Source organism: Methylobacterium sp. Leaf108, assembly GCF_001423265.1.
Lineage (GTDB): Bacteria > Pseudomonadota > Alphaproteobacteria > Rhizobiales > Beijerinckiaceae > Methylobacterium.
In genome coordinates, this window is sequence record NZ_LMND01000002.1 from 1 (window position 1) to 55,682 (window position 55,682).

Consider the following 55,682-nt stretch of genomic DNA (forward strand, 5'->3'; position numbering starts at 1 on the left):
AGGATGAACAGGTCCGAGAGCACGTCGATGACGTCGATCCCCTTGAGCTTGCGTGCGACCCGGATCGCCAGGCATTCGTGTGTGAACTCGTCGACCACGTTGAGCATCCGGATCTTKCGSCCATCGTGCGTGCGGGCCTCGACGAAGTCGTACGACCACACGTGATTGCGGTGTTCCGGGCGAAGACGAACACAKGAGCCGTCGTTGTCCCAGATCCGCCCTCGCTTGGGCTGCTTGGCCGGCACTTTCAGCCCCTCACGCCGCCAAATGCGTTCGACGCGCTTGTCGTTGACTGAGCCGTCGTTGTCCCAGATCCGCCCTCGCTTGGGCTGCTTGGCCGGCACTTTCAGCCCCTCACGCCGCCAAATGCGTTCGACGCGCTTGTCGTTGACGAACCACCCGGCCGCCTTCAGCAACGCACTGATCTTGCGGTAGCCGTAGCGCCCGTACTTCTCGGCCAACGCCACAAGATCAGCCGTCAGCGCCTCTTCGTCGTCGCGGCCCCGCGGTACCTTGCGCTGTGTCGAGCGATGCTGTCCGAGCGCCCGACAGGCGCGGCGCTCGGAGACGGTCATCGTCAGCATGATGTGCTCGACACAGGCGCGTCGGCGCGCGGGGCTCAGAAGTTTCCCCGGGACGCCTCCTGCAAGATCAGCTTGTCGAGGGTGAGATCCGCAATCGCCTTTCGAAGCCGAGCGTTCTCGGTCTCCAGATCCTTCATCCGTCGAACCTGATCCGACTTCAGGCCGCCAAACTCACGCCGCCACCGGTAGTACGTCACTGAACTCACGCCGAGCGCGCGGATTGCATCGGCCACGCTCTGGCCCTGTGAGATCAGCACATCCGCCTGCCGTAGCTTGGCGACGATCTCCTCGGGCTTCGGGTGCTTTGCCATCTYGTCCGTCCTCCAGGCTCAAAAGCCATACCAAAGGGCGGACCACTTCAATGGGGGCTGATCAGGACAGACGCCCTGCGCAGCGGTGGTCCGGGCAAGAAGCAACAGTCCGGACGGATCGAGCGTCAGTTCATCGACGTGCAACCCATCGGGCACTGTCGGTAGAGACGGGTTCGAGATTGGCATCCGACGCCTCCTCGGTCACGGTGAGGATCAACGCTCAAAAGCCAGATCTGACTCCGTCAGCACCAAAAGTGCGGATGAACCCGAAGTTTAACCCCAGTAAAAGTGCAGCTAATCGGTTGGTCACGCTGCAAAAATTAGAATGAAGGTGGGGTCACGATCGACGCCGATCGTGACCCCACCTGTGCCGAGCAATGCGCTATAAAAACAAAGGCTAAACTAAGCTGAGAGAGGGGGGCATGGTTCGAGGCTTCTTAACACTCCTTGCGCCAGCGATAGTAGCTTTGCTCGGAGATATCTGCCTCCCGGCACGCTATCGCCAAACTTTTAACCTGCGCCGTCTGCACCTTAATTTAGTGCAGCTTCAGCACCACCTGGTCCGCACCCGTCTTCTGACCGCGCTTTATGTCCAGCTCCTTCAGTCTTGGCTGATCCTCTCAATCAGCCCGGTCCAAAGTCAGCCGGTCAGGTCAGATGGTCTCGCGGCGCTGACTTTGTAACGGGCCCTGCCTCATTCTGTGCGTGCAATCGGATTTTTCAACTATTCCACTCGACATTTTCCTCGAACGGAGCATGTGTGTGTTCGGTCGAATGGTCGGGGGAGAGCAATGCGCTCAGCAGGATTGAGTATAGCGGTATGCCTCTAAAAGAGCGGTTCTTGGCTGATCGCTGAGGCAGCGTCAGCGTCAGCCAAGGTGCCTATGGACTTTCTTCGAGGCCGTCTCGGAATGCCAGGCGCTTTTGATGGCCATAGATCGCGATGAGCCCATCAACAAGGCAATGACCTCTCACGGTGCTACGTGTCTGATCGGTCGCATGAGCCGCCCTGGCGAGTCGCGACAGCCGCGGAGCCCCTGATCGCGCGCAAGTCTGGCCCTCTCCGGGCCCCCTGCCCCGCCGGCATCGCGCCGACTGCGGGGTCAGGTTGGTGGCAGCCCCTGCCGATCCCGGAGAACACGATCGATGTCGACCTTCACCCTGTCCTGCTCCGAAGCCAAGATCCTCGCCCTCGCCGCCGCTCAGCCCGATGGCCCGATCGTGCTTCCTTCCCCCCTGAAGCCGGGCACGGCTCAGCGCTTGATGGCCAAGTTTCTCAAGCATGAGCTGATCGTGTCACGCGATCGGGATGGGCAGGTTAGCCACTACCTGACCGCCGCCGGGTACCGGTCCGTTGGCTTGGAGCCGCCGGTTGCTGTGTCCACCCATCAGGCATCGGCTAGCAAGCGGCAACAGGTTGTCGACTTCCTCCGCCGAACCGAAGGCGCAAACTTGTCTGAACTGATCGTCCTCACAGGCTGGCTGCCGCACACCACCCGCGCTGCCTTGTCTCGTTTGCGCTCGGGCGGGCTGACTCTGGTGAAGTCGACACGCGAGGATGGATCGACAGCCTATCGCATCATGACCGCAGAGCCGGACAAGCTGAAGCCTCGGCGTACCCCTGCCAAACGGAAGCCTGCCGATGCACGAGGAGCGGTCGATGCAAGCGCATCCGCCAGCGCGACGGCGGTCTGATCGCCGATGAGCGCCCCGCTCTCCCGTGCGCCTCGGTCCGGGCAGGATCGGATCGAGGCCGACCTCGCCAGATTGGCCTCGGCCGATCTGGCGGAGCTGCGGCGACGCTGGCGGCGGTTGGTCGGGCGTCCCGCACCCGAGAAGCTGTCCCGTGCCTTCCTGCATCGCCTGCTCGCCTATCGCCTCCAGGCCGCAGCGCTCGGCGACCTCGATCGTGAGAGTGTGGCGCTACTGGATCGCCTCGGACCACAATCACCCGGCCGCGACGGAGCGATCGCCCTGCCCGCCCGCCCGGTGCACCGCCCGGGCACCTTGCTGGTGCGGGAATGGCAGGGACAGTTGCACCGGGTCACGGTGCTCGACCTGGGTTTTGCCTGGGAGGGCAGATCCTACGACAGCCTGTCGAAGGTCGCTCGCGCCATCACCGGTACCAACTGGAACGGGCCGCGCTTCTTCGGCCTGCGCGAGAAGACAAAGCCCCCGGAACCGCAAGGCGCTCGTATCACGGCTCGTGCCACTGCGACCGTCGGGAGTCGTTGGCCATGACCGGCCGTGGCGCCTCGACATTGCGCAGCATCGCAGCTCCGGTGGCGAGGCCGCTGCGCTGCGCGATCTACACCCGGGTCTCGACCGAGCACGGGCTGGAGCAGGAGTTCAACTCGCTTCACAATCAGCGCGAAGCGGCCGAGGCCTACATCAAAAGCCAGGCCCATGAGGGCTGGCGTTGCCTCCCCGCCCCCTACGACGATGGCGGCTTCTCGGGAGGATCGCTCGAGCGCCCTGCCCTGCAGCGGCTGCTGGCGGAGATCGCCCTGAAGCGCATCGACGTGGTGGTGGTCTACAAGGTCGACCGCCTCACTCGTTCGCTTTCGGACTTCGCGAGGCTGGTCGAGCTGTTCGATGCGCATGGGGTCTCGTTCGTATCGGTGACCCAGGCCTTCAACACTACGACCAGCATGGGCCGGCTCACCCTCAACGTGCTCCTGTCCTTTGCCCAGTTCGAGCGGGAGGTCACGGGCGAACGCATCCGCGACAAGATCGCAGCCTCGAAGCGCAAGGGCCTCTGGATGGGCGGGGTGGTACCGCTCGGCTACCGGGTCGAAGCGCGCGCCCTCCATGTGGTCGAGGAGCATGCCGTCCTGATCCGCAGCATCTTCGCTCGTTACCTCGAGCTTGGCGCGGTCACCAGGTTGCAGGCCGAGTTGGATGAGGCCGGCATTACCGTGCCCGGGCGGATCGACGGCAAGGGCAATCGCCTTGGAGGCAAGCCCTTCAGTCGGGGGCATCTCTACCAGATCCTGGCGAGCCCACTCTATATCGGCAGGCTCACCCATCGCGGTCGCGTCTTCGAGGGCCAGCATCAGCCGATTGTCGAGGCGGCCACTTTCGAGGTGGTGCAGGCAAAGCTCACAGCCAACCATCATGGCAAGGCATCGCACCGCCTGCCTTGCGAGCATCTCCTCGTCGGCCGCATCCACACCGCCGAGGGTCATGCCCTGACCCCGAGCCATGCCGTCAAGGGGGCACGGCGCTACCGCTACTACGTCAGCCAGGCCGTCCTGAAGGGGAAGGAAGCTGCGAGGCACAGCGATGCCAATCCGATCCGCCGCCTCTCCGCCCCCGACATCGAAGCGGCCGTCGTCCAGTCCCTGCGCTCGCAGTTCCCCAGGGCAGGCGACCTCAGCGATGCCGAGCTGATTGCAAGCCGCTTGACCCAGGTCGTCGTGCATCCCGATGCCCTGCAGCTCGAACTCACCGGCGAGGAGCGCAGCGTCGTTCAAGTCGCGTGGTCGCCGAACCGGAGCCAACGGCATCGCGAGATCATCGTGCCGCCTGGTTCCGATCGCCTTGGACTCCGCCCGATGAAGGTCGAGGACCGCGCCCGCATCCTGAAGGCCGTCGCCACCGCTCGATCCTGGATCGACGATCTCCTCGCGGCCCGCATCGCCGACACCGATGCCATCGCCATGCGGGAAGGCTGCAGTGAGCGCTCGGTCCGGATGACATTGTCGCTGGCACAGCTGTCGCCGCGCATCGTCCAGGCCCTCGTCGAGGGCCGACTGCCGCGCGGCATCAGCATCAAGTCGCTGGCTGAGCTCCCGCTGTCCTGGGCTGAACAGGAACACGCGATCGGGTTCTGAGCGAAGCCATCGGAACCGGCATCCTGCGACGATCCTTCTAATCGTTAGCCACGCAGGCTCCGCATCGCCAGTCGGCCTTCCGGATCACCGACCGCGGCAGATGCAGTGAGCGGCGTCGCTGACCGAGAAAACGGCGTTACGACCACCGCCGAGGACTGCCGAAAGCCGCCGATTGCCGTGCATCTGCGGAAACGGTTTTTGGCCTGCCTGAGACTGGGCCAAGATCCGGCGCCCAAAACTGCGCAGCAAACGGCAGAGACTGGCTCTCCGAAAGAGACCCTCGCCTAACCTACCGAAACGAAAAGACTATTCCTGACGACCACCAACCCTCCAGTTTATGTGGACGGCCTGGTGGAGCTGAGCGGGATCGAACCGCTGACCTCCGCAGTGCGATTGCGGCGCTCTCCCATCTGAGCTACAGCCCCGTTCCGAGGTGCGAGCCTTCTAGGCTCGGGCGCCTCGGCCTGTCAATTCCGTAAAATTCCCGCCGCCGCCGCGCCTGCCGGTGCCCTCCGGGCGGGCCGCTTCGAGGACATCGGAACCGCGCATGAACGCCTTCATCTGGCTCTTCGACACCGTGGTCCAGCTCTACATCTACGTCCTGATCGCGAGCGCGGTCCTGAGTTGGCTCGTCGCCTTCAACGTGGTGAACGTGCGCAACCCGATCGTGTCGCAGATCGGCGAGGTCTTGTACCGGCTGACCGAGCCCGTGCTCCGGCCGATCCGCAACATCCTGCCCAATCTCGGCGGCGTCGACCTCTCGCCGATCGTGCTCGTGCTCCTGCTCCTGTTCGCGAGCCGCCTGCTGCACGAGTTCATCCCGACCCAGACGGTGGTCTACACGCGCTGACGACGGCCGACATTCTCGCAGGCATTCTCGCAGGAACGACGCGCATGAAGACCAATCCCGGCCGCTTCTTCGAGGACTACCGCCTCGGCGAGACCATCCGCCATGCCACCCCGCGCACCGTGACGAGCGGCGATGTCGCCCTCTACACCGCGCTCTACGGCCCCCGTTTCGCCGTGCAGTCGTCGGACGCCTTCGCCCGCGCCATCGGCTATCCGCAGAGCCCCCTCGACGACCTGCTGACCTTCCATGTCGTCTTCGGCAAGACGGTGCCGGACATCTCGCTCAACGCCCTGGCCAACCTCGGCTATGCCGAGGGCGGCTTTCGCCGGCCGGTCTATCCGGGCGAGACCCTGTCCACGGTCTCGGAGGTGATCGGCCTCAAGGAGAGTTCGAACCGCCAGACCGGAGTGGTCTACGTGCGCTCCACCGGCTCGGACGCCAACGGCGAGACGGTGCTGAGCTACTGCCGCTGGGTGCTGGTGAGGAAGCTCGACCCGGAGGCCAGGGTCGCGCAGGAGCACGTCCCGACCTTCGCCAAGGTGGTCGACCCGGTCGATCTCGCCGGCGCCCTCCCCCCGCTGAACACGGCCGCCTACGACCTCGATCTGGCGGGCAGCCCGCACCGCTTCTCGGATTACACGGTCGGCGAGAAGATCGACCACGTCGACGGCATGACCGTCGAGGAGGCCGAGCACCAGATCGCCACGCGCCTCTACCAGAACACCGCCAAGGTGCATTTCGACGGGTTCGCCGCCAAGGACACGCGCTTCGGCCGCCGCCTGATCTACGGCGGCGTCGTCATCTCGCTCGCCCGCGCTCTGAGCTTCAACGGTCTGGGCAACGCCTTCGCGCTCGCGGGCATCAACGCCGGCCGCCACGTGGCGCCGCTGTTTGCCGGCGACACCGTCTATGCGTGGAGCGAGGTGCTGGAGACCGCCGAACTCCCTGGCCGCACGGACATCGGAGCGCTTCGCCTGCGCACCGTCGCCACCAAGAACCAGTCTTGCGGCGCCCATCCCCACATGGTCGGCGACGGCTACGACCAGGCCGTGATCCTGGACCTGGATTATTGGGCGTTCATTCCGCGCTGACGGTTGCGACAGGCCTTATCCTGCGGACAGGGCCGCCGTCACCGCCTGCCTGAGCGGGTTCTCCGGGTTCGACAGCAGCCGCAGCGCCATCGCGCAGGCGATGGTCACCAGCAGCGGCCGGATCAGGCGGGCGCCGAGCCGGATCGCCAGGACCGAGCCGATCTGGGCGCCGATGAAGGCGCCCAGCGCCATGGCGAGGCCGATCGGCCAGACCACGTGGCCGCCGGCCGCGAACAGCGCGAGGCTGCCGAGATTGCTCGCCGCATTGGCGAGCTTGGTATGGGCGGTGGCCCGCACCACACCGAGCCCGAGCAGCGTCACGAAGCCGATCATGTAGAAGGCGCCCGCTCCGGGGCCGAACACGCCGTCGTAGAAGCCGACCGCCGGCGCCACGCTCAGGGCGAACACCCCCGGCGTCAGTCGGGCCGCCGCGTCCTCGCTGCTCATGCGCTTGGCGAAGGCGAAGTAGAGGGCGATGCCCACGAGCAGGATCGGCACCGCCGCATCGAGGACGGCGCGCGGCAGCAGGCTGACGCACAGCGCGCCGGCCACCGAGGCGATCCCGGCGCAGAGCGCGATCTTCCAGGCGGCGGGCCAATGGATCAGCCCGCGCCGCGCGAAGGCGATGGTGGAGGAGACCGCCCCGGCGCTGCCCTGGAGCTTGTTGGTGGCGATGGCCGCCACGGGGTCGAGCCCGGCCAGCAGCAGCGCGGGGACGGTGATGAGCCCCCCGCCCCCGGCGATGGCGTCGACGCAGCCCGCCGCCACGGCCACCGCGAACAGGGTCGCGATCAGGCTGATGTCGATGCCGAGGATCATGGGGTTTCCGGTGAACGGCCGTAGGAGGCGGGCGCCTCAGTTGCGCACGATCACCCGCGTTCCGACCTTCACGCGGTCGTAGAGGTCGACCACGTCCTTGTTGGTCATGCGGATGCAGCCCGACGAGACCGCGGCTCCCATGGTCTCCGGCTCGTTGGAGCCGTGGATGCGGTAGAGCGAGGAGCCCAGATACATCGCGCGGGCGCCGAGCGGGTTGTCCTGTCCCCCGGCCATGAAGCGCGGCAGGTCGGGGCGGCGGGCCAGCATCTGGGCCGGAGGCCGCCACGACGGCCATTCCCGCTTCATGGTGACGGTCTTCTGGCCGGACCAGGAGAAGCCCTGCCGGCCGACCCCGACCCCGTAGCGCACGGCCTGGCCGCCGCCGAGCACGTAGTAGAGCCGGCGTTGGCTTTGCGAGACCACGACGGTGCCGGGTTTCTCGGAGCCATTCCACGCCACCGTCTCGCGCGGGATCGCCTGCTCGCGGAAGATGTTCATGAAGTCGGCGATCGGGCCGCTGTCGAACGGATTGGCAGCCTGGGCCGGCGTACCGGCGGCGATCAGGGCCGCGAAGGCGGATGCCGCGATCGAGCGGGAAGAGCCCAGGAAAAAGGGGCGCAGGAAAAAGGGGCGCATGGTCGTTCTCTCTCTCGTGTGGGGGGCGGACCAAGGCTCGGGCGGGCAAAGACCATCCCGGCGGCCCGTGGCCGGCCCGACCTCGATCGGTCGAGTCGCGTGACGGGGGCCAGCCTTGTCCGGCCCGGACTCGGGGGTCAAGGCGTTCGGGGGGCAGGGCGTCCGGGCAAGGCGTCCGGGCGAGGCGTCCGGGGATCGAGCCATCCGCCCGGGAACGGCCCCGGGTCGGTCTTTTTTCAGCGGTCGGCAGGGTCCGGTGCCGGGTCGACAGAATGTCGCAGGGAGTTGCGGCCCGGCGGCGGCGGCCCCAGAGTCTGCCGGTGCAACCCACTCGGATCATCGTCGCGACGCCGCATTTTTCGGGTGAGCGCAGGAACCAAGGCGCCGGACCGGTGCGTGGCGCGTCCGTGCGCGCACGGGTGTCCGGCCTCTTACTCTTCAGGTTCCTTGCGGTCGGCCTGATCGTTCTCGCGTCCTTTGGCGGCTTTGGCCCGACCGACACCCAGCCGCTCCCGCATTGGCGCGCGTCGCCGGTGTATCTCGTCGGCGCGGGTATGGACGGGCTCGTGCCGGTCCATGTCGCGGGCGAGGTCGCCGACGAAGGGGTCGGCGTCCATCAGGCGGTCCGCGAGCCGGTGGCCGCCATCGACGCGGCGGACGCTCTGTTCCGGGTGGCGCAGGGACCTGGTCCCGCCGGCCGCCTCGGCCAATGGCTTCCCGATAGGCCTCCCCGGGCTATCTAGGCCCCCGCTGGGCTCTCGCCCTCGTGACCGTGCGCCGTTTCGGCCGGTCGCGATCCCCCGTCGCCGCCGCATCCTCGCCATGTCCGGCGTGCAGCGTGCATGGGGCTTCTTATCGATCACCCTCGCGGGCGTTTCGCGGGTCTTCGTCGACCGGGCTTCATCCGATGCCGCCGGTCATTCGCCTCGCGTGCCTCACTCAGGAGCATCCCGATCGTGCCTTCGTCCCACCGGCCCTGGCCGACCGTCGTCTCGGCGGCTCTCCTGATGACCGTCCTCACCGGTTGCAACCAGAAGCAGCAGGCCGCCGCACCCGCCGCGCCGCCGCCGGAGATCAGCTACGTCACGGTCAAGCCGCAGCCGATCCCCTATCAGCGCGATCTGCCCGGCCGCGTGGCGCCGATGCGGATCGCCGAGGTGCGGGCCCGCGTCGGCGGCCTCGTGGTCAAGCGGACTTTCGAGCAGGGCAGCCAGGTCAAGGAGGGCGACGTCCTCTACAAGATCGATCCGGCCCCCTATCAGGTCGATCTCGCCAGTGCCGAGGCCGTGCTGGCCCGCACCGAGGCCGCCCTCGTCCTCGCCTCCCAGCAGGCCGAGCGCCTCGAGACGCTGCTCTCCCGCCAGACCGCGAGCCAGGCGCAGTACGACAGCGCTTACGCCGCGCAGAAGCAGGCCGAAGCCGAGGTGGCCGGTGCCAAGGCGGCCCGCGACAGGGCCCGGCTCAACCTGAGCTACACCGACGTGCGCGCCCCGATCTCGGGTCGGATCGGACGGGCCCTCCTCACCGAGGGCGCCCTCGTCGAGCAGGGCGGCACCGCCAACCTCGCCACGATCCAGCAGCTCGACCCGATCTACGTGGACATCACCCAGTCGGTGGGCGAACTGACCAAGCTGCGGCGGGATCTCGCCAGCGGCGAACTCGATCGTCTCGCCCACGACAGCGCCAACGCGCAGCTCATCATGGACGACGGCTCCTTCTATCCATCGGCGGGCCGCGTCCTGTTCTCGGACGTGACCGCCGACCCGAGCACGGGCCAGGTCACCCTGCGCGTGCTCTTCCCCAACCCCAACGACGACCTCTTCCCCGGCATGTACGCCCGCGCCCGCATCAAGCAGGGCATCGACAAGGATGCCATCGCCGTGCCGCAGCAGGCGATCCAGCGCACCAACGACGGCAAGGCAGAGGTCTGGGTGATCGGCAAGGACGACAAGGTGATGCTCCAGCCCGTGGAGGTCGGCCCGATCGTCGAGAACAACTGGCTGATCCGCGAAGGCCTCAAGCCGGGCGAGCGCGTCGTCGTCGAGGGCGTTCAGAAGATCAGCGCCGGCATGGTGGTCAAGCCCGTTCCCGCCGACGGCGAAGCCAAGGGTACGCAGGCGGATGCCGGGGACAAGGCGTCTCCCGGGGCCCCTGCCCCCGTCACGGAAGCCGGGGTGCGCTGAGCCATGGCATCCTTCTTCATCGACCGGCCGGTCTTCGCCTGGGTCGTCGCCCTGTTCATCTGCCTGGGCGGCGTGCTGGCCATCCCGATGCTGCCGATCGCGCAGTATCCGGTGATCGCGCCGCCCTCGATCGCCCTCTCCACCGCCTATCCCGGCGCCTCGGTGGAGAACCTCTATACCGGCACCACGCGTCTCATCGAGGACGAGCTCAACGGGGCCGCCAACATCCTGAGCTTCGAGAGCGCCAGCGACGCCTTCGGCGTCGTCGAGATCACGGCGCAGTTCAAGCCGGGGACCGATTCGAGCCTCGCCGGCGTCGAGGTGCAGAACCGCCTCAAGCGCATCGAGGCGCGCCTGCCCGCGGAGGTGCGCCAGCAGGGCACCCTGGTGGAGGAGGCCTCGGCCGCAACCCTCAACATCATCACCCTGATCTCGCCCGACAAGTCGATGGACGAGATCGCGCTGGGCGACTTCCTCATCCGCAACGTCATCAACGAGATCCGCCGCATCCCCGGCGTCGGCCGCGCCACGCTCTATTCCACCGAGCGGTCTTTGCGCATCTGGGTCGATTCCGACAAGCTGCGCGGCCTCTCGCTCAACGCCTCGGACGTCTCCAAGGCCATCACCAACCAGAACGTCCAGATCGCCTCGGGCGCGGTCGGCGCGCAGCCGAGCCCGTCCACCAACCCGGTCAACTTCCCCATCATCGTCAAGGGCCAGATGACGGCGCCCGAGGAATTCGGTGCCATCGTGCTCCGCGCCAACCCGGACGGCTCCACCGTGCGCCTGCGCGACATCGCCCGGATCGAGCTCGGCGGCGAGGACTACAAGTTCACCACCCGCCTCGACGGCGGCCCGGCCGCGGGCATCTCGGTGACGCTCGCCCCGGACGGTAACGCCCTCGAGACCGCCAAGGGCATCCGCGCCAAGATGGAGGAACTGTCGCAGTTCTTCCCCTCCAACGTGAAGTGGGACATCCCCTACGACATCACGCCCGCCGTCAACGCCTCGATCCACAAGGTGCTGATGACGCTGATCGAGGCGGTGGTCCTCGTGTTCGTGGTGATGTTCATCTTCCTGCAGAACATCCGCTACACCCTGATCCCGACCATCGTCGTTCCCATCGCGCTGATGGGCACCTGCACCGTCATGCTGCTCGCCGGCTTCTCGGTGAACGTCCTGACCATGTTCGGCATGGTGCTGGCCATCGGCATCCTCGTCGACGACGCCATCGTCGTGGTCGAGAACGTCGAGCGCATCATGAACGAGGAGGGGCTGCCGCCCAAGGAAGCCACCCGCAAGGCCATGGACCAGATCACCGGGGCCATCATCGGCATCACCCTGGTGCTGGTGGCGGTGTTCATCCCGATGGCGTTCTTCCCCGGCTCGGTGGGCATCATCTACCGGCAGTTCTCCATCGCGATGGTGACCTCGATCGCCTTCTCGGCGCTCCTGGCCCTGACCCTGACGCCCGCGCTCTGCGCCACCCTGCTCAAGCCCATCGAGAAGGGCCACGGCCATTCCAAGGGCGGCGTCTTCGGCTGGTTCAACCGCGTCGTCGACCGCGAGACCGCCCGCTACGGACGCGGCGTCTCGGCCTTCATCGCCCGCTCCGGGCGGGTGATGGTGATCTACCTGATCCTGGTCGCCGGCCTCGCCTACGCCTTCGTGCGCCTGCCCGAAGGCTTCCTGCCGGTGGAGGACCAGGGCTTCTTCACGGTGGACATCCAGACGCCGCCGGGCTCGTCCTTCAACCGCACGGAAGCGGCGGTGAAGAAGGTCGAGGAGCATCTCCTGGCCCAGCCGGGCGTGGCGAGCGTGACCATCGTGAACGGCTTCTCGTTCTCGGGACAAGGCCAGGTCACGTCCCAGGCCTTCGTCACCCTCAAGCCCTGGGGCGAGCGCGACGCGGCCAATTCCGCCGCCAACCTCGTGGAGGGGACCAACAAGGCGCTGTCCGGCTACAAGGACGCGATCATCCAGGCGCTGGAGCCGCCGCCGATCGACAACCTCGGCAACGCCTCGGGCTTCAGCTTCCGCCTGCAGGACCGGGCGCAGAAGGGCTACTCGGCCCTGATGGCGGCGCAGGAGCAACTGCTCTCGCTCGCCAAGAAGAGCCCGATCCTCACCAAGGTCTACGTCGAGGGCCTGCCGCCGGCCCCCCAGGCCGAACTCGTGATCGACCGCGAGAAGGCCGCTGCGCTCGGCGTCGACTTCGAGGAGATCAACAACACGATCCAGGTCAATCTCGGTTCGGTCTACACCAACGACTTCCCGAACCGGGGCAAGATGCAGCGCGTCATCGTGCAGGCCGAGGACAGCCAGCGCCTGAAGGCGGCCGACATCCTGAACTACGGCGTCAAGAACGCGCAGGGCACCATGGTGCCGATGTCGTCCTTCGCCGACCTGAAGTGGAGCGTCGGCCCGGCCCAGATCATCGGGTTCAACGGCTACCAGTCGGTGCGCATCACCGGCGAGCCTAAGCCCGGCTACACCTCGGGCGATGCCATCGCCGAGATGGAGCGCCTGATGGAGCAGCTGCCCAAGGGCTTCGGCTACACCTGGACCGGGCAATCGCTCCAGGAGAAGGAGGCTGGCAGCCAGGCGTCGCTGCTCCTGGCCCTCTCGATCCTGATCGTGTTCCTGTGCCTGGCCGCTCTCTACGAGAGCTGGTCGATCCCGTTCTCGGTGCTGCTCGTCATCCCGCTGGGCGTCGTCGGCTCGGTGGCGGCGGTGTACCTGCGCGGCCTGCCCAACGACGTCTATTTCAAGATCGGGCTCATCACGATCATCGGCCTCTCGGCCAAGAACGCGATCCTGATCGTGGAATTCGCCAAGGACCTCTGGAAGCCGGGCAAGTCCCTGGTCGACGCCACGGTGGAGGCGGCGACCCTGCGCTTCCGCCCGATCGTGATGACCTCGCTGGCCTTCATCTTCGGCGTGGTGCCTCTGGCCATCGCGTCCGGTGCGGCTTCGAAGAGCCAGCAGGCGATCGGCACCGGCGTGCTCGGCGGCATGATCTCGGCGACGGTGCTGGCCGTGATGTTCGTGCCGGTGTTCTTCGTCGTCGTGATGCGCCTGTTCCGGGTCAAGCAGGGCGGCGCCGAGGAGCCGGCGGCAGAGGCGAAGCCCTCGGCCCATCCCGCGCCGGCCGAGTAGCGCGGGACCCCCCTCCCCCATATTGGGGGAGGGCGGCCTACGTCGTGGGTCGGGAGCAGGGAGCTGCGGTCTTTCTGGAGAGGTCGCGATCCCCTCCCCCGCCCGGCATCCGCCGGGCATCGTCCCCGTCAGAAGAGGTCAGATTCCTACCATTTCCGGTTGATCACTTCGTGATGCGGACATGGGCTTCGCTCAGGCGCCGCGCGGGCTCGGTGATACGGTGCCCGCTCGATTCAAGCGGAAACTGTATCACACCTCGCGCACGACCATCATCTTCTTGATCTCGGCGATGGCCTTGGCCGGGTTCAGTCCCTTCGGGCAGGCGTTGGCGCAGTTCATGATCGTGTGGCAGCGGTAGAGCCGGAACGGATCGTGCAGCGCGTCGAGCCGCTCGCCGGTGTTCTCGTCGCGGCTGTCGATCAGCCAGCGGTAGGCCTGCAGCAGGGCGGCGGGGCCGAGGAAGCGGTCGCCGTTCCACCAGTAGCTCGGGCAGGAGGTGGTGCAGCAGGCGCACAGGATGCACTCGTAGAGCCCGTCGAGCTGAGCCCGGTCCTCGGGTGTCTGCTTCCACTCGCCCTCCGGGGCGGGGGTCTCGGTCTGGAGCCAGGGCTCGATCGATGCGTGCTGGGCGAAGAAGTTGGTCAGGTCCGGCACCAGGTCCTTCAGCACCGGCATGTGCGGCAGCGGGTAGATCCGCACCGCGCCGGTCTTCTTTGCCCCAGGATTCTTGCCCTTCGCATGCTCCTGGCACTCGTCGATGCCCATGGTGCAGGCGAGGGCGTTCTGGCCCTCGATGTTCATGGCGCAGGAGCCGCAGATGCCCTCGCGGCAGGAGCGCCGGAACACCAGGGTCGAATCGACCTTCGCCTTAATCCACAGGAGGGCGTCGAGCACCATCGGCCCGCAATCGTCGCGGTCGACCTGATAGGTATCGACACGCGGATTGGCGCCGTCGTCCGGGTTCCAGCGGTAGATCCGGAACTCCTGCAGGTTGTTGGCCCCCGGCGGACGGGGCCAGGTCTTGCCCTCGGTGAGCTTGGAATTCTTGGGGAGGGCGAATTCGGCCATGGTGTAGCGTGCCTATTTCCGTCTCGAAAGATTCATCACTGGAAGCAAGTCAAAGACCGTTTCCTCAATACACCCGCGCCTTCGGCTCGATGTACTGGATCTCGTTCGACATCGTATAGGTATGGACCGGCCGGTAATCGATGCTGACCTGCTTCGAAGTGTCGTTCATCCAGGCCAGAGTGTGCTTCATCCATTCCTTGTCGTCGCGGTCGGGGAAGTCCTCGCGGGCATGCGCCCCGCGGCTCTCCTTGCGGTTGGCCGCCGATTCCATCGTCACCACCGCCTGGCCGATCAGGTTGTCGAATTCCAGGCTCTCCAGGAGGTCGGTGTTCCAGATCAGGGAGCGGTCCTCGATGCGGATGTCGGCCGTGCCGGCGGCGACCTTGTGGATCAGGGCCTTGCCCTCCTCCAGCACTTCGCCGGTGCGGAAGACGGCGCAGTTGTTCTGCATGGTCTTCTGCATCTCGGCGCGCAGTTCGGCGGTGGGGGTGCCGCCGTCGGCGTAGCGGAAGCGGTCGAGGCGCGAGAGCGCCTTGTCGGCCGAGTCCTTCGGCAGGTCCATCTGGCGGCGGCCCGGCTCGACGATCTCGGCGCAGCGCAGGCCCGCCGCGCGGCCGAACACCACGAGGTCGATGAGGGAGTTCGAGCCCAGCCGGTTGGCGCCGTGGACGGAGACGCAGGCCGCTTCGCCGAGCGCCATCAGGCCCGGCACCACCGTGTCGGGGTTGCCGTTCTTCAGGGTCAGCACCTCGCCGTGATAGTTCGTGGGGATGCCGCCCATGTTGTAGTGCACCGTCGGCAGCACCGGGATCGGCTCCTTGGTGACGTCGACGCCGGCGAAGATCTTGGCGGATTCCGAGATGCCCGGCAGACGCTGGTGCAGGATCGCCGGGTCGAGGTGGTCGAGGTGCAGGTAGATGTGGTCGTTACCCTTGCCGACGCCGCGACCGGCGCGGATCTCCATGGTCATCGAGCGCGAGACCACGTCGCGGGAGGCGAGGTCCTTGGCCGATGGCGCGTAGCGCTCCATGAAACGCTCGCCCTCGGAATTGGTCAGGTAGCCGCCTTCGCCGCGCGCGCCCTCGGTGATGAGGCAGCCAGCACCGTAGATGCCGGTGGGGTGGAACTGCACGAACTCCATGTCCTGCAGCGGCAGGCCGGCGCGCAGGACCATGGCGTTGCCGTCGCCGGTACAGGTGTGGGCGGAGGTGGCCGAGAAATACGAGCGGCCGTAGCCGCCGGTGGCCAGGATCGTCTGCTGGGCGCGGAAACGGTGGATCTCGCCGGTGGCCTGGTCGATGGCGACGACCCCGAGGCAGCGCCCGTCCTCGTCCATGATCAGGTCGAGGGCGAAGTACTCGATGAAGAAGTTGGTGTTGTTCTTCACCGCCTGCCCATAGAGGGTGTGGAGCATGGCGTGGCCGGTGCGGTCGGCCGCGGCACAGGTGCGTTGCGCCGTGCCCTTGCCGTACTCGGTGGTCATGCCGCCGAAGGGGCGCTGGTAGATCTTGCCTTCCTCGGTGCGCGAGAACGGCACGCCCCAATGTTCCAGCTCGTAGACCGCGGCCGGCGCGTTGCGGACGAGGTATTCGATGGCGTCCTGGTCGCCGAGCCAGTCCGACCCCTTCACGGTGTCGTACATGTGCCAGCGCCAGTCGTCCGGCCCCATGTTGCCGAGCGAGGCCGAAATCCCCCCCTGCGCCGCCACCGTGTGCGAACGGGTGGGGAACACCTTGGTGATGCAGGCGGTGCGCAGGCCCGCCTGGCTGCAGCCCACCGTGGCGCGCAGGCCCGCGCCGCCGGCGCCGACGATCACCACGTCGAAGGTGTGGTCGATGATGGTGTAGGCCGAAGCCCCGTTGCCGTTGGTGGCCATGAGCGAGATCCCTCGGGTTCGGTTGCGGTCAGACGAGGCGCGCCAGGCTCACGCGCAGGATCGCGTAGAGACAGGCGGCGGCCACGGCGACGGTGTAGGCGGTGTTGGCGAACAGGGCCGCGAACTTGAGGCCCTTGTCCTGGACGTAATCCTCGATGACGACCTGCATCCCGATCCTCATGTGGAGCGCCACCGAGATCACGGCGAGGATCAGGACCAGCGCAACGAGGGGGTGCGACACCAGGGCGACGGCCTCCGGGTAGGGCCGCCCCGCCATCATCGCGATGACGACGACGAAGGCGATCATCAGCGGTACGTTGGCGGCGGCGGTGACGCGCTGCTGCCACCAGTGCCCGGCCCCGTGGCCGGACGCGCCCAGGCCCTTCACGCGGGAGCGGGCGGTGCGCAGGGAGGGAGAGGTCTTTGCCATGGTGCGGCTCCTCAGCGGATCAGGAGGGCGAGCGCCCAGATCAGGACGGTCAGGATCACGGAGGCGATGAGGGTGCCGCGGGCCAGCGCCATGCGCTTGTCGCGGTCGAAGCCCTGCCCGACGTCCCACACGAAGTGGCGCAGCCCCCCCAGCATGTGGTGCAGGAGCACCCAGGTGTAGGCGAACAGCACGAGCCGCCCCAGGATGGAGCCGAAGAACCACGCCACCCAGCCGTAGGCGGCGGGGCCCGCGGCAAGGGCCACGAGCCAGATCGCCACGAGGGCGGTACCGCCGTAGAGGGCGGTGCCGGTGATGCGGTGGAACACCGACATCGCCATGGTCCAGGTCCAGCGGTAGATCTGGAGGTGGGGCGAGAGCGGCGCTGTGACCGTGGGGCGAGGGCTGGAAGGCATCGGGCTTATCGTCCTCGATCGAAGATGGGCGCCGTCTCGGTGGGCGATGGATCGGCGGGCGCGGTCTCGGAAGCTTTCCCAGTCTCGGAAGCTTTCCCAGTCTTGGAAACTCTCCAAGGAGTATCGCTTCGGGCTCTCCGCGCAAGACGTCCATGCGGCGATGCGAAACAGATTTGCTGCATTGCAACCTGCGTCGCGGTCGCCTCCGCGCCAGGACGGCCGTTCATGACAGACGCCCCAGCGTCTGCCACCAGAGGTAGTCCAGGGGTGCGACGACGACGAGGGAGATCGCCCCCAGCAGCGCGGTGATGCGGGTGGCGTCCTTCAGGGTCTGCCCGCCGAGATGCATCGCAAGGATGATCGGCGGGGCCTGGTAGGGCAGGAACAGGCTCGAGTAGCCGATCACCTGGATCATCACGACGTCGTCGAGGGCCAATCCGCTGGCCCGGCTCATCTCCCCGGCGAGGGCCGTGTAGAGGGCCGGCGCGCCGTTGGCGGTGACGACGAGGGCCAGCAGCGCCGCGATGCCGGTGAGGACGCCGAAGTTCTGAAGGGTCTCCCCGGGATGGAGCGGCGCCAGATCGAGGAGGGCATGGCCGAGGCGGGCGCCGAGGCCGGTCTGGTCGACGGTGGCCACCAGCCCGAGCAGCGCCGCCACGTAGAAACAGGTGCGCAGGTTGACCGCGCCGAAGGCCTCCGGCCCGAGCACGCCGATGCGCGGCATCAGGCAAACCACCGCGGCGGCGAGCCCGATCCAGGCCGGGGCGATATGGTGCAGGCTGTCCGTCACCCACAGGGCCAGGGTGAGGCCGAGCACGACGCCGAGGCGGCGCTCGGCCGGGCTGAATGGCGTGTGCGGCAGGGCCTCCGCCCCCGCGGCGAGGGGTGCGAGCCTGTCGGGGAACAGCCACAGCGTCGCCAGAACGAGGAGTGCGCCCTTGGCCAGCGCCAGCGCCGGCCCGTGCAGCACCAGGTACGGCAGGTAGGCGATGTGCAGCCCGTATTGCGCCTCGGCCGTCCCCGACATCACGAGGTTCGGGACGTTGGCGGGCAGCACTGCCGCCGACAGGATCGGTGTCGCCAGGCCCACCGCCATCACCGCGCCGGTCCGGCCCGGTCGGCCGGGGCGGAGGCCGAACCGGTCGCACAGCACCAGCACCACCGGGACGAGGAGGGCGATGCGGCCGAGGTTCGACGGCATCACGAAGGACAACGCCAGGGACAGGGCGACGAGGCCTGCGATGAAGCCGGGATAGGAGCCCGACAGCCGTCCGGCCAGCGCCCGCGCCAGGCGCTCGCCGAGGCCGGTGCGCGTCATCGCCAGCCCCACCACCATCCCGCCCAGCACCAGCCAGAAGGCCGAGGAGGCGAAGCCCGAGAAGACGGTCGCCGTCGGCGCCAGCCGCAGCAGCATGGCGACGGCGAAGAACAGCAAGGCCGTCACGATCTCGGCCACGAGGCCGCTCGCCCACAGGCCCATGCACAGGACGAGCAGAAGCCCGGTCGCGACGACCGTTGCCTGTTCGCTCAGGAATCCTGCTGCCTGCATGCCGCGATCGTCGCCTCGACCGCGTCATCCATCGGCGGCCGGGGCGGAGCTTGCGCGCAGTTTCGAATCGTTCGCAATACGAGAGTGCCGCTCCGATCCTTCGCCGGCCGCGAAGGAAGGCGGTCCGTCAGAACCGGACCGGGTCGAGCTCGAAGGTCGGCGGCATCGCCTCGAACCACTCGCCGTAATACGGATCGCGGGGCAGGACCGGCCGCCAGCGTTCGTGGAAGCGGGCGAGTTCTCCCGGATCGACGGTGCGGGCCCGGTTGCGGCTCTCGTAGTGGTAGAGGCAGGCCTGGGCGCAATAGACGATGCGCCGGCCGCCTTCCCATATCCTGAGACACAGGTCGATGTCGTTGTAGTTGACGGCGTAACGCTCGTCGAAGCCGCCCTGGCGCTCGAACTCGGCCCGGTCCACCATCATGCAGGCGCCGGTGACGGCGAGGTAGTTTCGGTTGCCGACGGTGCTGAAGAAGTGGCCCGGATCGTCGCCGGGATAGCCGCGCCGGATATGGTCGGGCCCGGCATGGAGCACCGAGACGCCGGCATGCTGGATCTGGCCGGTCTCGAACAGCAGCTTGGCGCCCACCGCCCCGACGCCGTCGATCTGCAGGACCGAGAGCATCGCCTCGATCCAGTCGGGGGTGATCACCGCCATGTCGTCGTTGAGGAAGACCAGCACCTCGCCCGTGGCGGCCCGGGCCCCGAGGTTCATCTTGGCGGCGACGTTGAAGCCCGGCTCCCCGTAGGTGACCGTGCGGACCCGGTGGCCGGCCAGGGCCTCGATCGTCTGCGGCCGCAGGTCGCCGTTGTCGACGGCGACGATCTCGATGGCGCCGTAGGTGCTGAGGCTGCGGATGCTCTCGACGCAGGCGGCCGCGAGATCGACGCTGCGCCCGCCGATCACGCTGTCGCGCCCGGCCGTGGGGATGACGATGGAGACCAGCGGCGTGCCGCGAACCTTGCGGCGCAGCTCGAAGCAACCCTTGTAGGCACCGGGGCGCACGAAATCGAGTTCGCCGGTGCGCCGGGCCCGGTCCTCGAGGCCGCGGACGGCGGCGTCGATCACGTAGTCCTTGTTGTCCATGTGCTGGGCGGTGGAGCCGGGGATCGCGCGCCAGTGATAGAGCACCTTCGGCACGTGGCGGACGTTGCGCACGTGCTCGGTGTAGCGCAGCACGAAGTCGTAGTCCTGGGCGCCGTTGCAGGCCTCGCGGAAGCCGCCGACCTTGCGGACGATGTCCATCCGGTAGAGGGCGAGATGGGCGGTGTACATGCAGGCCTCGAGGGCCTCGGGCGACCAGTCCGGCTTGAAGAACGGCTCGTAGCGCACGCCTTCGATCGAGACCTTGTCCTCGTCCGAATAGATGAAGTCGACGCTGTCGTCCTCGTCGAGAACGCGCGCGAACTCGTAGAGGGCGTTGTCGGGGATGGCGTCGTCGTGGTCCATCAAGGTCAGGTAGTCGCCGGTGGCGAGCGCCATGGCGTCGTTCGTCGCCGCCGAGATGCGGCCGTTGCTGGTGCGCCGGTGCAGCTTGATCCGCGGATCGCCGGCGACGAAGGCCTCCAGCATCGGCCGGATGTGGGGCGCCGACGAATGGTCGTCGCACAGGCACAGTTCCCAGTTCTCGTAGGCCTGCGCCTTCACCGAGGCCACGGCGCCCTCCAGCCAGACCCTGGGCGTGTCGTAGACCGGCATGACGATGGAGATCAGCGGCCGCCGGGCGAACTGCGCGATCCCGACGCGCATGGCGGCCGTGGTCGGCTTGTTGGGCGCCTCGATGAGGTCGATCCAGGCCTTGTAGGAGGGTGGCGCGGGTTTGGGCCGTGCGCTTCGGAAAAAGGTGCGCCAGACCCGGGCGGGCTTCGTCCGCGTGGCGTAGCGCAGGGCGACGGGGGCATAGCGACGCCATGCGCGCTCGGACTCCGGCAGGCCCGCGATCATCCGGCGGGCGATTTCCGACACGGCTGCGGGCAGGCTCAAGGACCTGATGCGCAGCCCCGACAGGACGAAGGCGCCCCGCGCGTTCATCGGGTCGAATCGCAGGCCCCTCACCCGGCGCGGCAGGCGAATCAGGTTGTCGATCCCCCCGTTCGACACCTCGAGGGCGATGCAGAGATCCTCGCGAAATCCGTTGCCGTCATCGACGTAGAGGACCGGATTGAGTTTCGACTTGTCGATCGTCGCGAGGTCGATGGCGGGATAGGGTGCGAGATCGGCCGGGGTCGGCAGCCGCAGGTCGCAGATCAGGCGGGTCCAGCCGCCGCGATGCCGCTTCTTGCCCGGGGGCGGCAACACCCAGAAATTGGGGTCCTGTCCCGTCGAGCGCCACAACCCGCTTACGCCCTCGACCAGGGGTTCCACGTGATGGGCCGGTTTGAGGCGGCTTTCGACCGTCACGACAGGGCGCTCACGCTTTGCGAGGAAAAGACTTGTCGAGGAGAAGACTTGCCGAAGGGAAACTCGCCGAGGAGAAACGTGTCGACGTGAAGACCTGCCGGCGGCACGACATACGGAACGTCGAACGCCCCGGGACGCATCGACCGAGCCCTCCCTACCGGATGCAGACGTCGGGCGATACACCCTCCGGGCGTTGGGTCTATCGGAAATAACGCAATAATAACATGTGCATACGTAGGGCGGACGCGACGTCTTGTATGGCTCGTCCGCACGACGGTCAACCCGGTTCGTGACGGGGTGTCGACCGGGACGGTCTTCGCCGCGGCGCAGCGCCTGACCGCGCGGGTCGTCGTTCCGATGCCCTACCGTTCGCCTTCGGTCGGGTCCGGCGCCGACGTCACGGCCTCCGCGAACGGGATTTCCAGGACGACCTCGCCCGCCGCGTCGGTGACGACGAGGACGGCCGCCAGGAGCCGGCGATCGTCCCGTCCCGCCTGGCGCAGGGCAGCCCGGGCCGTCTTCAGCGCCGTGTCCCAGGCCGCGTCGGCATCGCGCAGGACCGTGCCGTCCGGGTCGGCGATCACGTCGCCGTTAAGATGGGTGCTGAAGAAGTATCGGGGCATGGCGCCGTGTCCTCGACGACCGGCGGGATACCTCCGGCCGCTTCGTCTGTGGCAGAGGCGATGGGAAAAGCCAAAGCCCGAGGCGGTGACCCGATCCCGCAGGACCCGATCTCGCAGGACCGGATCGGGTTTGCCGGATCAGGTCTGGCCGCGCTTGAGCGAATAGAAGATGTGGCGGCCGATCACGTCCATCTTCTTCAACCGCCGCGACCAGCCGGGCTTGACGTAGTCGGCATGGTAGTGGGTCGCCCCGCCGACCTCGCTCAGGTAGGTGCGTCCCTCGATCACCGCCTTGGCGATGCGGCTGGCGCTCTGCCAGGACGGGCCGTCGGCGATGCGCAGGGACTTGCCCTCGCAGGCGAAGGAGAACTGGCAGCCCATGTAGCGGTGGCGGTTCTGATAGACGACGCCGCAGACGTTGGTCGGGTAGAGCCCGCTCTTGACCCGGTTGAGCACCACCTGGGCCACCGCCGCCTGGCCGGCCTCCGGCTCGCTGCGCGCTTCGAAGTACACGGCCTCGGCCAAGCACCTTTGCTCGCGGTCGAGGGCCTCGGGCACGATCAGGTCGGCGTAGCGGTGGCGGGCGTTGTCGGGCACCGTCGCCTCCGGTGCGGGCTGTCCCGGCTCGGGTGCGGGCAGGCGGCTCGGGAAGGCGAGGGTCGCGGCGGCCACCTCGACGGGGGTCGCGTCGGCCGGTGCCGGGGTCGTGGAGGACAGGGCGACCGCGCGCGGCACCGCCGGGGTCGATCCGTCGGACGCGGCCGGCGCGGATGCGATCCCGTCTGTCTCCGGTTCGGGTGCGGTCAGGAAGCCGGGTTCCGTCGTCTCCTCGGGGTTCCAAGTCACCGCGCCGGGCGCCAGCAGGCTGGTCATCCGCCCCGACAGGCCGGGCCTCATGAGCGAGCGTCCGCTGTCGTGCATCGAGCGGGCGCTGCGTGCGAAGCTCGGCCCAGGCGCCACGGCGGCGTCGCCCTTGCCCGACCGCTGCGGCTGCGGAAAGACCGTGGGATCCGCTCCCTCGTGTCGCTTCAGGTCCGGCCGGAGGGGCGCGGAGCCGACCGCGTCGGCCATCGCATCATCGCTGTTGCCGATCAGGGCGGAGCCCGATGGAAGCGGCGGCACCAGCCGCACCGCGTGCTGCGGTATCAGGCTCGACCCGAGCGAGGTGTCGGTCCCCGCCGAGGCGGTGAAGGACACCAGGAGGCCGAGCCCCGTGATCCACGGCGTCACCGCCGCCGCCATCAATCCGCGCCTGCAGGCCCGTCGTCCTCGCTGCGTACTCACGCTCGACCAACCTGAACCAAGGACCACCGGTGGCCGTGCCCTTTCGGGGTGCGGCCACCGGATGATCGTCGCGGTTCATGGTTGAGGCGCGGTTAAGAGGGTCGCCCGGCTCGGGTGCCGTCGTGGCACGGTCTGCGAGCGAGATCCGAGCGTCAGATTGCGCCGGGACGTCCGTGCGTGGCGACGATGGCGGACAGGAGGCCCTTCACGCCACCCTCCTGCGTGGTCGCGATCCGCTCGGAATCCGCGTTGCTCTGGGTCGCGACGGCGAACACCAGCACCAGCACCGTTCCGGCCATGCTCACGGTGCCGAGCACCCAGAGGTAGGCCTGCTGCAGGGAGCGCGGAAGCGGGACGGGAGGCTGGTCGAGAAACATGTCGGTGGGACGGGTGTCGTTCATGGCCGGCGTTCCCGCGGATAATGCCGCCCGGCAGGTCGAGATCGACCCTGCGCGTCGGAGTGGCACTAGCACCCAACGTGCCGACTCGTCATCGGTTCTCTCGCAGAACGAAATTTTTGGTGAACGATTCCTCGTCGTCCGGCGAGGCCCCTCCGAGGGGCACCGGCAACGGGGCGTCCCGCGCCTTCGCCGCCCGTCATCGCAGGGATCGCGGCAAGGATCGTGGCAGGGATCGCGGCAGGGATCGTGGCAGGCATCGTGATGTCCGGCCGGACATCGGCGTCGCCACCTTTTTCATCGCGATGACGTTCCGCAAGGCAGTCCTCGCCCGGCGAGACGCCTGCGCCGTGGCGCGGTCGATGTCTCCCGGACGCCTCGTCTCCCGGACGCCTCGGCGCCACGGGAGACGGCTCCGATGGGGGCTCAGGTCTTGCGCGCCGCCAGGGCCGCCTGGGCGGCGGCCAGGCGGGCGATCGGCACCCGGTAGGGCGAACACGACACGTAATCGAGCCCGACCTCCTGGCAGAAGCCGATCGAGGCCGGATCGCCGCCGTGCTCGCCGCAAATGCCGAGCTTGAGGTCCGGTCGCACCGCCCGGCCCCGCTCGACGCCGATGCGCACGAGTTCGCCCACGCCCTCCTGGTCGATGGAGATGAACGGGTCGGCCGTGAGGATGCCGCGCTGGGTATAAGGCCCGAGGAAGCTCGACGCGTCGTCGCGCGAGATGCCGAGTGCGGTCTGCGTCAGGTCGTTGGTGCCGAAGGAGAAGAACTCGGCCGTCTGGGCGATGTCGCCCGCCCGCAGGGCGGCGCGGGGCAACTCGATCATCGTGCCGACCTGGTAGACGACCTCGCTTCCGGTCTCGGACGACACCGCCTTCGCCATGGCGTCGATGCTCGCCTTGACGAGGTCGAACTCCATCTTGGTGAAGACCAGCGGAACCATGATCTCCGAGGTCACCGGTGCGCCGGTCTCCTTGGCGGCCTGGACGGCGGCCTCGAAGATGGCACGCGCCTGCATCTCCGCGATCTCGGGGAAGGCGATGGCGAGGCGGCAGCCGCGGAAGCCCAGCATCGGGTTGAACTCGTGCAGTTCGGTCATCCGCCGGCGCAACTTCTCTTCCGAGACGCCGGTGCTCCGGGCGACGTCCTGCACCTCCTCGTCGGTGTGGGGCAGGAACTCATGCAGCGGCGGGTCGAGCAGCCGGATCGTCACGGGCAGGCCGGACATGATCGTGAACAGCTCGGCGAAGTCCTGGCGCTGGTAAGGCAGGAGCTTGGCCAGGGCCGCGCGGCGCCCCTGCGTGTCGTCGGCCAGGATCATCTCGCGCACCGCCACGATGCGGTCGCCCTCGAAGAACATGTGCTCCGTGCGGCACAGGCCGATCCCCTCCGCGCCGAAGTTGCGGGCGGTGCGGGCGTCGGTGGGGGTGTCGGCGTTGGCGCGGATCTTCATGGTGCGGACCTTGTCGGCCCAGCCCATCAGGGTGGCGAACTCGCCCGAGAGCGATGGCTCCAGCATCGCCACTTCGCCGAGCAGCACCTGGCCGGTCGACCCGTCGATGGTGATGCGGTCACCGGCCTTGAGGGTGGTGCCGGCCACCGACAGAGTGCCGGCCTTGTAGTCCACCCGGATGGTGCCGCAGCCCGAGACGCAGGGCTTGCCCATGCCGCGGGCCACCACCGCCGCGTGGCTGGTCATGCCGCCGCGGGTGGTGAGGATGCCCTCGGAGGCATGCATGCCGTGGATGTCCTCCGGCGAGGTCTCGACGCGCACGAGGATGCACTTGCGCTCGGCCTTGCGGGCGGCCTCGGCATCCTCGGAATTGAACACGATCTCGCCGGTGGCCGCACCCGGCGAGGCGGGCAGGCCCGAGGCGATCACCTTGCGCTCGGCCTTGGGGTCGATGGTCGGGTGGAGGAGCTGGTCGAGGGCCGCCGGCTCGATCCGGCCGATCGCCTCCTCCTGGGTGATCAGGCCTTCCGCCGCGAGGTCGACGGCGATGCGCAGCGCGGCCTTGGCGGTGCGCTTGCCGTTGCGGGTCTGGAGCATCCAGAGCTTTCCGCTCTCGATGGTGAACTCCATGTCCTGCATGTCGCGGTAGTGGGTCTCCAGGAGGCCGTAGATCCGCACCAGTTCGGCGTAGGACTCGGGCATCGCCCGTTCCATCGACGGCTTCTCGCTCTTCGCCTCGAGGCGCGCCTTCTCGGTGATGTCCTGCGGTGTGCGGATGCCCGCCACCACGTCCTCGCCTTGGGCGTTGATCAGGAACTCGCCGTAGAGGGCGCGCTCGCCGGTGGAGGGGTTGCGGGTGAAGGCGACGCCGGTGGCGGAAGTGTCGCCCATGTTGCCGAACACCATGGCCTGGACGTTCACCGCCGTGCCCCAGCTCGCGGGGATGGCGTTCAGCTCGCGGTACTTCTTGGCGCGCGGAATCATCCAGGAATCGAACACGGCGCCGATGGCGCCCCAGAGCTGGTCTTCCGCGCCCTGCGGGAAGTCCGAGCCGTGCTCGTCGCGCACGATCTTCTTGTAGGTGCCGACCAGGGTCTTCCAGTCGTCGGCACCGAGCTCGGTGTCGAGGCTGACGCCCTTGGTGTCCTTGTAGTGCTCCAGCGCCTCCTCGAAGGCATGGTGCTCCACGCCGAGCACGACATTGGAATACATGGTGATGAAGCGGCGGTAGGAATCGTAGGCGAAGCGCGGGTCGCCCGCGCCCTTGGCCAGGGCCTCCACGGTGACGTCGTTGAGCCCGAGGTTGAGCACCGTGTCCATCATGCCGGGCATGGAGGCGCGGGCACCCGAGCGCACCGAGACCAGGAGCGGGTTCTCGGGGTCGCCGAAGCCGCGGCCGGTCAGCGCGCCGACCGCGTCGAGGGCGGCCTGGACCTCGGCCTTCAGCTCGGCCGGGTACTGCTGAGCGTGGTCGTAGTAGTAGGTGCAGACTTCCGTCGTGATCGTGAAGCCGGGAGGGACCGGCAGGCCGAGATTGGACATCTCGGCGAGGTTGGCACCCTTGCCTCCGAGCAGGTTGCGCATCGACGACTGGCCTTCGGCCTTGCCGTCGCCGAAGGAATACACCCACTTCGCCATTGATCGCCCATCCGCTTGCAGGAAGTCCGCCTTCAGGAGGCCGGGCGCGGGTTCGAGCGGTGGCTCGGAGCCCGCGGCGGTTGCTCCGTCGACGCGTTCGACCATGTCATGCCGCAACGCACGATGAACAGCCGGCCCGTCGAGGGACCCCGTGACGATCTTCACAGAATGTCATCGGTCTTCGCGGCAGCCTGCCGCAGACCTCACCCGCTCAGGATAGCGCGCGAAACACCCCGAGGCCAATCAGGCCGACGAGGATGAGATAGATCGCGACGATGAAATTCAGGAGCCGGGGCACGATCAGGATCAGCACGCCGGCGAGGAGGGCGATGATCGGCTGAAGGTTGGCGATGGTGACGGTCATGGGGCCGGGCTCCGGATGAGGCGCGAACGGTGAGACCCGAATCTGTCGCCGGGCGTGACGGGAATGGCAACGGCCGAGGTCGAACGCGTCCCCCGGAAATCCGAGGGGCGGGGAATTCGAGGGGCAGGGAATTCGAGGGGCGGGGAACATGGGTCTCGGGGGACCGGTTCTCGGGTCAGGCATCTGCCTTTCGATCGCAAAGGCCTGCCCGCGACCGCGCCATCGCCCGCGACACAATCGAGGACACCCATCATGGCCGCCAAGGAAAAGACCCTCGCCGACGCCTTCTACGAGACCCTGAAGGACGTCTATTACGCCGAGCGCCAATCGGTGAAGGCGCTCAAGAAGTCGGCCAAGGCCGCCGAATCCGCCGACCTGCGCCAGGCCTTCGAGACCCACGCCGAGGAAAGTGCGACCCAGGTCGAGCGCCTGCAGCAGGTGTTCGAGATGATCGGCAAGTCGGCGCGGGCCAAGACCTGCGAGGCGATGCAGGGCCTCACCGCCGAGATGGAGGAGGATCTTGAGGATTTCGCCGGCAGCCCCGCCGCCGACGCGGTGCTCGTGGGCTGCGCCCAGGCCGTGGAGCATTACGAGATCGCCCGCTACGGCACCCTCAAGACCTGGGCGACGCAGCTCGGCTACAAGGATGCCGCCAAGCTCCTCGACCAGACCCTGCAGGAGGAGAAGCGCACCGACGAGCTCCTCACCAAGATCGCGTTGACGATCAACGTCGAGGGCACCGCCGCCGCGGCCTGATCGTCGGTATCGGTCATCCAGGGGGCGGGCGGCCGACGAGGCGGCCCGCCCTTTTTCCGTACGAAGGGCGGTCCTCAGACCCGATACTTGCCGTTGCGCTTGACCAGCACGGTGGCGCCCACCGGCACCCGCTCGTAGAGGTCGACGATGTCCTCGTTGAGCATGCGCACGCAGCCCGACGACAGCTGCTCGCCGATGCTCCAAGGCTCGTTGGTGCCGTGGATGCGGAACAGGATGTCGCGTCCGTTCTGGTGGAGGTAGAGGGCGCGGGCGCCGAGCGGATTGTCGACGCCGCCCTTGAGGGTGCGCGGCAGGTCCGGGTTGAGGGAGACCATGGTGGTGGTCGGCCGCCAATCGGGCCAAACGCCCTTGCGCCCGACGGTGGCCTGCCCCTTCCACGAGAACCCGAGCTTGCCGACCCCGACCCCGTACTGGCGCGCGGTGCCGTCCTCCTGGACGAGGGCGAGCTGCCGTGCGTCGATGTCGACCACGATGGTGCCCGGGCGCTCCGGTCCCTTGTAGCTCACGATCTGGCGGCGATACTTCGGATCGAGCCGGCCGGTGTCCACCAGGGGGACGTCGTAGGGCTTGTCCGGCATCGTGCCGGTGTACCAGGCCGCCTCGTCGGTCTGGGCCACCGTCATGGGCCCGCGCGCGTTGCAGGCGGCCAGCGGCGCGATGGCGACGAGGGCGATGAGGATCCGGCGTGTCGTCATGGGCTCGTCCGGCGGGTGTGAGATGTCTCTTGCCCCTGACTAGCCGCTCCCCTCCCCCGGCGATGTGACTTTTGCGCCTCAGGGCCGATGGCACGGGATGGCGAGAGCAAGGCTCGCCCCTGGGCGGCAACGGGGTTATGAGCGGGGTCCGGGCGCCGCCGGACAGGGCGCCGCGAGGGCGAGCGATGGCCGACACGCAGACATACCCCGTCGAACAGGCCGGCGAGGCCCTGGCCGAACTCGGGCCGGCGATCCACCTCGACCATTGCGTCATCCACGTCACGGACTGGGAGGTGTCGACGGCGTTCTACCGCGACGTGCTTGGCGCCGAGGTGGTGCCGGCCGGGGCGAAGGTGGCCTTCCGCTTCGGCGGCGTGCAGCTCAACGTCCACGGCCCCGGCCAGCCGGGCTCGATCCTGGCCGAGAAGCCGGTGATGCCCGGCAACAGCGACCTGTGTTTCCGCTGGTCAGGTCCGATCGAGGGGGCGGTGGACCACCTCGCCCGGCACGGCGTCCCCGTCGAGCTCGGGCCGGTGGAGCGTCGCGGCGCCGCAGGCGTCGGCGTCAGCGTCTACTTTCGCGATCCCGACGGCTCCCTGATGGAGTTCATCACCTATCCGCCGGCCTGACCCGCCCGCCTTTCGATCACCGGCGGCTCTGGGCGAGCTGCTGGTTGGTCTGTTCCAGCCGAAGCGCCAGGTCGCGCATCACGGCGATGCTGATCTGCGGGAACTGCGCCAGCAGTTCGAGGAAGACCGCCCGGCTGATGCGCAGGGCCATGGTGGCGGTCTCCGCCGTGACGGTGGCCGAGCGCGGCTGGTCGGCCAGGATGCCCATCTCGCCGACCAGGGCGTTCGCCCCGAGCACCGCCAGGCGGAAGGGCCCCTGCGGCCCGTCGATGCTCACCGCCGCCGAGCCGTCGAGGATCAGATAGGCGGCATCGGCCGCGTCGCCCTGGGCGAACAGACGCTGGCCTGCGTCGAAATGCACCCGTTCGCTCGTGAAGGCGAGAAGCTTGAGCCGCGACGGCTCGACCTCCCGAAAGATCGGCACCTGGCGCAGGGACAGGACCTCGGTGTCCAGGGTCATGGGGTAGGCGCTCCGGTGGGCTGTTCGTCTGTGCAAGGGGATGGAGAGGCACGATCAGGCGCATCCATGCGGGTCGCCGGCCCCTTGTCCAGTCGCGACGCGACCGGCGCGGTCCGATCGGGCGTTTCCTAACCCCGTTTCGATCAGTCGGTCCGGCAAACGGCTTAGCTTGATCCGGGCCGGCGGCCGGGAAGATGTCGCGAAGTGCATCGGCCGATCGACGCCGGCTTTCTCAAGATCTGTGCTGCCTTCGGGGTCCGGTATGGTTCCGGGAAGCGCGGCCGGCTCTGGCGGGAGGAACCATCGATATCGGCGAAGGTTGTTCAGGCTGTGAGCGACATGCTGAGGAGGCACTGATGGCATCAGGAAATTCGACCTCGAAGCGAGGTTTCGCGTCGATGGATCTGGAGCGGCAGCGCGAGATCGCGAGCAAGGGCGGGCGCAGCGTCCCGGCCGAGAAGCGGTCTTTCTCGCAGGACCGTGAGTTGGCCTCGGCCGCCGGTCGCAAGGGCGGTCAGTCCACCGGCACCGGTCGTCCCGGCGACGAGTAACCGTTCCGGCGAACGGCGCAGCCTTATCGGGCGACGCCGTTCGCCAGTCGAGATGCGGAATGAAAAAGCCTCCATCCCACTTGGGACGGAGGCTTTTTTCGATGCTCGGTTTCCCAGTAGGAATCGCGGCTCAGCAGGAACCGGAATGTCCGTCAAGCGATGCAGCGGCCAGGCACCATGCGGCGGGCCTCGGGGCCGGCCAACGAACTGATCGCACCCTCGCACCCTTCCTTCATGAGCCGCCGCGGCGGCTTGGAGGAGGCTTTGTCGGTTCCAGTCCGATTCGCGGCGGGCGCGACGGATCGCCGGCCCTCCGACCGCACCACCGCCGCGACCTTGACGGTCGCAGGGGCACCGATCGTACCGGCGTCGCCGATGGCGACCCGATTGGTTTTCAGCGACGCGGCTTGCGCCCGATCGACGCCATCGCGGATCAGAGGCTGCGCGAAGAGGGCGAGGACGGCGGCCGGCCCGGCCAGCAGGAGTAGCGCACCAGACCGTAGCATCGTCGCAGCCTCCAAAAACCTGCAGGGGCAACTTGACAGGATGTCGGTGCAACACGCGCGCGGTTGTTCGGTTCCTCGATTGTGCCGTGATGACGCAAAAACAGTATCCCGCCGGCAGGGGCGGGGTCAGACCTCGTTAACGGATCGTCGCCGAGATCGCGCGAATGTTGCGCAAAAACACCGCCCTTCGAAAAAGCGAGGGGGAGGAACCGCCTCGGCACAGGTTCGTTATTCGAGGACCCCGGCCGCCTGGTCCTCAACCGCATTCCCCTTGTGCATTGGCCGGAAACTCATCCACGGGCCGGCTTCCGCCGGCCCGTTTTTTTGTGCGTGATCGTGCGTCTTCCGGCGCATGAACGTGAAAAGGCCCCGGTCTCTGGACCGGGGCCTTTTCTCGTCGCGGCGGTCGCTCGACGGCGTCGCTCAGCCGGCCTTGACGTCGCGGCGGCGGGCGCTCTGCTGGAAGAACAGGGCTTGGCTGATCACCGCGGAGACGTTGGCAGGCTGGAACGGCTTGGCGATGAGGAAGGCCGGCTCGGGACGCTCGCCGGTCAGGAAGCGCTCCGGGTAGGCGGTGATGAAGATCACCGGCACCTCGAAGGTCTTGAGCAGGTCGTTGACCGCATCGAGGCCGGAGCTGCCGTCGGCGAGCTGGATGTCGGCCAGGATCAGGCCGGGGCGAGTCCCCTCGGACGCGATCTTGATCGCCTCCGTGCGGGTGCGCGCCACGCCGATGACGTTGTGGCCGAGGCCTTCCACCAGCGCCTCGAGGTCCATGGCGATGAGGGGCTCGTCCTCGATGATGAGGATGTCCGTGGCCATGTCGGCGGCGAGTTCACGCCCGGCCTCGTCGACGAGGTCGCGGACCTGCGCCACGTCCACGTCGAGAATGATCGCGGCATCCTCTTCCGAGAAGCCTTCGAGGCAGGAGAGGAGGAAGGCCTGGCGCGGCAGCGGCGTGATCTGGCCGAGTCGGACCTCCGCCGGAAGGTCGTGCTGCACCTGGTCGCTCTGCCCGTTCACCGACAGGGAATTCCAGATGCGCGTAAAGACGCGGAACAGGTCGGCCTTGACGTTGGCGCTGCGTCCCAGAGTCTCCGGTTCGTTCACCAGCGTTTCCAGCGTCGCGGCCACATAGGCGTCGCCGGCCACCTGACTGCCCGTCAAGGCCCGCGCGTAGCGGCGCAGGTACGGCAGATGCTGCACCACGAGTTGGGCTGTCGACATTAGATCCCCTTGAGACGTTCGTTCTTCCGGCCGAGGCAGTGCTCTCGCCTGCCTCTTACCGGACAGCTTCTCCCAGGGCCGCACCTTTTTGACGAGGCGCGACCTTTTTGCATGGCCCCTACATGATGCCATGTCCCCAGCGTCGCAAGTGATGCCCGGCGGGAACCCTTTCGGTCGCGGTCTCAACGCCGACGTCGATGGTCCCGTTCCAGCCGGCGGAACCCATCGCGAGCGGCTGCGTTGCAGCTGCAGTCTCGGTATGGGTCAAGCGCTTCGTCCAGCCACAAAAACGGCGTCGCCCATCCGTCGGCTCTCAAGGGGTTCGACTGCATGAACGAGGACGGGAAGGCCGACGGGCCTGGCGGTAGAGACGTGCGTAAGGAATCCGGTCGCGATTCCATAGCTCCGGGACAACTCAGCGATCACACTCAGAGACGGATCGGCCTTCACCTTCGCACGATGTACGACGCGGTCGTCCAGCAACCGGTCCCCGATCGTTTTCGCGATCTCATCGCCAAGCTCGAAGCCGGTGAGACCGGCGCGGATGGCGGCATCTGAAGCCAAAGCGGAGTTCGGATTCCAGGAAAGTTCGAATCGACGTTCTTCGGTTCGCGCGCAGACTGCGGCCTGACCCGAGAACGGTTTGCTCGTTGCGAAGCACCTGTCTTGCCGTGGTGCCGTGATCGCTACGCAGAACGGATTTCAGTCATCGTCAGAGGCCTCAAGGGCCCTGTGATACGGTTCCTGGCCGATTCCAGCGGGAGCCGTATCCGTCACGAGTTTCGCCATGTCATCCGGGCTCATCCGGGCGGTGAGGTGCTCACCGCCCGGATGCTTTCGGCGTCAGAGGCTCGACGAACGACCGCGCAGAAGGCCCATCACCGCCGAGATGGCGAACAGGACGATGGCCACGAAGAAAACGAGCTTGGCCGCCTCCATGGCGGTGCCTGCGATGCCGCCGAAGCCGAGCAGGGCGGCGACGAGTGCGACGACGAGAAACGTAACGGCCCAACCCAGCATCGGAGTCATCCTTCAAAGACGGAACGGGTGCAGCAGGCGCTGCGACCTCTTGACATCCATAACGTCAGGTCCCGATGGCGGTTCCTGGTTGCGGCCGTGCTTTCGTCACGTTTTCGCCACGCGGGGATTGCGGCATTGCGGGATCGACGACACACTGGCCCCGTGCGGCGCATCGCCCTTCAGGTCTGCCGTTTGGAGGTGGACGCACCACATGAGCAATCACGGAGCCGGAACCGAGATACCGGCGTCGCGTTCGTCACCAGCACCTGCACTGTGGATGATGCCATGACACAGCCCTCGACCCGTCCGTCCGAGACCGGCCTCGGACGCCTCATCAAGGCTTTGGATTCGGCCTCCGAGGCCCTCGTGAAGGGCCTCGACCGGATGCTGGGCGGCGCCGTGGCGACGCCGCAGCCCATTCCCGTCCGGGTGTCGCGCGGGCGTCGCATCCGTTAGGCTGCCGCGGTCCGGATGCCCCGGCCGGGCGAAAAGGGGCGACGGTGAGCGCCACTGGCTCGCTCGACTGATGTCGATGACGGAACGCTCGGCTCGGATGGTATCCGGGCCGAAGTGCTGTTCGAGGGGTCGAAATGACCCTGGGCGGCGTGGCGCGATCGGGCGCCCGTGAATCAGGCGCCCATGAAGGTGTCGAACAGGAGCTTCAGGTTGAGGGTCACGATCAGGCCCGCGATCGACCAGGACAGTCCCTTGAGCCAGCCCGGGATGACGAGGGCGCCCATCTTGCTCCGATCGGACACGAACCGGACCAGGGGGATCACCGCGAACGGCAGCTGCATCGAGAGCACCACCTGGCTCAGCACGAGCAGCCGCGCGGTGCCCTGCTCGCCGTAGAGGGCGGTGACGACCACCACCGGGACGATGGCGATGCCGCGGGTGATGAGCCGGCGCGCCCAATCGGGAATGCGGAGCCGCAGGAAGCCTTCCATCACGATCTGGCCGGCGAGGGTCGCCGTCACCGTCGAGTTGAGGCCCGAGGCCAGCAGCGCCAACGCGAACAGGGTCGAGGCGATCCCGACCCCGAGCAGCGGCGAGAGCAGCTCGTAGGCCTGCTCGATCTCCTCGACGTTGGTGCGACCGTTGGCATGGAACACCGAGGCCGCCATGATCAGGATCGCGGCGTTGACGAACAGCGCCAGCATCAGGGCGATGGTCGAATCGGTCACCGCGAAACGCAGCGCCCCGCGCCGCCCCTCCTCGGTGCGCGGATAGGCGCGCGTCTGGACGATAGAGGAGTGGAGGTAGAGGTTGTGGGGCATCACGGTGGCCCCGACGATGCCGATGGCGATGTAGAGGGCGGCGGGGTTGGTGACGATCTCGGCCGAGGGCAGGAACCCGGCCAGGAGGTCCTTCATCACCGGCGCCGCCATCGCGATCTGGATGGCGAAGCATACAAAGATCACGACGAGCAGCGCGATCACGAAGGCTTCGAGGGCGCGAAAGCCCCGGCGCAGCAGCAGCAGGACCAGGAAGACGTCGAGGGCGGTGATGACCGCGCCGAGCACCAGGGGAATGCCGAACAAGAGCTTCAAGGCGATGGCGGTGCCGATCACCTCCGCGAGATCGCAGGCGATGATCGCCGCCTCGCACAGGAGCCAGAGCACGAAGGCGACGGGGCGCGAATAATGGTCGCGGCAGGCCTGCGCGAGGTCGCGTCCGGTGGCGATGCCGAGGCGGGCGGCCAGCGCCTGCAGCACGATCGCCATCAGGTTCGAGAGCAGGATGACGAACAGCAGCGTGTAGCCGAACTGCGAGCCGCCGGCGATGTCGGTGGCCCAGTTGCCGGGGTCCATGTAGCCCACCGAGATCATGTAGCCGGGGCCCATGAAGCCGAGCAGGCGTCGCAGCCACGAGCCCGTGGCCAGGACCGGCACGCTGCCGTTCAGCGCGCCCAGGCTCGGCACGGCCTCCGTCCCACGGTCGAATTGCCAGGCCTTGTCCCGGTCCGCGCGGTCCGTCATGCCGAAGGTCTTCCAAAGAAAGCGGGTCGGACGTGCCCCGGGCGCGCCGTGGCGGTTCATAGCATGGGCTATAATCAAGGCAAGCGGCTAAGTCTGTCGCCGCCGGCGCTCTGGAAAGGCACGATTCGCGCCCTTCCGCCGGAGCGGCGCCGGCCTGGGTCCACGAGGCGGCGCCCGCGCGCGGGATCGGCGGAGTGACGCTAACCCAACCACGTAACCACGTGACCTAACCAAGATTTCGCATCGCCGCGATTGTCCTCCCCCTCGGTTGTCCTGCCCCATTGCAAGAGGCGTTAAGCTCCCCTTAATCGTCTTCGAGATGCGCGGGATCGCGCGAGGCGTCGGCCCGGCCGGCACTCCGGAAGAGGAATATCCCGAGGATGGATTGGCAACGCTGGGCACCGTCGAAGACTGGCCGGCAGATGCTCGGGACGGCGACCGCCGGGCTGATCCTCGGTCTCGGCGGCATGACCGTCGCCACGAGCTTCGTGCAGGCGTCCGAGCGCGGCGGCATCGGCGCGTTCTTCGAGTCGTTGTTCGGCGTAGCCCCCGGCCCCGCCCCCGCACCGGTCCCCGTTGTGCGTCCGTCGCCCCGCCCGGGCCGGTATTCGTCGCTGCCCGACGCCCGTCGCGTCGGTGCCGCGGCCACACCGCGCTGGACGCCGCGCCCGGTGGCCGCAGCCCCGAGCCGGACACGGCCGCGTCCTCCACGCGCCGAGCGCGCCTCGGCCGCCCTCACGGCATCGGCCCTGGGCTCGCGCACCGTCTGCGTGCGGGCCTGCGACGGCTACCTGTTCCCGGTGGGCCGCCTGAGGGACAAGCGCGACCTGCCGGTCCACCAGGCCGCCTGCGCGGCCGCCTGCCCGAATGCACCGACCGCCCTCTACACCCTCGGCGGCGGTGAGACGGAGCTCGACCGCGCCGTCAGCCTCACCGGGCAGCCCTATGCCAGGCTGGCCTCGGCCAACCTGTTCCGGGTGAAGCGGGTGGACCAGTGCTCCTGCCAGCCCGAGGGCGTGGCCGCCGCTCCCCTGCCCCTCGATCGCGACCTGACCCTCCGGGCCGGTGACGTGGTGGCGACGAACGCCAGCGCCCGTGTCGTCGTCAAGGCTCGCAGCGGCGGCTTCGAGGTGGTGGACTTCCGCCAGGCCAAGGGTCTGTCGCGCCGCGCCCGCCTGGAGATCGACGCCAAGGTCGACGTGATCCGCCGCGAGGCCGACGCGCGTGCCTTCCGCAAGACCCTGCGTACCGCCGAGCGCGGCGCCCGCGTCCAGCTCGCGCAGGTCGGCGGGTTCCAGCCCCTCGCTCCTCCGATCGAGGTCGAGCCGGCCTTCAGCGCGGTGCGCGTGGTGGTGCCCTCGCCGTTCAAGCCCTGAGGGCGAGACCCCTGCTGCCGACCGGGCGGCCTTGATCTCCTCCGCCATCTGCGCCCAAGGCTGGCGCGAGGATGCGGGCCGAGGCGTGATGACGAACGAGCGACAGGATGGGGACGCCGCGCCGGATCTCGACGCCGGGCTTCCGCGAAGCGGCGTGACCGAGCGGGTCTCCCCTTTGGTGCGGCGGCTGGTCTGCCCCAACGGCAGCCCGTTCACGGCGAGCGGCACCTGCAGCTACGTCGTCGGGTCCGGCGAGGTCGCGATCGTCGATCCCGGCCCGGCCGACGCCGGCCATATCGATGCGCTCCTCGCCGCGATCGCCGGCGAGCGGCTGACGCAGATCGTCGTCACCCACACTCACCGCGACCATTCGCCGGGTGCGCGCCTGCTCCAGGCCCGTACCGGCGCCCCCGTCGTCGGCTGCGGCCCCCATGTCGCGGCCCGGCCGCTCGCCGAGGGCGAGATCCGCCTCGATGCCGGCGCCGACCGCGACCACCGCCCGGACCGGGTGCTGGCGGACGGCGAGGCGGTGGAAGGACCGGGCTGGACCCTGCGGGCCGTGGCCACGCCCGGCCACACCATGAACCACCTCGCCTTCAGCCTCCCCGAGGATTCCGCCCTGTTCTCGGGGGACCACGTGATGGCGTGGTCGACCACCATCGTGGCGCCGCCGGACGGATCGATGCGGGCCTACATGGCCTCCCTCGATGCCCTGCGCGAGCGGGAGGAGACGGTGTTCTGGCCCGGCCACGGCGGCCCGGTGCGCGAGCCCCGGCGGTTCGTGCGGGCGCTCTGGAGCCATCGGCGCCAGCGCGAGACCGCGATCCGCGCCCGCCTCGTAGCGGGCGACCGCGACGTGCTGGCCGTCGTCCGGGCGATCTACCAGGGTCTGAGCCCGGCGCTCATCGGCGCGGCGGCGCTGTCGGTCTTCGCCCATCTCGAGGATCTGTGCGAACGCGGCCTCGTGGCCACGGACGGCCCGCCCCGCCTCGACGGCCGCTACGAGCCGGTGGCGGAGGCCGGCTGACGGGACGCCTCATAATTTCCCGTTCATCGCTTCGTGATGCGGAAATGGGCTTCGCTCAGGCGCCGCGCGGGCTTGGTGATACGGTTCCCGCGTGAATCGAGCGGGAACCGTATCACTTCACCGCGATGGCGAGTTTCGTCACCTCGTCGAGATAGGCGCGGATGCGGTCGGCATTGGCGCCGAGGTCGCGCGGCCCGATGCGCGAGGCGGAGCGCACGTCGATGCGGGCGCCGTCGGCGCGGGGCCGCACCCGGACCGTGACGTCGTCGGCGAGGTTGAGGACGAGGCCGCGCGCCACCGCCTCGATCCGGCCGTTGCCGACCCTGCCGCCGGGACGGATCGCCTCGACGATCTGCCACTTGCTGTTCACCGCCGCCTTGCGGGCGAGCTCGAAGGCCTCGTCGGCGCCGATGTCGAGGGTCAGCGGCGCCACCTGGGGATAGGCCGCCCGCTGCCTCGCCCGCACCGTCGCCCCGGGGTCGGGCGGATAGCGTCCCGCGCGCGCCGCGAAGGCTGCGCGCGACCGCGAAAAGGCCGGTGGGTTGTCGGTGTCCGTGCTCACGTCGGTCAGCGCAGGCAGCCGTAGTCCGCGGATCGCCGCGAAGGCGGGATAGGCGAGGACGAGGCTCGCCACCACGAGGCCGGCGATGGCACCGCCGAGCCCCTGCGCGCCCTCGCGCCAGACCCGCAGCAGGGCGAACCCCGCCAGGACCACCGCCGCCAGCGCCAGCAGCGGGCCCGTCGAGAGCGCCACCAGGGCGGGGCCCGCCTCGGCGCGTTGGTCGCGCACCAGCACCACCGCCAGCAGGGTGACGAGCAGCGCCAGCCATGCCGTCAGCCGGGCCATGGCGCCGGCGCGGGTCACGGGAACCTCGATGTGCAGGCGACGCATGGGAGAAGCACGAACGCTGGTGGACGGGATCGGTCGTGTCGGCCGGACGAGGGGGCCGTGGTCGACCCTGCTTAGCGCCCCGTCGGCGCGGAGGCCAGCCGCGCCGGTCCGCATCCCGGTCCACCGTATCCTGGAGATACCGCCCTGGACATCCGGCTCAAGCCCATGCGGCTATCGGCTTGTACCGGTTCTGCTATAGCGGCCAGATCATGAACGCACCGCTGGTCCAGACCGCTTCGACCTCGCCCGTGACGGCGTCCGCCGATCCGCTCCGCGTCTGGTTCCGCTTCATCCGCCTGAACCGTCGCGTGTCGGCCGCCATCGCGGTGGAACTGCGCGCGATCGGCCTCTCGATTCCGCAGTTCGACGTCCTGTCGACGCTCACCGAGCGCGAGGGTCTGACCCAGCAGGACCTGGCCGCCCGGCTCTACGTCACCAAGGGCAACGTCTCGGGGCTGATCGATCGGCTGGTCGAGGCGGGGTCGGTGGAGCGCCGGGCGATCCCCGGTGACCGGCGCTCCTATGCGCTCCACCTGACGCCGGCCGGCAGCGAGCTCGCCGGGCGGGGCATCGCCATCCAGGAAGCCTATGTCGCCCGCACCCTCGGGCGGCTGGCGCCGGAGGACATCGCCGAGTTCGAACGGCTCGTTCTGAAGTGGCGGGACCTGGCGCGCAGCGAAGGGCCGGGCCACGGCGGCTGAACGGAATGGCCCTAGCCGAGTGTCGCCAGGAGATCGGGCAGGTCCGCGATGGAGCCGATGACGTGGTCGGCGAGGGACGCGAGCGAGCCGCGCGCGGCGTCCCCGGCCGGGCCGGTCAGGACGGCGACGGCCATCGCCCCGGCCGCCCGCGCCGCCAGGAGGTCGTCGGCCGAATCGCCGACCACGGCGATCCGTCCGGGGCGCACCGAAAGATGCGCGGCGAAGGCGTCCACCATCCCCGGGCCTGGCTTGCGCCCGTAACCGGAATCGTGGCCGGCGACGAAGGCGCAATGCGGCGCGAGCCCCAGGGCGCGGGCCTGCGCCCGTGCCGAGGCCTCGGCGTCGTTCGTGGCGATGCCCACGCCGAAGCCGGCGGCCACGAGACGGCGCGCGATCACGGCCGGTTCGCCGATGGGCGTCAGGAAACGCAGGCCCTCCTCCCGGAACAGGCGTTCGATCTCGGCGAAGAAGTCCGCGCCCGCCGGGCGCTCCAGTGCCGCCGCCCATAGCGGCCCGAACACCGCCGCCGCGCCGGTCAGAAGCGGCGAGGTCGGCAGGAAGCGGCGCTCGTCCACGACGAAGTGGCTCGCGGCGACGAGGCGATCGAGGGCGGCGCCCTCCCCGCCCGAGAGGCGGATCATCACCGCGTGCGCCGCGGGCCCCCAGGTCCGGTCGACATCGACCAGCGTGCCGTCCTTGTCGAACAGGATGCCGGCGAGCCGGCTCACGGCGGGGAACCATCGGCGACCCGCTCGACCTCGATCACCATCCCCGCCGGGGTCATGCGCTCGCGGGTGACCACGCGGTCGCCCGCCTCCATCACGCCCAGGGCCACGTCGCGGTCGGGCAGCACCACCGTGGTGGCCTTGTCGAGGTGGATGAGGACATGGCGCTTCTGGGCCAGGGACGCCGCCGCCCAGCGCCGGAGCTGGCCGAGGTAGGGCTCGCGCCGCCACGCCGCCGGCTGGCCCGGATCGACCTGCACGTTCATGTTGCGGGTCACCGGATCGAGGCTGAGCACCATCTTGGCCTTGTCCGGCTTCCATTCCGGCCCGAGCCAGGCCTCCGTCATCCAGAGGCAGTGGAAGGCGCGGCAATGGTCGGGCCGGGTCTCGTGGATGGCGCAGCCCCTGCCCTGCTTCGTATGCCGGCACCATTGCCCGGCCCGGCTCTCCACGGCGGGCACGTCGTAGACCTTGCAGCACAGGGTGCAGGTGCCGCAGGCCCGGCCCGGGGCGGGCGTGGCGACGTAGGCGGCGGGATCGAGCATGGTTTCTCGGGTCATTCGCTGCGCTGAACGGACGTGTTGGTGCCGGGACGGCGGGTCGTTACTGTGGCGGGACGACGGGGCCGAGCCGGCCCGCATCCTCCAGGCATGGGCGACCCAATGCTCTCGAACCTCGCGGCCCGCGACGTCGAAACCCTGATCCATCCCTACACCAACCTCGCGACCTTCCGCGAGACCGGACCGCTGGTGCTGGAACGCGGACACGGCGTCTGGGTCTACGACAGCGACGGCCGGCCCTATCTCGAAGGCATGGCGGGCCTGTGGTGCACGGCGCTGGGCTATTCGAACGAGGAACTGGTGGAGGCCGCCAGCGAGCAGATGTCGCGCCTGCCCTTCACGCACCTGTTCTCGGGCCGCAGCCACGACCCGGCGATCGAACTCGCCGAGACCCTCAAGGAGCTGATGCCGATCCCGACCTCGAAGGTGTTCTTCACCTCCTCGGGGTCCGAGGCCAACGACACCCAGGTCAAGCTGACCTGGTACATGAACAATGCGCTCGGCCGGCCGAGGAAGAAGAAGATCATCGCCCGCCAGCGCGGCTACCATGGCGTCACCGTCGCCACCGCCTCGATGACCGGCCTGCCGGCCAATCACGCCGACTGGGACCTGCCCCTGCCCGGTTTCCTCCACACCGCCTGCCCGCACCACTACCGTTTCGCCGAAGCGGGCGAGACGGAAGGTGCGTTCTCGCAGCGCCTGGCCGACGAACTCGAGGCGCTGATCCTGGCGGAGGACCCGGAGACGGTGGCCGCCTTCATCGCCGAGCCGGTGATGGGGGCGGGCGGCGCCATCGCCCCGCCCGCCGGCTACTTCGCGGCGATCCAGGCGGTGCTCGCCCGCTACGACGTCCGCTTCATCGCCGACGAGGTCATCTGCGGCTTCGGGCGGCTCGGCACCTGGTTCGGGTCCGAGGCCCTGGGGATGCGCCCCGATACCCTGTCCTTCGCCAAGGCGGTGACCTCCGGCTACATGCCGCTGGGCGGCATCAGCATCGACGAGCCCCTCTACAGGCTGATGGTCTCGCAGAGCGCCAAGCTCGGCACCTTCGGTCACGGCACCACCTACTCCGGGCATCCGGTCGCCTGTGCGGTCGCCCTCAAGACCATCGCGATCCTCAAGCGCGACCGCATCGTCGAGGGCGTGGCGCAGAAGGCGCCCCAGTTCCAGGCGCGGCTGTCGGCGCTCGCCGACCACCCCATCGTCGGCGAGGCCCGCGGCATCGGCCTGATCGGCGGGGTCGAGATCGTGGCCGACAAGCGCTCCAAGCGGCAGTACGAGCCCAAGGCCGGCGTCGCGGCCCGCTGCGTCGCCTTCGCCCAGGCCGAAGGCCTGATCGTGCGCTTCCTCGCCGGCGACCGGGTCGCGGTGTGCCCGCCCCTGGTGATCTCCCGCGAGGAGATCGACACCCTGTTCGACCGGCTCACCCGTGCCCTCGACCGCACTGAGGCGTGGATCGCCACCGAGGGCCTGCAGGCGGCCCCACTCTGAGGTCGCGCCCCGCCACGATGTCGCCGCGATCGTCCGTGTCGCGCAAGTATAGTGTGCAATGCATCATCGGCCTTCCGCAATGCAGCGGCGTGCCTCTACGCACTCGTCACCGGCTGTAGTCTCGGGCGAAGCGTATCACCTTAATCTTTCGTTCATCTTCCAAGGCGGCTAATGAACGTCTGGGTTGCCGGTCGGTGAGCGGCGACCCATCGCACGATCCACGATCGCCGGAACGGATGCGAGGTTCCGACGGCGGTCCGGCCAGGCCACACAGGACACGTCTTCCATGTACCCCTCAGCCCAGACCCCGAGCGACACCGCCCAGGGCAAGCGCCGCTCGACCGCCTCGAACCTCGGCCGCGACGGTTTCCGGCCGGTGGCGCTGCCGGCCCTCGCCGCCGCCGTCCAGGCCTCGGCCGCGGTCAAGCCGGCGGTGCGCAAGGACGGCTGCGCGGTCATCGCCGCCCGCCTCCTGCACGAGGACGCGCCGCTGGTCTGACGCGCGGACGCTCCCTCCCCGCGCGAGCCCTCCCCCCGCGCGAGCCCTCCCCCGCGCGAGGCCTCGCCGGGCGATGGGTGAATGCGCGGGTTTCGCGACGCCGCGATTGTCGGTTCGTCAAGGTTTGGCTCGCTAGCGTCGCTGGCGGTCCATCGGATCGACCTGCCGCGAATCAGCCGCGATGGCAGGCGATGTCCTGCGTGAGCGGTCGAATGGATCGGCGGTCGGATCGTCGGCTGCACCACATCTGACACGGGGTTGAGGGCCGATGCTGATCCTGCCGAGCCGGCGGCAGTTCCTGGGTGGCCTCGGCGGCGCGGTGGCGCTCGGGGGCGCCACGGGTGCCTACGCCTTCGGGATCGAGCCGCGTTTCCGGCTCGTCGTCACCCCCTATGCGCCGGTGCTGCCGAACTGGACGCCCGGCCTGAACCTGCGCGTGGCGGTGCTGGCCGATTTCCATATCGGCGAGCCCTACATGCCCCTCGACCGGGTCGCCGAGATCGTCGAGACCACCAACGCCCTCAAGCCCGACCTCGTGCTGATGCTCGGCGACTATCCGGCCGGGCCCGGCGTCGCCTGGCGCGACGTGCCGCTGCCGGAGTTCGCACGGGTGGTCGAGGGCCTGAAGGCGCCGCTCGGAACCTACAGCATCCTGGGCAACCACGACTGGTGGGAAGACCCAGTGGCCCAGGCCAACCGCCGCGGTCCCGTCGCCGCCCGCCGGGCGCTGGAGGCACGCGGCATCCCGGTCCTGGAGAACGACGCCATCCGCCTCGTGAAGGACGGCCGCCCGTTCTGGGTCGCGGGGCTCGCCGACCAGCAGCCGTTCCACATGGTCCACGACTGGCGCAACCCCAGCGACATTCCCGGCACGCTGGCCCAGGTCACCGATGCCGCGCCGATCCTCCTGATGATCCACGAACCGGACGCCTTTCCCAAGGTCCCGGCCCGCGTCGCGCTCACCATGGCCGGCCATACCCACGGCGGCCAGATCCGGCTGTTCGGGCGCTCGCCGGTGATCCCCTCGCGCTACGGCCAGCGCTACGGCTACGGCCACATCGTCGAACAGAACCGTCACCTCGTGGTGTCGGGCGGCCTCGGCGTCAGCCGCGTGCCGGTGCGCATCGGCGTGCCGCCGGAGATCGTCCTCATCGACCTCGGCGCGCCGGACCGGACCGCCACCCGGCCCCTCCCCGACATCCCGGGCTGACCGGGGCGCCGGTCAACGACCGACCCCCTTCGGCCCGGAGATTCGGCTCGGCGTCAGTACAGGCCGCCGGCCTGTGCGGCCCGGTCCGCGTCGGCGGGGACCGCGGTGGGTGCGGACGAGGGCGCGGCGATGTAGGCGTCGGGCGGGGCGGTGCCCGGCTTGAACGCCTCCAGGATGGTGCCGGCCCCTTCGCCCGAACCCGAGCGCATGCCGCTGGACGCGCTGACCCGGATCAACTTGATGCCCGGCGGCACCCGGAACGGGGTCGGCGGCTTGTCCTTGAGGGCGTTCTTGAGGAAGTCGAGGACGACGGGAGCGGCGAGACCGCCGCCGGTGGCGCGGTCGCCCAGCGACTTCGGCTTGTCGAAGCCGATGTAGACGCCCACCGCGAGGTCGGGCGAGAACCCGACGAACCAGGCGTCCTTGGCGTCGTTGGTGGTGCCGGTCTTGCCGGCCAGCGGCTTGCCGATCTGCTTGAGCAGCGTGGCGGTGCCGCGCTGGACGACGCCCTCCATGATCGAGACCATCTGGTAGGCGGTCAGCGGATCGAGCACCTGCTCGGAATCGTCCACCAGCTTGGGCTCGTCCTGGCCGTTCCACTTGTCGGCGTCGCAGCCCAGGCACTTGCGGGCGTCGTGCTTGTAGATGGTCTCACCGACCCGGTCCTGGATGCGGTCGATCAGGGTCGGGCGGATGCGACGGCCGCCGTTGGCCAGCATCGAATAGGCGGTGACCATGCGCATGACGGTGGTCTCGCCCGCCCCCAGCGACATCGGCAGCACGGGGAGCATGTCGTCGTAGACGCCGAAGCGGCGGGCGTATTCGGCGATGAGCGGCATGCCGACGTCCTTGGCCAGACGCACGGTCATCAGGTTCTTCGAATGCTCGATGCCGTAGCGCAGGGTGTGGGGGCCGCTGGCCTTGCCGTCGTAGTTCGAGGGCGACCAGGCCTCCTGGCCGGGACCGGCCTCGATGGTGATGGGCGAATCCTGCACGATCGAGGACGGGGTGTAGCCGTTGTCCAGCGCCGCCGAGTAGACCAGCGGCTTGAACGAGGAGCCCGGCTGGCGCTGGGCCTGGGTCGCGCGGTTGAACTGGCTTTCGTCGTAGGAGAAGCCGCCGACCATGGCGTGGACGCGGCCGGTGTAGGGGTCCATCGCCACGATGGCGCCGGAGACCTCCGGGCGCTGGCGCAGGCGGTAGGCGCCGCGCCCGCCGTCCATCGCCTCGACGTAGACGACGTCGCCCGCGCTGAGCACGGCCGAGGGCGAGCGGCCGGTCCAGCGGGTGCCGTCGGCGGCGATGGTGCCGGTCTCGCGGTCCTTGGAGACGGCGCCGGAGGCCTCGCGGCGCGGCTGCAGGCCGATCTGGGCGACACCGCCCGAGGTGCTCAGGACCACGGCCAGGCGCCAGGGGGCGACGTCGCCCAGCGCCGGCACCTCGGCCACCGCCGTGCCCCAGTCGCGCCCGACGAGGTCGACCTTGGCCTGCGCCCCGCGCCAGCCCTGGCGCTGGTCATAGGTGATGAGCCCGTCGAGGAGCGCGCGGCGCGCCCAGGCCTGCATCTTCGGATCGAGGGTGGCGCGCACCGAGAGGCCGCCCTCGTAGAGCTTCTTCTCGCCGTAGCGCTCGGTGATCTCGCGGCGGACCTCTTCCGTGAAGTAGTTGGCGTTGGCGGCATTGGCGAAGGCGACGCGCGGGTTGACGCCGAGCGTGGTCTTGCGGGCGGCCTCGCCCTCCTCCTTGGTGATGTAGCCGTTCTGGGCCATCAGCCCGATGATCTCGTTGCGCCGGCTCAGGGCCTCCTGGGTGCGGCGGTAGGGGTGGTAGTTGTTGGGGCCCTTGGGCAGGGCGGCGAGATAGGCCGCCTCGTTGATCGTCAGCTCGTGGACCGACTTGCCGAAATAGTCGAGCGCGGCCGCCGCGACGCCGTGCAGATTGCGGCCGGGCACGATCGTGCCGAGGAAGATCTCGTTGAGGTAGAGCTCGAGGATCTTGTCCTTCGAATAGGTCGCCTCGATCCGCAGCGCGATCAGCGCCTCCTTGATCTTGCGGTCGAAGGTCTGCTCGTTGGTCAGGAGGAAGTTCTTGGCCACCTGCTGGGTGATGGTCGAGGCGCCCTGCTTCTTGCCGCTCTTGGCATTGGTCAGCACCGCGCGCACCACGCCCTCGGGGTCGATGCCGCCGTGCTTGTAGAAGTTCTTGTCCTCCGCCGAGAGGAAGGCCGCGACAACGATCTTGGGCATCGCCTGGATCGGCAGGTAGAGCCGGCGCTCGTTGGCGTATTCGGCCAGCAGCGACCCGTCGGCGGCATGGACGCGGCTCATCACCGGCGGCTCGTACTTGGCGAGCGCGGCGTGGTCGGGCAGGTCCTGGCTGTAGGTCCAGTAGAAATAGGCGCCCGCGGCGGCGAACAGCACGAACAGCATCGCGCCGGCACTGAACAGGAAGCCGAAGAAACGAAGGACGAAGCGCATCCGGGTCCTGTCCGTCAAAGCACTGTGGCCGCAGGCCCGGCTTCGCCGGAGCAGGAGCCTTGCCGCCTTACGCCCGGGTGCGCCGCGCGACGGCTCGCGGGATCCCCGACGGGGCCTGTCCGAGCCGTCCACGACCGGCGAACCGGGTTGGCGTGGAGCCCCGCTTGCACACCCTTTCTATGGTGAAACTGGGGCGACCGAGGCCGAGCGCCGGGTGCTGTCGGGTCGCGTCAGGGTTGTGCGGTTGCCGAAGAAGGCGTCGATGGCCTTGGCCATGCCCCCGGTGACCTCGACGCGCCAGGTGTCCGACTGCAGCAGGTCGAGGTCGCGCTTGCTCGACAGGTAGCCGAGTTCCACCAGCACCGAAGGCACGTCCGGCGAGCGCAGCACCACGAAGCCCGCCTCGCGGTGGGGTTTCGGGCTCATCTCCATCACCGGGCCGAGGTGCGCCATCAGCCCCTTTGCGAATCCGGACGAGAAGCCGCGGGTCTCGCGCAGGGTGAGCTCCTGCAGGATGTCGGCGACCTGGGCCGGGGCGGCGTTCGATTCGGTGCCGGCGGCGGCATCGGCCTTGTTCTCGCGGTCCGCGAGCTTGGCCGATTCGGTGTCGGTGGCGCGCTCCGAGCCGGTGTAGATCGTGGCGCCGCGCACCTGCGGCGCCGACGAGATCGAATCGGCGTGGATCGAGACGAACAGGTCGGCGTTCGCCTCGCGGGCGAGGCGGACCCGCTCGGAGAGCGGCACGAACACGTCGCGGTCGCGGGTCATCCGCACCCGGTAGCGGCCGGAGGCCTCGAGCCGGCCGACCAGGGCCTGGGCGAAGCCGAACACGATGTCCTTCTCGAACACGCCGGTGCTGGCGATGGCGCCCGGATCGGTGCCGCCGTGGCCGGCGTCGACCATGATCAGCGGGCGCAGGTCGGTCTTCTCGGGGAGGGCTGCGGCCTTGCGGCCGGCCGGGGCCGGGTCGCTCGCCACGGCGGCGCGGCGGAAGGCGTCGCGGTCGGCGCGCTGCACCTCGATGGAGAGCAGCACCGCCCCGTCCCTGGCGCGGGTGGTGGTCTCGATGCGACCGACGGTGGCGGGCTGGGTGAGATCGACCACGATGCGCGAGCGTCCCGGCGCGAACAGGCCGTAGCGGAACGAGGACACCAGCCCCTCGCGCCTGCGCCCGGCCTCCGGGCCGAGCTGGAAGTTCACCTCCGCCAGGTCGATCACCACTCGGTCGGGGCGCTCCATCACGAAGGCGCGCGCCTCCACCGCCTTCGACAGGGTGAGGGTGAGCCTGGTGGTGCCGTTGGCGCCGGCGTTGAGGTCGGCGCCGATGGCGACCGCCGGCGCCGCGCCGGTCTCGGCCGAGGCCGGCCAGGATGCGCACAGGGAGAGCGCCAGGGCGAGGACGAGGCGAGCGCGTGCGGTCATCGGTCCAGCGATCTGGTTCTTGTGCAGCGTGAGTTAAGCGATACCGACGGAATGGTTAACCGGTCCTCAACGCACCTGCGCGGGTTGCGTGCCCCCTGTGGCTAGCGGGTGACGCCGCCGTCCGCGCGCGCTGCGGCCGCCCGGCGATGGAGCGCGTGGACGACGAGGCCGAGACCGAGCCAGGCGGAAAGGCGGGCCCAGGTCTCCCAGGGCAGGCCCGCCATCAGGACGAGGCAGGCGAGGATGCCGAGCACCGGCGTCGCCGTGCCGCCCGGCGCCCGGAACGGCCGCGGATGTCCGGCCCGCCGCAGCATCAGGACCGCGATGCACACGACGATGAAGGCCAGCAGCGTTCCGATGCTCACGAGTTCGCCGAGCAGGTCGATGGGGGTGAACCCGGCCACGCATGCCGTCGACACCCCGACGACGGCCTGTCCGAGGGCGGGGGTGCGCCGGCGCGGGTGGACCCGCGCGAACAGGGGCGGCAGCGCACCGTCCCGGGCCATGGCGTAGAGGATGCGCGATTGCCCGAACAGGGCGGTGAGGGCCGAGGTCGTCAGCCCGAGGATCGCGCCGACCTTGATGACGAGGGAGAGGCCGGCGATCCCGATGGCGTCGGTGGCCTTGGCCATGGGGTCGGCGACGTCGAGGGCGGCGTAGGGCACGAGGCCGGTGAGCACCGCCGCCACCGCGACGTAGAGGAGCGTGCTGATGGCGACGGCACCCAGGAGCCCGATCGGCGCGTCCCGCTGCGGGTTCCGGGTCTCGGCGGCGGCGGTCGAGACCGTCTCGAAGCCGACGAAGGCGAAGAACACGACACCGGCCCCCCGCAGGACCCCGCTCCATCCGAACTCGCCGAAGCCGCCGCTGCTTTCCGGGATATAGGGCGACCACAGGGTGGGATTCACATGCCACGCTCCGATGGCGACGAAGGCGAGGATGATGGCGACCTTCACCACCACCATCGCGGCGTTGACCCGGCTCGACCCGCGGCTGCCGCCCATCAGCAGCACCGTCAGGGCGAGCACCACCAGGACGGCGGGCAGGTTCACGACGCCGTCCGCCCCTTCCGCGCCGGCGAGTGCCGGCGGCAGGGCGAGCCCGGCATCGCGCAGGAGGCTCTGGACGTAGCCCGACCAGCCCACCGCGACGGTCGCCGCCGCCATGGCGAACTCGAGCAGGAGGTCCCACCCGACGATCCAGGCGGCGAAGGGGCCCAGCGTCGCCTTCGCGTAGGAATAGGTGGAGCCCGAGGCGGGGATGGCGGCGGCGAGCTCGGCGTAGCACAGGGCGACGAGGCCGCAGGCGATGCCGCCGAGCACGAACGACAGGGTGAGCGCCGGCCCGGCATGGCGCGCCGCCGCCGTGCCGGTGAGCACGAAGATGCCGGCGCCGATGGTGGCTCCGACCCCGAGGCAGACGAGGTGGAACGCGGTGAGGGTGCGGGGCAGCGGCGCTCCGCCGTCGGTCGGCTCGGTCGAAAGCGAGGGGCCGGTCATGATGGGACTGCCATGGGGTCCGACCCCTTTCGGGTCTTGGGCTCGCGGGTCTTGGGCTCGCGGGTCTTGGGCTCGCGGGGCTCGGATGCCGGCATCGGCGGATCGCTCGTCGCGAGACTCAGGGGCCCCTCCTGCGCGACACCGTTACCGTGGCTTCTCGAGCTGCCACGTCAGATGCGAACGCACCATGGGCCATTCGGGCGCCGTGACGCTGTAGACGCAGGTGTCGCGAAGGGTGCCGTCCGGCATGCGCTGGTGGTGGCGCAGGACGCCGTCGAGCTTGGCGCCGATCCGCTCGATGGCGCGGCGGCTCGCCAGGTTCATGACGTGCGTCCGGAACTCGACGGCGAGGCACCCCAGGCCGTCGAACGTGTGCGCCAGCAGCAGGAGCTTGGCCTCGGTGTTGAGCAGGGTGCGCTGAACGCGGGCGGCGTACCACGTCGAGCCGATTTCCGCGCGCGGCCCCGCGGCGTCGATGTTCATGAAGGTCGTCATGCCGACCGGTCGGCCGCCGGGGCCGTCCAGGACGGTGAAGGGGAGCATGGAACCCACTGCCCGAAGGCCGAGCCGACGGTCGATCTCGGCCGCCATCGCCTCCGGCGAGGGGATGGCGGTGTACCACAACCGCCAGAGCTCGCCGTCGCGCACGGCCTCCGCGAGGGCTTGGCCATGGTCGGGCGACAAGGGGACGAGTTCGACATGCCGCCCGGACAGGGTGACGGGCTCGAATGGCATCGGCACACCTTCAAAGGCCGTTTGGATATCGGCGGACCGGCATTCGCCTGTCGTGACGCCCTGGGCAGGTGACACCTCACATCGGACCTCGGCGACCGTCAAGCCGATCGCATTCGGTCGTGGAGCCGAGGCCGGTACGGAGGCCGGCACCGGCCGGGCGGTGGCGGGATTCCGGGGCTGGCACGTTCCGGGCCAGCGGCGCGCCCTCGGCAGGTTCGCGTTGGCGAGCCAACGCTTCACCCCGCTCAGGTCATCGGTGTGTCGCAGGTCGTCGACGCGAAAACGGTGGCCGCTTTTGCGAAACCTGCTCAGTCGGCCCCGACGCAGTTGGCGTAGAAGGTGGTGGTGGCCGGCCAGTCCGAGAACACCCCGCGCACGCCGACCTGCCCATGGAGCACGTCGAGCAGGGTGAGCATGTCGCCGTCGCGGTCGATCGCGGGCCGGACCGACCGGTAGTAGGAGCCGCCGCCGGCCGCGAGCGGCCCGGACCGCTCCAGCGACCAGGCGATCAGGTCGAGCCCGGCGCGTTTCGCCTCGCGGGCGTAGGCCGAGGGGACGATCGCCCCTTCCGGCGAGAGCGTCACCAGCATCCACAGGGGCGGCGCCAGGGTCCGCACCCCCTTGGCGACGAGATCGGCCATGCTCGGGCTCCACGTTTCGGGCCTGGCGGGATCGAAGCCTGGGTCGGTCTCGTCGCGGTTGTCGAGGAGGAAGGCCTGGCGGCCGAAGGCGGGATCGGCCTCGAGCCAGAACAGCACGTCGCGCAGCCGGAAGCTCTGGGGGAACACGTCCGTGGCCGGGATCCCCGCCTGCCTGTACTCGTCGATCATCTGCCGGGCGTAGTCGTCCTCGGTGTAGGTTCCCGCGAACGGCATCGGCACCTCGGGCGCCTTCAGTTCGGGCGTGAACCGGCGGCCGAGCGATTTGACGAGGGCGATGTACTCCTTGTGCGTCATCAGGGTGGTGCCGGCGGCATGGAGATCCGTGCGCCAGCGCGGGGTCGCGTTCATGTAGCCGGCCAGCGTGGTGGCGTCGGGGTCGGCCGCGTCCATCTTCGGTTTCAGGGACTTGAATTCGGCCAGCGTCAGGTCGCTGGTGCAGCAGGTGGCCGAGGCCTTGGCGCCGGTGGCCGGATCGGCGGGGGTGAAGGCCTTCGTGCATCGGGCCGCCAGGTCCGGCCGGGCCAGGATGTCGGTGGTGGTGTGAAGGTCGCACTGGGCGTGCCGGCACACGAGCTGCCGGTCCCTCGTGAAGGTGACGTCGCACTCGATGATCCCCGCCCCCATCCGGGCCGCCGCCAGCACGCCCTCTCGGGTGTGCTCGGGGAACTGGAGCGGGGCGCCCCGGTGCGAGATCGAGAAGCTTTTGGCGGTGTAGGCCCGGTCCGTGCCGCAGGCGGCGAGCCTGTCCTTGAGGGGGCCGGGCTTCATGGTGTCGACGAGGTGGAACGGGCGCGGCCCGATCTGGGCCGCTCGGGAGCCTTGAGCCGCCGCCGGCAGCAGCAATGCCAGGAGGAGGACCGTCGCCTTCGCGAACGCACGCATCGTTGATCCCTCTTCGCCGGCATCGGCGGCTAGCGCGACGGGATGACGGGAGCATGAAGGCACGTCCGCTCCCCGGGGGGCGCGTCCCGCGCCCGGGGGTGGCGTCCCGCGTGGTTTCGTGTATGACCGGCGCAGCCTCGACCCGGCAACGGGCACGGGGCCGAACCTGCTTGTGGCGCGACCCTGCTGGACGACATCCCGGCAGCGGCCCGACCCGAGCGTCGCATGGCCTCCCGTTCGCGTGGCCGCGCAACCCGACCCAACCCAACCGAAGGGGATAGCGATGTCGATCACGGCAGAGCGCAAGACCGCGCTCATCAAGGAATACGCGCAGGGCGGCAAGGACACCGGTTCGCCGGAGGTCCAGGTGGCGATCCTCACCGAGCGGATCACCAACCTCACCGGCCACTTCAAGACCCACGGCAAGGACAACCACTCCCGTCGCGGCCTCCTGAAGATGGTCTCGCAGCGCCGCTCGCTGCTCGACTACGTCAAGGGCAAGGACGAGGCCCGCTACCGCAGCCTCATCGAGCGTCTCGGCATCCGCCGCTAAGGCGGTTTTTTCCACGCGGTCCCGAGTTCGACTCAGGGCCGCGTTTTCGTAACCGCGCTGCCGGAATGGGTCCGGCCGCGCGACCCTCGGGCGACTTGGAGGCGCAAGAGCCGGGGACAGGATCGCAAGGGACTTTTCGTCATCGCGAAGAGCCCCTCGCCATCTTGCCCCTGGCCGCGCCGGGTCCGCCCGACCGCATGATGGCAAGGAAAAACGATATGTTCGACGTTCAACGTGAAGAGCTGATCTGGGGCGACCGCAAGCTCGTCCTCGAGACCGGCAAGGTCGCCCGCCAGGCCGACGCCGCCGTGATGGCGACCTACGGCGACACCTCCGTGCTCGCCACGGTCGTCTCCGCCAAGGAGCCCAAGGCCGGCATCGACTTCCTGCCGCTCACCGTGAACTACCAGGAGCGCGCCTACGCCGCCGGCCGCATCCCCGGCGGCTACTTCAAGCGCGAAGGCCGTCCCTCCGAGAAGGAGACCTTGGTCTCCCGCCTCATCGACCGGCCGATCCGTCCCCTCTTCGTCGAGGGCTGGCGCAACGACACCCAGGTCGTCATCACCGTCCTGACCCACGACCTCGAGAACGATCCCGACGTCCTGGCGATGGTCGCGGCCTCGGCCGCCCTCACCCTCTCGGGCGTGCCCTTCACCGGCCCGATCGGCGCGGCGCGCGTCGGCTACATCGGCGGTCAGTACAAGCTCAACCCACCCGTTCCCGAGATGGAGACCTCCTCCCTCGACCTCGTCGTCGCCGGCACCCAGGACGCCGTCCTGATGGTCGAGTCCGAGGCCAAGGAACTCGACGAGGACGTGATGCTCGGCGCCGTGATGTTCGGCCACAAGCATTTCCAGCCGGTCATCGACGCCATCATCCGGCTCGCCGAGAAGGCCGCCAAGGAGCCGCGCAACTTCACCGCCCCGGAGAACGAGGAGGTCGAGAAGGCCGTCCTGGCGATCTGCGAGACGGAACTCCGCGCCGCCTACAAGAACACCGTCAAGCAGGAGCGCTACGCCGCCGTCGACGCCGTCAAGGCGACGGTGATGGCCGCCCTCTGCCCCGCCGAGGGCGAGGCCAAGTACGCGCCCGAGAAGGTCAAGGCCGCCTTCAAGGAGGCCCAGTCGAAGGTGGTGCGCTGGAACGTGCTCGACACCGGCAGCCGCATCGACGGCCGCGACGTCCGCACCGTGCGCCCGATCGTGTCCGAGGCCGGCGTGCTGCCGCGCGCCCACGGCTCGGCCCTGTTCACCCGCGGCGAGACCCAGGCGCTGGTGGTGGCCACGCTCGGCACCGGCGAGGACGAGCAGTTCATCGACGCGCTGGAAGGCACCTACAAGGAGACCTTCCTGCTGCACTACAACTTCCCTCCCTACTCGGTGGGCGAGACCGGCCGCATGGGTTCGCCGGGCCGTCGCGAGATCGGCCACGGCAAGCTCGCCTGGCGTGCCGTGCATCCCGTGCTGCCGCCGGCCCACGAGTTCCCGTACACGATCCGCGTCGTGTCCGAGATCACCGAGTCCAACGGCTCCTCGTCGATGGCCTCCGTCTGCGGCGCCTCGCTGGCGCTGATGGATGCGGGCGTGCCCCTGCGCCGGCCCGTCGCCGGCATCGCCATGGGCCTCATCCTCGAGGGTGAGCGCTACGCCGTGCTCTCCGACATCCTCGGCGACGAGGATCACCTGGGCGACATGGACTTCAAGGTGGCCGGCACCGAGAGCGGCATCACCTCGCTGCAGATGGACATCAAGATCGCCGGCATCACCGAGGAGATCATGCGGATCGCCCTGCACCAGGCGCAGGAAGGCCGCGTCCACATCCTCGGCGAGATGGCCAAGGCGCTCACCGACGCCCGTCCCGAGCTCGGCGAATATGCGCCCCGCATCGAGACCATGCAGATCCCCACCGACAAGATCCGGGAAGTGATCGGCACCGGCGGCAAGGTGATCCGCGAGATCGTCGAGAAGACCGGCGCCAAGATCAACATCGACGACACCGGCACGGTGAAGATCGCCTCCAGCGACGGCAAGGCCATCAAGGCCGCCTACAACTGGATCCGCTCGATCGTGGCGGAGGCCGAAGTCGGCATGATCTACGACGGCACCGTCGTGAAGTGCATGGAGTTCGGCGCCTTCGTGAACTTCTTCGGCGCCAAGGACGGCCTCGTCCACATCTCGGAGCTCGCCGCCCAGCGGGTCGCCAAGGTGACGGACGTGGTCAAGGATGGCCAGAAGGTGAAGGTAAAGTTCCTCGGCGCCGACGACCGCGGCAAGATCCGCCTGTCCATGAAGGTCGTCGACCAGGAGACCGGCGAGGACCTCACCGAGAAGCTCAAGGCCGAGCGCAACGCGGACCAGGACCGGGTGCGCGGTGGCGACCAGGAGCCCCGCCGCGAGCGCGGCGAACGCCGCAACGCCAGCGAGTAAACCCTCGCCCTTGCTGTGCTCGAACAAGCGCGGTCCTTCGGGGCCGCGCTTTTTTCATGGGCGGGGTTGCCCCGCCGCGCGATCGCCGTCGCCCGGCCTGGCCGCAACGGCCGGCCCGGCGTGTCACCGTCCCTCCTGCCACGCCCCGATCCGTGGCATCATGGCCGCCCCTCGCGACGACAGCCGGTGGAGCGGATCCCCATGACGCACGACCTCGTCCTCTATACCCACCCGATGTCGCGCGGGCGGATCGCGCGCTGGATGCTGGAGGAGGTCGGCCGGCCCTACCGCACCGAACTCCTCGGCTACGGCGACGCGATGAAGGCGGCCGACTACAGGGCGGTCAACCCGATGGGGAAGGTGCCGGCGATCCGGCACGGCGACACCGTGGTCACCGAAACGGCGGCGATCTGCGCCTATCTCGCCGATGCGTTTCCCGAGGCCGGCCTCGCCCCGCCGTCCGGCAGCTTCGACCGCGGCCCCTATTACCGCTGGCTGTTCTTCGCCGCCGGGCCGGTGGAAGCGGCGGTCCTGAACACCGCGCTCGGCGTCGCGGTGCCGCCCGAGCGCAAGGGCATGGTCGGCTACGGCAGCATGGCCGAGGTGCTCGACACCCTGGAGGGCGCGGTCGCCGGGCGCCGATATCTCGTGGGCGACGCCTTCAGCGCGGCCGACCTCTACGTGGGCGCGCATCTCTCCTGGGGCATGGGTTTTGGACTGCTGGAACGGCGCCCGGCCTTCGAGGCCTATGTCGCGCATCTCGACGCCCGGCCGGCGGCACGGCGCGCGGCGGCCATCGACGATGCCCTGATCGAGGCCGCAGGCGGAGCCAAGCCTCCAGCCTGAGACACCGCGGCCTGACGACTCCGATCCAGCCCGTCACGACGCATATCGCTACCGCCGGCCGAACAGCCGTTCGATGTCGGCGAGCTTGAGCTCGACGAAGGTCGGGCGGCCGTGGTTGCACGAGCCCGACAGTGGGGTCGCCTCCATCTCGCGCAGGATGGCGTTCATCTCCTCAGGGCGCAGGCGGCGCCCGGCCCGGACCGAGCCGTGGCAGCTCATGCGCGAGAGGATCGCGTCGAGGCGCCGCCCGAGCGGGCCACCCTCGTCGCCGTCGGGGCTGCCCTCCTCCAGGCCGGATTCCGACAGCCCGTCGAGGATATCGATGACGAGATCGCGGATCGCGGCCCCGGCCAGGACCGCGGGGATCTCGCGCACCAGCACCGCGCCCGGGCCGAACGCCTCGATGGCGAGGCCGAGCCGATCGAGGTCGGGTGCCGCCTCGAGCAGTCGCGCGGCGTCGCCGGGCGCCAACTCCACCACGTCGGGGATCAGGAGCCCCTGCCGGGCGATGCCGCCGGCCGCGCGCTGGCGCTTCAGGCGCTCGTAGACCAGGCGCTCGTGCGCCGCGTGCTGGTCGACGATGACGAGGCCGTCGCCGGTCTGGGCGAGAATGTAGGTCTCGTGGATCTGCGCGCGTGCCGCCCCGAGGGGATGCCCGTCGGTCTCGGGCGCCTCGTCCGGCCGCAGGTCGGCGGCGGGCGGCGCCTCCTCGCCGCGGAACAGCGACTGGGCCGTCTCGCCGAAACCGTCGTGACGCGGCGGTTGGCCGTATCCCGCGGGGGCGCCGAAGGAGGGTATCCCCGGCGGCAGCGGGACGCTGCGACGGCCATGCGGGCCGGCCCCGGAATGGACGCTCATGGGCGCGCGCGCCACCGGGCGAAAGG

Annotated in this window: 49 protein-coding genes, 1 tRNA gene and 2 pseudogenes (1 of these 52 running past the window's edge); 21 read left to right on the plus strand and 31 right to left on the minus strand. The window is 69.1% G+C overall.

What is annotated here, in order from left to right:
• Together ASF39_RS03675 and ASF39_RS20955 are read right to left on the minus strand one after the other, a co-directional pair.
• Positions 1 to 895, minus strand: a pseudogene (locus ASF39_RS03675) (IS3 family transposase); the annotation flags it as partial.
• Positions 896 to 1,338: 443 nt separating this feature from the next.
• A pseudogene (locus ASF39_RS20955) lies at positions 1,339 to 1,485 on the minus strand (IS3 family transposase); the annotation flags it as partial.
• Between the two features lie 556 nt (positions 1,486 to 2,041).
• Between ASF39_RS20955 and ASF39_RS03685 the strand changes: the two are divergent.
• The 3 genes from ASF39_RS03685 to ASF39_RS03695 are packed head-to-tail and all read left to right on the plus strand — an operon-like array spanning position 2,042 to position 4,731.
• Complete coding sequence (locus ASF39_RS03685; protein WP_056281157.1) at positions 2,042 to 2,590, plus strand: DUF3489 domain-containing protein; 549 nt, start codon at positions 2,042 to 2,044, stop codon at positions 2,588 to 2,590.
• A gap of 6 nt (positions 2,591 to 2,596) precedes the next feature.
• The gene (locus ASF39_RS03690) at positions 2,597 to 3,136 is read left to right on the plus strand and encodes a DUF2924 domain-containing protein (protein ID WP_056281158.1); all 540 of its coding nucleotides are present in this window, start codon (positions 2,597 to 2,599) and stop codon (positions 3,134 to 3,136) included.
• Positions 3,133 to 4,731, plus strand: coding sequence for a recombinase family protein (locus ASF39_RS03695; protein ID WP_056281160.1), 1,599 nt, complete (start codon positions 3,133 to 3,135; stop codon positions 4,729 to 4,731). Before ASF39_RS03690 ends, ASF39_RS03695 begins: the two co-directional genes overlap by 4 nt.
• 349 nt (positions 4,732 to 5,080) lie before the next feature.
• Here the strand turns inward: ASF39_RS03695 and ASF39_RS03700 are convergent.
• Positions 5,081 to 5,156, minus strand: a tRNA-Ala gene (locus ASF39_RS03700).
• 122 nt (positions 5,157 to 5,278) lie between these two features.
• Between ASF39_RS03700 and ASF39_RS03705 the strand changes: the two genes are divergently transcribed.
• On the plus strand, positions 5,279 to 5,581 hold the full coding sequence (locus ASF39_RS03705) for a YggT family protein (protein ID WP_055882822.1): 303 nt from the start codon (positions 5,279 to 5,281) through the stop codon (positions 5,579 to 5,581).
• 44 nt (positions 5,582 to 5,625) lie between these two features.
• Complete coding sequence (locus ASF39_RS03710) at positions 5,626 to 6,672, plus strand: MaoC family dehydratase (protein WP_056281162.1); 1,047 nt, start codon at positions 5,626 to 5,628, stop codon at positions 6,670 to 6,672.
• A 15-nt stretch (positions 6,673 to 6,687) separates the two neighbouring features.
• Here ASF39_RS03710 and ASF39_RS03715 read toward each other — a convergent pair whose 3' ends face one another.
• From ASF39_RS03715 to ASF39_RS20960, 3 genes are all read right to left on the minus strand, one after another.
• Entirely contained in the window at positions 6,688 to 7,491 is an 804-nt protein-coding gene (locus tag ASF39_RS03715; RefSeq protein ID WP_056281163.1) for a TSUP family transporter, read from the minus strand.
• A 36-nt stretch (positions 7,492 to 7,527) separates the two neighbouring features.
• Entirely contained in the window at positions 7,528 to 8,127 is a 600-nt protein-coding gene (locus tag ASF39_RS03720) for a L,D-transpeptidase (RefSeq protein ID WP_056281165.1), read from the minus strand.
• Between the two features lie 431 nt (positions 8,128 to 8,558).
• A complete protein-coding gene (locus ASF39_RS20960; protein WP_156648320.1) occupies positions 8,559 to 8,744 on the minus strand; it encodes a hypothetical protein in 186 nt (61 codons plus the stop codon).
• A gap of 390 nt (positions 8,745 to 9,134) precedes the next feature.
• Here ASF39_RS20960 and ASF39_RS03730 point away from each other — a divergent pair, with 390 nt between their 5' ends.
• The gene (locus ASF39_RS03730) at positions 9,135 to 10,310 is read left to right on the plus strand and encodes an efflux RND transporter periplasmic adaptor subunit (RefSeq protein WP_156648372.1); all 1,176 of its coding nucleotides are present in this window, start codon (positions 9,135 to 9,137) and stop codon (positions 10,308 to 10,310) included.
• 3 nt (positions 10,311 to 10,313) lie between these two features.
• On the plus strand, positions 10,314 to 13,469 hold the full coding sequence (locus tag ASF39_RS03735) for a multidrug efflux RND transporter permease subunit (protein WP_056281170.1): 3,156 nt from the start codon (positions 10,314 to 10,316) through the stop codon (positions 13,467 to 13,469).
• Between the two features lie 249 nt (positions 13,470 to 13,718).
• Here ASF39_RS03735 and ASF39_RS03740 read toward each other — a convergent pair whose 3' ends face one another.
• The 11 genes from ASF39_RS03740 to ASF39_RS20180 all read right to left on the minus strand — a co-directional run bounded on the left by ASF39_RS03740 (position 13,719) and on the right by ASF39_RS20180 (position 26,971).
• Positions 13,719 to 14,537, minus strand: a complete 819-nt coding sequence (locus tag ASF39_RS03740; RefSeq protein ID WP_056281172.1) for a succinate dehydrogenase iron-sulfur subunit — start codon at positions 14,535 to 14,537, stop codon at positions 13,719 to 13,721.
• Positions 14,538 to 14,601: 64 nt separating this feature from the next.
• Positions 14,602 to 16,413, minus strand: coding sequence for a succinate dehydrogenase flavoprotein subunit (gene sdhA, locus ASF39_RS03745; RefSeq protein WP_056281175.1), 1,812 nt, complete (start codon positions 16,411 to 16,413; stop codon positions 14,602 to 14,604).
• A 28-nt stretch (positions 16,414 to 16,441) separates the two neighbouring features.
• Positions 16,442 to 16,843 carry a succinate dehydrogenase, hydrophobic membrane anchor protein gene (sdhD, locus tag ASF39_RS03750; RefSeq protein ID WP_055882804.1) on the minus strand — a complete coding sequence of 134 codons (402 nt, stop codon included), beginning with the start codon at positions 16,841 to 16,843 and terminating at the stop codon, positions 16,442 to 16,444.
• Between the two features lie 11 nt (positions 16,844 to 16,854).
• Positions 16,855 to 17,256 (minus strand): succinate dehydrogenase, cytochrome b556 subunit, encoded by a 402-nt coding sequence (gene sdhC, locus ASF39_RS03755; protein WP_055882801.1) that lies wholly within the window; start codon positions 17,254 to 17,256, stop codon positions 16,855 to 16,857.
• Positions 17,257 to 17,479: 223 nt separating this feature from the next.
• The gene (locus ASF39_RS03760) at positions 17,480 to 18,805 is read right to left on the minus strand and encodes an SLC13 family permease (protein WP_056281176.1); all 1,326 of its coding nucleotides are present in this window, start codon (positions 18,803 to 18,805) and stop codon (positions 17,480 to 17,482) included.
• A gap of 127 nt (positions 18,806 to 18,932) precedes the next feature.
• Positions 18,933 to 21,206, minus strand: coding sequence for a glycosyltransferase (locus ASF39_RS03765; RefSeq protein ID WP_056281178.1), 2,274 nt, complete (start codon positions 21,204 to 21,206; stop codon positions 18,933 to 18,935).
• A 362-nt stretch (positions 21,207 to 21,568) separates the two neighbouring features.
• Positions 21,569 to 21,829: a hypothetical protein gene (locus ASF39_RS03770; protein WP_055882794.1), complete on the minus strand. Its 261-nt coding sequence runs from the start codon at positions 21,827 to 21,829 to the stop codon at positions 21,569 to 21,571.
• Positions 21,830 to 21,967: 138 nt separating this feature from the next.
• The gene (locus tag ASF39_RS03775) at positions 21,968 to 23,071 is read right to left on the minus strand and encodes a cell wall hydrolase (protein WP_082494333.1); all 1,104 of its coding nucleotides are present in this window, start codon (positions 23,069 to 23,071) and stop codon (positions 21,968 to 21,970) included.
• 194 nt (positions 23,072 to 23,265) lie between these two features.
• A complete protein-coding gene (locus tag ASF39_RS03780) occupies positions 23,266 to 23,514 on the minus strand; it encodes a hypothetical protein (protein ID WP_056281181.1) in 249 nt (82 codons plus the stop codon).
• Between the two features lie 423 nt (positions 23,515 to 23,937).
• The gene (ppdK, locus tag ASF39_RS03785) at positions 23,938 to 26,607 is read right to left on the minus strand and encodes a pyruvate, phosphate dikinase (protein WP_055882844.1); all 2,670 of its coding nucleotides are present in this window, start codon (positions 26,605 to 26,607) and stop codon (positions 23,938 to 23,940) included.
• Between the two features lie 211 nt (positions 26,608 to 26,818).
• Positions 26,819 to 26,971, minus strand: coding sequence for a DUF3096 domain-containing protein (locus tag ASF39_RS20180; protein WP_082494334.1), 153 nt, complete (start codon positions 26,969 to 26,971; stop codon positions 26,819 to 26,821).
• 252 nt (positions 26,972 to 27,223) lie between these two features.
• Here ASF39_RS20180 and ASF39_RS03790 point away from each other — a divergent pair, with 252 nt between their 5' ends.
• On the plus strand, positions 27,224 to 27,727 hold the full coding sequence (locus ASF39_RS03790) for a DUF892 family protein (protein WP_055882790.1): 504 nt from the start codon (positions 27,224 to 27,226) through the stop codon (positions 27,725 to 27,727).
• Between the two features lie 74 nt (positions 27,728 to 27,801).
• Here ASF39_RS03790 and ASF39_RS03795 read toward each other — a convergent pair whose 3' ends face one another.
• Complete coding sequence (locus ASF39_RS03795) at positions 27,802 to 28,443, minus strand: L,D-transpeptidase (protein WP_056281183.1); 642 nt, start codon at positions 28,441 to 28,443, stop codon at positions 27,802 to 27,804.
• Positions 28,444 to 28,628: 185 nt separating this feature from the next.
• Between ASF39_RS03795 and ASF39_RS03800 the strand changes: the two genes are divergently transcribed.
• A complete protein-coding gene (locus ASF39_RS03800) occupies positions 28,629 to 29,072 on the plus strand; it encodes a VOC family protein (protein WP_055882786.1) in 444 nt (147 codons plus the stop codon).
• 16 nt (positions 29,073 to 29,088) lie between these two features.
• On the opposite strand, the gene ASF39_RS03805 is transcribed toward ASF39_RS03800, so the two are convergent.
• The gene (locus ASF39_RS03805) at positions 29,089 to 29,532 is read right to left on the minus strand and encodes a cyclic nucleotide-binding domain-containing protein (protein ID WP_055882784.1); all 444 of its coding nucleotides are present in this window, start codon (positions 29,530 to 29,532) and stop codon (positions 29,089 to 29,091) included.
• Positions 29,533 to 29,888: 356 nt separating this feature from the next.
• Here ASF39_RS03805 and ASF39_RS03810 point away from each other — a divergent pair, with 356 nt between their 5' ends.
• Positions 29,889 to 30,083, plus strand: coding sequence for a KGG domain-containing protein (locus ASF39_RS03810; RefSeq protein WP_055882782.1), 195 nt, complete (start codon positions 29,889 to 29,891; stop codon positions 30,081 to 30,083).
• A gap of 929 nt (positions 30,084 to 31,012) precedes the next feature.
• Here the strand turns inward: ASF39_RS03810 and ASF39_RS03820 are convergent.
• Positions 31,013 to 31,816, minus strand: a complete 804-nt coding sequence (locus tag ASF39_RS03820) for a response regulator (RefSeq protein ID WP_055882777.1) — start codon at positions 31,814 to 31,816, stop codon at positions 31,013 to 31,015.
• 372 nt (positions 31,817 to 32,188) lie between these two features.
• Here ASF39_RS03820 and ASF39_RS22185 point away from each other — a divergent pair, with 372 nt between their 5' ends.
• A complete protein-coding gene (locus ASF39_RS22185) occupies positions 32,189 to 32,374 on the plus strand; it encodes a NepR family anti-sigma factor (RefSeq protein WP_082494354.1) in 186 nt (61 codons plus the stop codon).
• Between the two features lie 285 nt (positions 32,375 to 32,659).
• Here ASF39_RS22185 and ASF39_RS20185 read toward each other — a convergent pair whose 3' ends face one another.
• Positions 32,660 to 32,836 (minus strand): DUF1328 domain-containing protein, encoded by a 177-nt coding sequence (locus tag ASF39_RS20185; protein ID WP_082494335.1) that lies wholly within the window; start codon positions 32,834 to 32,836, stop codon positions 32,660 to 32,662.
• A gap of 285 nt (positions 32,837 to 33,121) precedes the next feature.
• Between ASF39_RS20185 and ASF39_RS20965 the strand changes: the two genes are divergently transcribed.
• Positions 33,122 to 33,292, plus strand: coding sequence for a hypothetical protein (locus tag ASF39_RS20965; protein ID WP_156387603.1), 171 nt, complete (start codon positions 33,122 to 33,124; stop codon positions 33,290 to 33,292).
• A gap of 173 nt (positions 33,293 to 33,465) precedes the next feature.
• On the opposite strand, the gene ASF39_RS03830 is transcribed toward ASF39_RS20965, so the two are convergent.
• On the minus strand, positions 33,466 to 34,815 hold the full coding sequence (locus ASF39_RS03830; RefSeq protein ID WP_056281351.1) for an Nramp family divalent metal transporter: 1,350 nt from the start codon (positions 34,813 to 34,815) through the stop codon (positions 33,466 to 33,468).
• Positions 34,816 to 35,237: 422 nt separating this feature from the next.
• Between ASF39_RS03830 and ASF39_RS03835 the strand changes: the two genes are divergently transcribed.
• A complete protein-coding gene (locus tag ASF39_RS03835; protein ID WP_055882774.1) occupies positions 35,238 to 36,191 on the plus strand; it encodes a DUF2865 domain-containing protein in 954 nt (317 codons plus the stop codon).
• Between the two features lie 88 nt (positions 36,192 to 36,279).
• Positions 36,280 to 37,218, plus strand: a complete 939-nt coding sequence (locus ASF39_RS03840; protein WP_056281188.1) for an MBL fold metallo-hydrolase — start codon at positions 36,280 to 36,282, stop codon at positions 37,216 to 37,218.
• Positions 37,219 to 37,330: 112 nt separating this feature from the next.
• Here ASF39_RS03840 and ASF39_RS03845 read toward each other — a convergent pair whose 3' ends face one another.
• Complete coding sequence (locus ASF39_RS03845; protein ID WP_055882769.1) at positions 37,331 to 38,110, minus strand: DUF1499 domain-containing protein; 780 nt, start codon at positions 38,108 to 38,110, stop codon at positions 37,331 to 37,333.
• A 209-nt stretch (positions 38,111 to 38,319) separates the two neighbouring features.
• On the opposite strand from ASF39_RS03845, the gene ASF39_RS03850 reads away from it, so the two are divergent.
• Positions 38,320 to 38,811 carry a MarR family transcriptional regulator gene (locus ASF39_RS03850; RefSeq protein WP_056281354.1) on the plus strand — a complete coding sequence of 164 codons (492 nt, stop codon included), beginning with the start codon at positions 38,320 to 38,322 and terminating at the stop codon, positions 38,809 to 38,811.
• A gap of 11 nt (positions 38,812 to 38,822) precedes the next feature.
• Here ASF39_RS03850 and ASF39_RS03855 read toward each other — a convergent pair whose 3' ends face one another.
• Positions 38,823 to 39,539: an HAD-IA family hydrolase gene (locus ASF39_RS03855; protein ID WP_056281190.1), complete on the minus strand. Its 717-nt coding sequence runs from the start codon at positions 39,537 to 39,539 to the stop codon at positions 38,823 to 38,825.
• Entirely contained in the window at positions 39,536 to 40,081 is a 546-nt protein-coding gene (locus ASF39_RS03860; protein ID WP_056281192.1) for a hypothetical protein, read from the minus strand. Before ASF39_RS03860 ends, ASF39_RS03855 begins: the two co-directional genes overlap by 4 nt.
• Before the next feature lie 117 nt (positions 40,082 to 40,198).
• On the opposite strand from ASF39_RS03860, the gene ASF39_RS03865 reads away from it, so the two are divergent.
• The 3 genes from ASF39_RS03865 (at position 40,199) to ASF39_RS03875 (ending at position 43,296) form a co-directional block, all read left to right on the plus strand.
• Positions 40,199 to 41,587, plus strand: a complete 1,389-nt coding sequence (locus ASF39_RS03865; RefSeq protein ID WP_056281194.1) for an aminotransferase — start codon at positions 40,199 to 40,201, stop codon at positions 41,585 to 41,587.
• Between the two features lie 286 nt (positions 41,588 to 41,873).
• Positions 41,874 to 42,086 (plus strand): hypothetical protein, encoded by a 213-nt coding sequence (locus tag ASF39_RS03870; protein ID WP_055882760.1) that lies wholly within the window; start codon positions 41,874 to 41,876, stop codon positions 42,084 to 42,086.
• A gap of 268 nt (positions 42,087 to 42,354) precedes the next feature.
• Positions 42,355 to 43,296, plus strand: a complete 942-nt coding sequence (locus ASF39_RS03875) for a metallophosphoesterase (protein ID WP_055882758.1) — start codon at positions 42,355 to 42,357, stop codon at positions 43,294 to 43,296.
• Positions 43,297 to 43,349: 53 nt separating this feature from the next.
• Here ASF39_RS03875 and ASF39_RS03880 read toward each other — a convergent pair whose 3' ends face one another.
• The 5 genes from ASF39_RS03880 to ASF39_RS03900 all read right to left on the minus strand — a co-directional run bounded on the left by ASF39_RS03880 (position 43,350) and on the right by ASF39_RS03900 (position 50,973).
• Complete coding sequence (locus ASF39_RS03880) at positions 43,350 to 45,773, minus strand: penicillin-binding protein 1A (RefSeq protein ID WP_055882756.1); 2,424 nt, start codon at positions 45,771 to 45,773, stop codon at positions 43,350 to 43,352.
• 177 nt (positions 45,774 to 45,950) lie between these two features.
• Entirely contained in the window at positions 45,951 to 47,195 is a 1,245-nt protein-coding gene (locus ASF39_RS03885) for an N-acetylmuramoyl-L-alanine amidase (RefSeq protein ID WP_056281196.1), read from the minus strand.
• A 101-nt stretch (positions 47,196 to 47,296) separates the two neighbouring features.
• The gene (locus ASF39_RS03890) at positions 47,297 to 48,694 is read right to left on the minus strand and encodes an amino acid permease (RefSeq protein ID WP_056281198.1); all 1,398 of its coding nucleotides are present in this window, start codon (positions 48,692 to 48,694) and stop codon (positions 47,297 to 47,299) included.
• 144 nt (positions 48,695 to 48,838) lie between these two features.
• Positions 48,839 to 49,429, minus strand: coding sequence for a GNAT family protein (locus ASF39_RS03895; protein WP_056281200.1), 591 nt, complete (start codon positions 49,427 to 49,429; stop codon positions 48,839 to 48,841).
• Between the two features lie 308 nt (positions 49,430 to 49,737).
• On the minus strand, positions 49,738 to 50,973 hold the full coding sequence (locus ASF39_RS03900; RefSeq protein ID WP_055882747.1) for a glycerophosphodiester phosphodiesterase family protein: 1,236 nt from the start codon (positions 50,971 to 50,973) through the stop codon (positions 49,738 to 49,740).
• A 283-nt stretch (positions 50,974 to 51,256) separates the two neighbouring features.
• On the opposite strand from ASF39_RS03900, the gene rpsO reads away from it, so the two are divergent.
• The 3 genes from rpsO (at position 51,257) to ASF39_RS03915 (ending at position 54,798) form a co-directional block, all read left to right on the plus strand.
• Entirely contained in the window at positions 51,257 to 51,526 is a 270-nt protein-coding gene (rpsO, locus tag ASF39_RS03905; RefSeq protein ID WP_055882745.1) for a 30S ribosomal protein S15, read from the plus strand.
• Positions 51,527 to 51,744: 218 nt separating this feature from the next.
• Complete coding sequence (pnp, locus tag ASF39_RS03910; RefSeq protein WP_055882743.1) at positions 51,745 to 53,952, plus strand: polyribonucleotide nucleotidyltransferase; 2,208 nt, start codon at positions 51,745 to 51,747, stop codon at positions 53,950 to 53,952.
• A 201-nt stretch (positions 53,953 to 54,153) separates the two neighbouring features.
• Positions 54,154 to 54,798, plus strand: a complete 645-nt coding sequence (locus tag ASF39_RS03915; RefSeq protein WP_056281201.1) for a glutathione S-transferase family protein — start codon at positions 54,154 to 54,156, stop codon at positions 54,796 to 54,798.
• Positions 54,799 to 54,846: 48 nt separating this feature from the next.
• On the opposite strand, the gene mutL is transcribed toward ASF39_RS03915, so the two are convergent.
• Positions 54,847 to 55,682, minus strand: the end of a protein-coding gene (mutL, locus tag ASF39_RS03920; protein ID WP_056281204.1) for a DNA mismatch repair endonuclease MutL. It continues 1,123 nt past the right edge of the window; only the last 836 of its 1,959 coding nucleotides appear in the window; the start codon falls outside the window, past its right edge — the gene reads right to left on this strand; its stop codon occupies positions 54,847 to 54,849.

Coding starts and splice junctions, on each gene's coding strand:
- ASF39_RS03810 (WP_055882782.1), top strand. CDS start 29,889: ATGGCATCAGGAAATTCGACCTCGAAGCGAGGTTTCGCGTCGATGGAT.
- ASF39_RS03720 (WP_056281165.1), bottom strand. CDS start 8,127: ATGCGCCCCTTTTTCCTGCGCCCCTTTTTCCTGGGCTCTTCCCGCTCG.
- ASF39_RS03820 (WP_055882777.1), bottom strand. CDS start 31,816: ATGTCGACAGCCCAACTCGTGGTGCAGCATCTGCCGTACCTGCGCCGC.
- ASF39_RS03730 (WP_156648372.1), top strand. CDS start 9,135: ATGACCGTCCTCACCGGTTGCAACCAGAAGCAGCAGGCCGCCGCACCC.
- ASF39_RS03865 (WP_056281194.1), top strand. CDS start 40,199: ATGCTCTCGAACCTCGCGGCCCGCGACGTCGAAACCCTGATCCATCCC.
- ppdK (WP_055882844.1), bottom strand. CDS start 26,607: ATGGCGAAGTGGGTGTATTCCTTCGGCGACGGCAAGGCCGAAGGCCAG.
- ASF39_RS03800 (WP_055882786.1), top strand. CDS start 28,629: ATGGCCGACACGCAGACATACCCCGTCGAACAGGCCGGCGAGGCCCTG.
- ASF39_RS03850 (WP_056281354.1), top strand. CDS start 38,320: ATGAACGCACCGCTGGTCCAGACCGCTTCGACCTCGCCCGTGACGGCG.
- ASF39_RS03900 (WP_055882747.1), bottom strand. CDS start 50,973: ATGCGTGCGTTCGCGAAGGCGACGGTCCTCCTCCTGGCATTGCTGCTG.
- ASF39_RS03695 (WP_056281160.1), top strand. CDS start 3,133: ATGACCGGCCGTGGCGCCTCGACATTGCGCAGCATCGCAGCTCCGGTG.
- ASF39_RS03870 (WP_055882760.1), top strand. CDS start 41,874: ATGTACCCCTCAGCCCAGACCCCGAGCGACACCGCCCAGGGCAAGCGC.
- ASF39_RS03775 (WP_082494333.1), bottom strand. CDS start 23,071: ATGGCGGCGGCGGTGACGCCGTGGATCACGGGGCTCGGCCTCCTGGTG.
- ASF39_RS03790 (WP_055882790.1), top strand. CDS start 27,224: ATGGCCGCCAAGGAAAAGACCCTCGCCGACGCCTTCTACGAGACCCTG.
- ASF39_RS03710 (WP_056281162.1), top strand. CDS start 5,626: ATGAAGACCAATCCCGGCCGCTTCTTCGAGGACTACCGCCTCGGCGAG.
- ASF39_RS03715 (WP_056281163.1), bottom strand. CDS start 7,491: ATGATCCTCGGCATCGACATCAGCCTGATCGCGACCCTGTTCGCGGTG.
- ASF39_RS03845 (WP_055882769.1), bottom strand. CDS start 38,110: ATGCGTCGCCTGCACATCGAGGTTCCCGTGACCCGCGCCGGCGCCATG.
- ASF39_RS03735 (WP_056281170.1), top strand. CDS start 10,314: ATGGCATCCTTCTTCATCGACCGGCCGGTCTTCGCCTGGGTCGTCGCC.
- ASF39_RS03840 (WP_056281188.1), top strand. CDS start 36,280: ATGACGAACGAGCGACAGGATGGGGACGCCGCGCCGGATCTCGACGCC.
- sdhC (WP_055882801.1), bottom strand. CDS start 17,256: ATGCCTTCCAGCCCTCGCCCCACGGTCACAGCGCCGCTCTCGCCCCAC.
- rpsO (WP_055882745.1), top strand. CDS start 51,257: ATGTCGATCACGGCAGAGCGCAAGACCGCGCTCATCAAGGAATACGCG.
- ASF39_RS03835 (WP_055882774.1), top strand. CDS start 35,238: ATGCTCGGGACGGCGACCGCCGGGCTGATCCTCGGTCTCGGCGGCATG.
- ASF39_RS03895 (WP_056281200.1), bottom strand. CDS start 49,429: ATGCCATTCGAGCCCGTCACCCTGTCCGGGCGGCATGTCGAACTCGTC.
- ASF39_RS20180 (WP_082494334.1), bottom strand. CDS start 26,971: ATGACCGTCACCATCGCCAACCTTCAGCCGATCATCGCCCTCCTCGCC.
- sdhA (WP_056281175.1), bottom strand. CDS start 16,413: ATGGCCACCAACGGCAACGGGGCTTCGGCCTACACCATCATCGACCAC.
- ASF39_RS03760 (WP_056281176.1), bottom strand. CDS start 18,805: ATGCAGGCAGCAGGATTCCTGAGCGAACAGGCAACGGTCGTCGCGACC.
- ASF39_RS03885 (WP_056281196.1), bottom strand. CDS start 47,195: ATGACCGCACGCGCTCGCCTCGTCCTCGCCCTGGCGCTCTCCCTGTGC.
- ASF39_RS03705 (WP_055882822.1), top strand. CDS start 5,279: ATGAACGCCTTCATCTGGCTCTTCGACACCGTGGTCCAGCTCTACATC.
- ASF39_RS20960 (WP_156648320.1), bottom strand. CDS start 8,744: ATGGACGCCGACCCCTTCGTCGGCGACCTCGCCCGCGACATGGACCGG.
- ASF39_RS03915 (WP_056281201.1), top strand. CDS start 54,154: ATGACGCACGACCTCGTCCTCTATACCCACCCGATGTCGCGCGGGCGG.
- ASF39_RS03770 (WP_055882794.1), bottom strand. CDS start 21,829: ATGCCCCGATACTTCTTCAGCACCCATCTTAACGGCGACGTGATCGCC.
- ASF39_RS03890 (WP_056281198.1), bottom strand. CDS start 48,694: ATGACCGGCCCCTCGCTTTCGACCGAGCCGACCGACGGCGGAGCGCCG.
- sdhD (WP_055882804.1), bottom strand. CDS start 16,843: ATGGCAAAGACCTCTCCCTCCCTGCGCACCGCCCGCTCCCGCGTGAAG.
- ASF39_RS03740 (WP_056281172.1), bottom strand. CDS start 14,537: ATGGCCGAATTCGCCCTCCCCAAGAATTCCAAGCTCACCGAGGGCAAG.
- ASF39_RS03685 (WP_056281157.1), top strand. CDS start 2,042: ATGTCGACCTTCACCCTGTCCTGCTCCGAAGCCAAGATCCTCGCCCTC.
- ASF39_RS03860 (WP_056281192.1), bottom strand. CDS start 40,081: ATGCTCGATCCCGCCGCCTACGTCGCCACGCCCGCCCCGGGCCGGGCC.
- pnp (WP_055882743.1), top strand. CDS start 51,745: ATGTTCGACGTTCAACGTGAAGAGCTGATCTGGGGCGACCGCAAGCTC.
- ASF39_RS03805 (WP_055882784.1), bottom strand. CDS start 29,532: ATGACCCTGGACACCGAGGTCCTGTCCCTGCGCCAGGTGCCGATCTTT.
- ASF39_RS03690 (WP_056281158.1), top strand. CDS start 2,597: ATGAGCGCCCCGCTCTCCCGTGCGCCTCGGTCCGGGCAGGATCGGATC.
- ASF39_RS20185 (WP_082494335.1), bottom strand. CDS start 32,836: ATGCTGGGTTGGGCCGTTACGTTTCTCGTCGTCGCACTCGTCGCCGCC.
- ASF39_RS03875 (WP_055882758.1), top strand. CDS start 42,355: ATGCTGATCCTGCCGAGCCGGCGGCAGTTCCTGGGTGGCCTCGGCGGC.
- ASF39_RS20965 (WP_156387603.1), top strand. CDS start 33,122: ATGACACAGCCCTCGACCCGTCCGTCCGAGACCGGCCTCGGACGCCTC.
- ASF39_RS03830 (WP_056281351.1), bottom strand. CDS start 34,815: ATGACGGACCGCGCGGACCGGGACAAGGCCTGGCAATTCGACCGTGGG.
- ASF39_RS03780 (WP_056281181.1), bottom strand. CDS start 23,514: ATGAACGACACCCGTCCCACCGACATGTTTCTCGACCAGCCTCCCGTC.
- ASF39_RS03880 (WP_055882756.1), bottom strand. CDS start 45,773: ATGCGCTTCGTCCTTCGTTTCTTCGGCTTCCTGTTCAGTGCCGGCGCG.
- ASF39_RS03795 (WP_056281183.1), bottom strand. CDS start 28,443: ATGACGACACGCCGGATCCTCATCGCCCTCGTCGCCATCGCGCCGCTG.